The 57671-nt window shown below is 57.8% G+C and carries 50 protein-coding genes (2 of these 50 running past the window's edge); 28 read left to right on the top strand and 22 right to left on the bottom strand.

Annotated elements, in window-relative coordinates; translation table 11 throughout:
- The 4 genes from urtD to urtA all read right to left on the bottom strand — a co-directional run.
- Positions 1-481: the 5' portion of an urea ABC transporter ATP-binding protein UrtD gene (urtD, locus tag CFT65_RS06550; RefSeq protein WP_088827169.1), read on the bottom strand. The gene continues 344 nt to the left of window position 1, outside the view; 481 of the gene's 825 nt are visible here — the first part of the coding sequence; the start codon lies at positions 479-481; the stop codon falls past the left edge of the window.
- On the bottom strand, positions 478-1602 hold the full coding sequence (gene urtC, locus CFT65_RS06545) for an urea ABC transporter permease subunit UrtC (RefSeq protein WP_088827168.1): 1125 nt from the start codon (positions 1600-1602) through the stop codon (positions 478-480). The genes urtD and urtC overlap by 4 nt, the downstream gene beginning before the upstream one ends.
- A gap of 191 nt (positions 1603-1793) precedes the next feature.
- On the bottom strand, positions 1794-3392 hold the full coding sequence (gene urtB / locus CFT65_RS06540) for an urea ABC transporter permease subunit UrtB (RefSeq protein ID WP_088827167.1): 1599 nt from the start codon (positions 3390-3392) through the stop codon (positions 1794-1796).
- Between the two features lie 91 nt (positions 3393-3483).
- Positions 3484-4791, bottom strand: coding sequence for an urea ABC transporter substrate-binding protein (gene urtA, locus CFT65_RS06535; protein WP_088827166.1), 1308 nt, complete (start codon positions 4789-4791; stop codon positions 3484-3486).
- Positions 4792-5143: 352 nt separating this feature from the next.
- On the opposite strand from urtA, the gene atzF reads away from it, so the two are divergent.
- The 7 genes from atzF to CFT65_RS06500 all read left to right on the top strand — a co-directional run bounded on the left by atzF (position 5144) and on the right by CFT65_RS06500 (position 12338).
- Positions 5144-6958, top strand: coding sequence for an allophanate hydrolase (atzF, locus tag CFT65_RS06530; protein WP_088827165.1), 1815 nt, complete (start codon positions 5144-5146; stop codon positions 6956-6958).
- Between the two features lie 44 nt (positions 6959-7002).
- Positions 7003-7695 carry a GntR family transcriptional regulator gene (locus tag CFT65_RS06525; RefSeq protein ID WP_088827164.1) on the top strand — a complete coding sequence of 231 codons (693 nt, stop codon included), beginning with the start codon at positions 7003-7005 and terminating at the stop codon, positions 7693-7695.
- Positions 7696-8107: 412 nt separating this feature from the next.
- Positions 8108-8377, top strand: coding sequence for a ComEA family DNA-binding protein (locus CFT65_RS06520; protein ID WP_088827163.1), 270 nt, complete (start codon positions 8108-8110; stop codon positions 8375-8377).
- Between the two features lie 145 nt (positions 8378-8522).
- The gene (locus CFT65_RS06515) at positions 8523-9302 is read left to right on the top strand and encodes a (Fe-S)-binding protein (RefSeq protein ID WP_088827162.1); all 780 of its coding nucleotides are present in this window, start codon (positions 8523-8525) and stop codon (positions 9300-9302) included.
- Entirely contained in the window at positions 9299-10738 is a 1440-nt protein-coding gene (locus CFT65_RS06510; protein WP_088827161.1) for a LutB/LldF family L-lactate oxidation iron-sulfur protein, read from the top strand. The genes CFT65_RS06515 and CFT65_RS06510 overlap by 4 nt, the downstream gene beginning before the upstream one ends.
- Positions 10735-11388 carry a LutC/YkgG family protein gene (locus CFT65_RS06505; RefSeq protein ID WP_088827160.1) on the top strand — a complete coding sequence of 218 codons (654 nt, stop codon included), beginning with the start codon at positions 10735-10737 and terminating at the stop codon, positions 11386-11388. Before CFT65_RS06510 ends, CFT65_RS06505 begins: the two co-directional genes overlap by 4 nt.
- Positions 11385-12338 (top strand): DMT family transporter, encoded by a 954-nt coding sequence (locus CFT65_RS06500; protein ID WP_088827159.1) that lies wholly within the window; start codon positions 11385-11387, stop codon positions 12336-12338. The genes CFT65_RS06505 and CFT65_RS06500 overlap by 4 nt, the downstream gene beginning before the upstream one ends.
- A gap of 6 nt (positions 12339-12344) precedes the next feature.
- On the opposite strand, the gene gloA is transcribed toward CFT65_RS06500, so the two are convergent.
- Positions 12345-12893: a lactoylglutathione lyase gene (gene gloA / locus CFT65_RS06495; protein WP_088827158.1), complete on the bottom strand. Its 549-nt coding sequence runs from the start codon at positions 12891-12893 to the stop codon at positions 12345-12347.
- Between the two features lie 355 nt (positions 12894-13248).
- Positions 13249-14385: an alkane 1-monooxygenase gene (locus CFT65_RS06490; RefSeq protein ID WP_088827157.1), complete on the bottom strand. Its 1137-nt coding sequence runs from the start codon at positions 14383-14385 to the stop codon at positions 13249-13251.
- Between the two features lie 251 nt (positions 14386-14636).
- On the opposite strand from CFT65_RS06490, the gene CFT65_RS06485 reads away from it, so the two are divergent.
- From CFT65_RS06485 to CFT65_RS06470, 4 genes are all read left to right on the top strand, one after another.
- Entirely contained in the window at positions 14637-15296 is a 660-nt protein-coding gene (locus tag CFT65_RS06485; protein WP_088827156.1) for a GntR family transcriptional regulator, read from the top strand.
- A 97-nt stretch (positions 15297-15393) separates the two neighbouring features.
- Positions 15394-16452 carry a lysylphosphatidylglycerol synthase transmembrane domain-containing protein gene (locus CFT65_RS06480; protein ID WP_088827155.1) on the top strand — a complete coding sequence of 353 codons (1059 nt, stop codon included), beginning with the start codon at positions 15394-15396 and terminating at the stop codon, positions 16450-16452.
- Positions 16449-18692 (top strand): glycosyltransferase, encoded by a 2244-nt coding sequence (locus tag CFT65_RS06475; protein WP_088827154.1) that lies wholly within the window; start codon positions 16449-16451, stop codon positions 18690-18692. Before CFT65_RS06480 ends, CFT65_RS06475 begins: the two co-directional genes overlap by 4 nt.
- Positions 18693-18795: 103 nt before the next feature.
- On the top strand, positions 18796-19743 hold the full coding sequence (locus tag CFT65_RS06470; RefSeq protein ID WP_088827153.1) for a YbgA family protein: 948 nt from the start codon (positions 18796-18798) through the stop codon (positions 19741-19743).
- Between the two features lie 14 nt (positions 19744-19757).
- Here the strand turns inward: CFT65_RS06470 and CFT65_RS06465 are convergent, their stop codons facing one another.
- The 3 genes from CFT65_RS06465 to CFT65_RS06455 form a co-directional block, all read right to left on the bottom strand.
- Positions 19758-20039: a DUF481 domain-containing protein gene (locus CFT65_RS06465; protein WP_228705788.1), complete on the bottom strand. Its 282-nt coding sequence runs from the start codon at positions 20037-20039 to the stop codon at positions 19758-19760.
- Positions 20040-20060: 21 nt separating this feature from the next.
- Positions 20061-21080 carry a rhodanese-related sulfurtransferase gene (locus tag CFT65_RS06460; protein ID WP_088827152.1) on the bottom strand — a complete coding sequence of 340 codons (1020 nt, stop codon included), beginning with the start codon at positions 21078-21080 and terminating at the stop codon, positions 20061-20063.
- 135 nt (positions 21081-21215) lie between these two features.
- Positions 21216-21947, bottom strand: coding sequence for a DsbA family protein (locus tag CFT65_RS06455; protein WP_088827151.1), 732 nt, complete (start codon positions 21945-21947; stop codon positions 21216-21218).
- 127 nt (positions 21948-22074) lie between these two features.
- Here CFT65_RS06455 and CFT65_RS06450 point away from each other — a divergent pair, with 127 nt between their 5' ends.
- On the top strand, positions 22075-23049 hold the full coding sequence (locus tag CFT65_RS06450; protein WP_088827150.1) for an NAD(P)H-dependent flavin oxidoreductase: 975 nt from the start codon (positions 22075-22077) through the stop codon (positions 23047-23049).
- On the opposite strand, the gene CFT65_RS06445 is transcribed toward CFT65_RS06450, so the two are convergent.
- The 4 genes from CFT65_RS06445 to CFT65_RS06430 all read right to left on the bottom strand — a co-directional run bounded on the left by CFT65_RS06445 (position 23046) and on the right by CFT65_RS06430 (position 27396).
- Entirely contained in the window at positions 23046-23270 is a 225-nt protein-coding gene (locus tag CFT65_RS06445) for a hypothetical protein (protein WP_088827149.1), read from the bottom strand. The genes CFT65_RS06450 and CFT65_RS06445 overlap by 4 nt on opposite strands.
- A 127-nt stretch (positions 23271-23397) precedes the next feature.
- A complete protein-coding gene (locus tag CFT65_RS06440) occupies positions 23398-24918 on the bottom strand; it encodes a DUF5666 domain-containing protein (RefSeq protein WP_088827148.1) in 1521 nt (506 codons plus the stop codon).
- Between the two features lie 77 nt (positions 24919-24995).
- Positions 24996-25847, bottom strand: a complete 852-nt coding sequence (locus CFT65_RS06435) for a DUF6502 family protein (protein ID WP_088827147.1) — start codon at positions 25845-25847, stop codon at positions 24996-24998.
- An 82-nt stretch (positions 25848-25929) separates the two neighbouring features.
- Entirely contained in the window at positions 25930-27396 is a 1467-nt protein-coding gene (locus CFT65_RS06430; protein WP_088827146.1) for a DUF5666 domain-containing protein, read from the bottom strand.
- A gap of 206 nt (positions 27397-27602) precedes the next feature.
- Here CFT65_RS06430 and CFT65_RS18930 point away from each other — a divergent pair, with 206 nt between their 5' ends.
- Positions 27603-27776 (top strand): DUF6435 family protein, encoded by a 174-nt coding sequence (locus CFT65_RS18930; RefSeq protein ID WP_104321698.1) that lies wholly within the window; start codon positions 27603-27605, stop codon positions 27774-27776.
- A 12-nt stretch (positions 27777-27788) separates the two neighbouring features.
- Here the strand turns inward: CFT65_RS18930 and CFT65_RS06425 are convergent, their stop codons facing one another.
- From CFT65_RS06425 to tkt, 7 genes are all read right to left on the bottom strand, one after another.
- Positions 27789-28133, bottom strand: coding sequence for a chaperone modulator CbpM (locus tag CFT65_RS06425; RefSeq protein WP_088827145.1), 345 nt, complete (start codon positions 28131-28133; stop codon positions 27789-27791).
- Between the two features lie 13 nt (positions 28134-28146).
- Complete coding sequence (locus tag CFT65_RS06420) at positions 28147-29118, bottom strand: DnaJ C-terminal domain-containing protein (RefSeq protein ID WP_088827144.1); 972 nt, start codon at positions 29116-29118, stop codon at positions 28147-28149.
- A gap of 174 nt (positions 29119-29292) precedes the next feature.
- Entirely contained in the window at positions 29293-31860 is a 2568-nt protein-coding gene (locus CFT65_RS06415; protein ID WP_088827143.1) for a choice-of-anchor F family protein, read from the bottom strand.
- Positions 31861-32233: 373 nt separating this feature from the next.
- The gene (fba, locus tag CFT65_RS06410; RefSeq protein ID WP_088827142.1) at positions 32234-33298 is read right to left on the bottom strand and encodes a class II fructose-bisphosphate aldolase; all 1065 of its coding nucleotides are present in this window, start codon (positions 33296-33298) and stop codon (positions 32234-32236) included.
- 54 nt (positions 33299-33352) lie between these two features.
- The gene (locus CFT65_RS06405) at positions 33353-34513 is read right to left on the bottom strand and encodes a phosphoglycerate kinase (protein WP_088827141.1); all 1161 of its coding nucleotides are present in this window, start codon (positions 34511-34513) and stop codon (positions 33353-33355) included.
- A 115-nt stretch (positions 34514-34628) separates the two neighbouring features.
- On the bottom strand, positions 34629-35663 hold the full coding sequence (gap, locus tag CFT65_RS06400; RefSeq protein ID WP_088827140.1) for a type I glyceraldehyde-3-phosphate dehydrogenase: 1035 nt from the start codon (positions 35661-35663) through the stop codon (positions 34629-34631).
- Positions 35663-37663 carry a transketolase gene (tkt, locus tag CFT65_RS06395; RefSeq protein WP_088827139.1) on the bottom strand — a complete coding sequence of 667 codons (2001 nt, stop codon included), beginning with the start codon at positions 37661-37663 and terminating at the stop codon, positions 35663-35665. Before tkt ends, gap begins: the two co-directional genes overlap by 1 nt.
- 236 nt (positions 37664-37899) lie before the next feature.
- Here tkt and CFT65_RS06390 point away from each other — a divergent pair, with 236 nt between their 5' ends.
- The 11 genes from CFT65_RS06390 to CFT65_RS06340 all read left to right on the top strand — a co-directional run bounded on the left by CFT65_RS06390 (position 37900) and on the right by CFT65_RS06340 (position 49926).
- Complete coding sequence (locus tag CFT65_RS06390; RefSeq protein WP_088827138.1) at positions 37900-38901, top strand: ArsR/SmtB family transcription factor; 1002 nt, start codon at positions 37900-37902, stop codon at positions 38899-38901.
- Positions 38902-39050: 149 nt separating this feature from the next.
- Positions 39051-40241 carry a methionine adenosyltransferase gene (metK, locus tag CFT65_RS06385; RefSeq protein WP_088827137.1) on the top strand — a complete coding sequence of 397 codons (1191 nt, stop codon included), beginning with the start codon at positions 39051-39053 and terminating at the stop codon, positions 40239-40241.
- Between the two features lie 63 nt (positions 40242-40304).
- Positions 40305-41699: an adenosylhomocysteinase gene (gene ahcY / locus CFT65_RS06380; RefSeq protein WP_088827136.1), complete on the top strand. Its 1395-nt coding sequence runs from the start codon at positions 40305-40307 to the stop codon at positions 41697-41699.
- 12 nt (positions 41700-41711) lie between these two features.
- Complete coding sequence (gene metF / locus CFT65_RS06375) at positions 41712-42581, top strand: methylenetetrahydrofolate reductase [NAD(P)H] (protein ID WP_088827135.1); 870 nt, start codon at positions 41712-41714, stop codon at positions 42579-42581.
- Between the two features lie 333 nt (positions 42582-42914).
- Positions 42915-43673, top strand: coding sequence for a transporter substrate-binding domain-containing protein (locus CFT65_RS06370; protein ID WP_088827134.1), 759 nt, complete (start codon positions 42915-42917; stop codon positions 43671-43673).
- A 91-nt stretch (positions 43674-43764) separates the two neighbouring features.
- Positions 43765-44436: an amino acid ABC transporter permease gene (locus CFT65_RS06365; RefSeq protein WP_088827133.1), complete on the top strand. Its 672-nt coding sequence runs from the start codon at positions 43765-43767 to the stop codon at positions 44434-44436.
- Positions 44437-44449: 13 nt separating this feature from the next.
- On the top strand, positions 44450-45196 hold the full coding sequence (locus tag CFT65_RS06360) for an amino acid ABC transporter ATP-binding protein (protein ID WP_088827132.1): 747 nt from the start codon (positions 44450-44452) through the stop codon (positions 45194-45196).
- A 104-nt stretch (positions 45197-45300) separates the two neighbouring features.
- Complete coding sequence (locus tag CFT65_RS06355; RefSeq protein WP_088827131.1) at positions 45301-46653, top strand: adenosylmethionine--8-amino-7-oxononanoate transaminase; 1353 nt, start codon at positions 45301-45303, stop codon at positions 46651-46653.
- 29 nt (positions 46654-46682) lie between these two features.
- Complete coding sequence (locus tag CFT65_RS06350) at positions 46683-47417, top strand: 16S rRNA (uracil(1498)-N(3))-methyltransferase (protein WP_088827130.1); 735 nt, start codon at positions 46683-46685, stop codon at positions 47415-47417.
- A 119-nt stretch (positions 47418-47536) separates the two neighbouring features.
- Positions 47537-48766, top strand: coding sequence for a DUF445 domain-containing protein (locus CFT65_RS06345; RefSeq protein WP_088827129.1), 1230 nt, complete (start codon positions 47537-47539; stop codon positions 48764-48766).
- 110 nt (positions 48767-48876) lie between these two features.
- Entirely contained in the window at positions 48877-49926 is a 1050-nt protein-coding gene (locus CFT65_RS06340) for an HDOD domain-containing protein (RefSeq protein WP_088827128.1), read from the top strand.
- Here CFT65_RS06340 and CFT65_RS06335 read toward each other — a convergent pair.
- Positions 49909-51270, bottom strand: coding sequence for a YihY/virulence factor BrkB family protein (locus CFT65_RS06335; protein WP_088827127.1), 1362 nt, complete (start codon positions 51268-51270; stop codon positions 49909-49911). The genes CFT65_RS06340 and CFT65_RS06335 overlap by 18 nt on opposite strands.
- Before the next feature lie 201 nt (positions 51271-51471).
- Between CFT65_RS06335 and CFT65_RS06330 the strand changes: the two genes are divergently transcribed.
- Positions 51472-52725: an OmpP1/FadL family transporter gene (locus CFT65_RS06330; protein ID WP_088827126.1), complete on the top strand. Its 1254-nt coding sequence runs from the start codon at positions 51472-51474 to the stop codon at positions 52723-52725.
- Between the two features lie 50 nt (positions 52726-52775).
- Here the strand turns inward: CFT65_RS06330 and CFT65_RS06325 are convergent, their stop codons facing one another.
- Positions 52776-53711: a D-2-hydroxyacid dehydrogenase gene (locus tag CFT65_RS06325; RefSeq protein ID WP_088827125.1), complete on the bottom strand. Its 936-nt coding sequence runs from the start codon at positions 53709-53711 to the stop codon at positions 52776-52778.
- A gap of 93 nt (positions 53712-53804) precedes the next feature.
- On the opposite strand from CFT65_RS06325, the gene tmpT reads away from it, so the two are divergent.
- The 3 genes from tmpT to CFT65_RS06310 all read left to right on the top strand — a co-directional run.
- Positions 53805-54458 (top strand): thiopurine S-methyltransferase, encoded by a 654-nt coding sequence (gene tmpT / locus CFT65_RS06320; protein WP_088827124.1) that lies wholly within the window; start codon positions 53805-53807, stop codon positions 54456-54458.
- Between the two features lie 405 nt (positions 54459-54863).
- Positions 54864-56786 carry a PrkA family serine protein kinase gene (locus tag CFT65_RS06315; RefSeq protein ID WP_088827123.1) on the top strand — a complete coding sequence of 641 codons (1923 nt, stop codon included), beginning with the start codon at positions 54864-54866 and terminating at the stop codon, positions 56784-56786.
- A 33-nt stretch (positions 56787-56819) separates the two neighbouring features.
- A protein-coding gene (locus CFT65_RS06310; RefSeq protein WP_088827122.1) for a YeaH/YhbH family protein crosses the window boundary here: on the top strand, positions 56820-57671 show its 5' portion. Its footprint extends 444 nt past the window's final position; 852 of the gene's 1296 nt are visible here — the first part of the coding sequence; its start codon is at positions 56820-56822; its stop codon lies beyond the right edge, outside the window.

Here is a 57671-nt window from a genome sequence, read left to right as displayed (position 1 = left end):
TCATTTCCAGCACTTCGTCGATGCGGTCCCGGTATTCGGCTTTCATCACGGCGGTGAGTGTGGGAAATACCCGTTTGTCTGCCGCCATGGCCAGTTCCAGGTTTTCGAACACGGTGAGCGCTTCGAATACCGTGGGTTTCTGGAACTTGCGGCCGATGCCCAGGGAGGCGATGTCCGGCTCGTTCATGGTGAGCAGGTTGTGGCGGCTGCCAAACCACACCGAGCCGGTGTCCGGCCGGGTTTTACCGGTGATGATGTCCATCATGGTGGTTTTACCCGCGCCGTTGGGGCCGATGATGCAGCGCAGCTCGCCGTCATCGATGGTGAGGTTGAGGTTGTTGATGGCCTTGAAGCCATCAAAGCTCACGTTTACGTCTTCCAGGTACAGGATGGGCCCGTGGCGCACGTCCACCGGCGACTGCACCTGGGTCAGAAACTCGAACACATGCTCGCGGTCGGTCAGCTCCTGAAACAAGCTCATACAGTCGCCTCCTGCGCGGTGGGGGTGTCGTCATCTTCTCTGGCTTTCCGGCGCTTCTGCAGCAGCCCGGCAATACCCTTGGGCAGGAACACGGTTACCAGCACAAACAGGCCACCGAGGGCGAACAGCCAGGCGTCCGGCATGATGCCGGTGAACACGGTTTTGGCGTAGTTCACCAGGATGGCCCCGATCACCGCGCCGTAGAGGGTTGCCCGGCCACCCAGCGCCACCCACACCACGATCTCGATAGAGAACAGCGGCGAGAATTCGCTGGGGTTGATGATGCCTACTTGAGGCACATACAGCGCCCCGGCCACACCCGCCAGCATGGCGGAGACCACGAACACGAACAGCTGCACCCGCTCCACCCGATAGCCCAGGAAGCGGGTACGGGCCTCGGCATCCCGGCAGGCCACGCTCACCCGGCCCAGTTTGCTGGTGACAATGCCGCGGCAGATCACGTAGCCAATGGCCAGGGCGATACCGGTGGCAATGAACAGCCCGAGGCGAGTGGCGTCTGTGCGCAGGTTAAAACCAAGGATGTCTTTGAAGTCGGTGAGGCCGTTGTTGCCGCCAAAGCCCATCTCGTTACGGAAGAAAGCCAGCATCAGCGCGAAGGTCAGCGCCTGGGTAATGATGGAGAGGTACACCCCGGTCACCCGTGAGCGGAAGGCCAGGAAGCCGAACACCAGGGCCAGCAGACCCGGGGCCAGCAGCACCATGATGAAGGCAAACCAGGCCATGTCGAACCCGTGCCAGAACCAGGGCAGCTCCTGCCAGTTCAGGAACACCATGAAGTCCGGCAGTATCGGGTCGCCATACACGCCGCGATCACCAATCTGGCGCATCAGGTACATGCCCATGGCGTAGCCGCCGAGGGCAAAGAAGGCGCCATGGCCCAGGCTGAGGATACCGAGGTAACCCCACACCAGGTCCACCGCCACCGCCAGCAGGGCATAGCACAGGTATTTGCCCAGCAGAGTGACGGTAAAGGCACTCACATGCAGGGCGCTATCCTGGGGCATGAACAGGTGAAGGAAGGTCACCAGCACCACGGCCAAGAACAGCACGCCGAGAAAGGTCTGGGTTGAACGTTCCTGCAAGGGTCTAGTTAGCCACATATTGGTGTCCCTTCTGGCTAATTATTTAATTCACTGAGCCTCTGAGCGCCTTTAGAGCTAGGCGCAGTGGCGAAGGTTTGGTGGTTCCAAATCGAGGCGCTGCAACGCCGCTATAAAGGCGTTCAGAGGCTCCCGAAGGGCGCGGCGCTTGCGCCACGCAGTGGATTAAAGAATTGGCTAGACGGGACACCCTATCCCTCCGCTGCCCGGCCTTTCTGGGGGAAGAGCCCCTTCGGCCGTTTCTGGATGAACAGGATGATGAACACCAGCACGATGATCTTGGCGAGTACGGCACCGGCCCAGGGTTCGAGCAGCTGGTTGATGGTGCCCAGCGAAAGCCCGGCAATGAGGGTGCCCCAGAGGTTACCGACGCCGCCGAACACCACCACCATGAACGAATCGATGATGTAGTTCTGGCCCAGGTTCGGGCCCACGTTGGTGAGCTGGGAAAGCGCTACCCCGGCAAGCCCGGCCACGCCGGAGCCCAGGGCAAAGGTCATGATGTCCACCCGGGTGGCGCGGATGCCCATGGAGCGTGCCATGGCACGGTTCTGGGTAACGGCACGCACTTCCAGACCCAGGCGGGTCTTGCGCATGATCAGCATCAGCCCGGCGAAGACAATCAATGCGAAGGCCAGAACGTAGAGGCGGTTCAGGGTCAGCGAGAGCGCGTCGTTGATCACCAGGGAGCCACTCATCCACTCCGGCGTCACCACGGTACGGTTCTGCGGCGAGATCACGGTGCGCACCAGCTGTTGCAGGATCAGGCTGATACCAAAGGTGGCCAGCAGGGTTTCCAGCGGGCGGCCCTTGAGGTACTGGATTACGCTGCGCTCGATGATGATGCCGGCGGTGGCGGCCACCATAAAGCCGGCGGGAATTGAGAGAATCAGCGCCAGCCCGGGTTGGCCGGGGAAGAGTTGCTGCATGCCCCAGGTGGTGTAGGCACCGAGCATGATCAGTTCGCCGTGGGCCATGTTGATCACGCCCATCACGCCAAAGGTGATGGCCAGACCAATGGCAGCGAGTACCAGGACCGAACCGAGGGAAAGGCCGAAATAGAGGGTCTCGGCGGCGCGGTTCAGTTGAAGTTTCTGTTCAATGCTTTCGAGGGCTTCGGTGGCCCTGGTGGCCAATGCCTCGTTATCGCCGCGAACGGCTTCGTTCAGAGCGGCGCGGGCGCGGGGGTGCAGGCTGCCGGCAAGCACGTCCACGGCCTCCAGGTTGCCCTCACCTACCCGGTAAATGGCAATGGCTTCTTCAATGCGGTTGCGTACGCCGGCGTCTTCTTCCTTCGCCAGCTGAGCTTCCAGCGGCTCCACTAGCGAGGCATCTACTTTGCCCATCATGTCCTGTGCGGAGGCTTCACGCACTTCCGGGTCTTTAGCGTTCAGGTCCAGCATGGCGAGAATGCCTTCAAGCTGGCCCCGAATGCGGTTGTTGATGGCGACTCTGTCCAGCTCCCGGCGGGACATTTCACCCATGTTCTCTCCGGTCAGCGGATCGGCGATTTCCCAGTCCCTGCCCCGGTTATTCAGTACCAGTACCACCTGCCCGGTGTCTTTTATCCGGCTCAGGCGGTTGCTTCCGTAAGCTTCAAGCCAGCCCCTGGCTCTTTCATCACCACTGCTGACGATGGCGTTAATCGCCTCTTCCACGTTACTGGCCGGCGCCTCTGCCAGGTTGATCAGCAGAGCCTTGCCAGGATCGTCTTCCTGCGCCGTTACGGGCAGCGATAGCAGGGAAATCAGGGCGATAAGCAGCAATGTGAGCGATCGGCAGATGCTCATGAGAGTGTCCTGTCTGTTTCAAGCGTGTTGCGGGGCAACAGCCGGAGGCGTAACCACCCCCGGCTGTCCATGGTGCTATACCGTCTGAGCCTTACTCGGCTTCAGCGGCCATTTCACCCGCAGACGCGCCACAGGTGCCGGTTGCGGTGTTAAACGTTCCGCAGAACATGGGCTTGCGCCAATCGGCAATCATGTCCCGTGAACCCGGCAGGTAGTCAGACCAGGCATCGCCAGCGACCAGCGACGGGGTCTCCCAGACAACGGAGAACTGGCCGTTGTCCTGGATCTCGCCAATCAGCACCGGCTTGGTGATGTGGTGGTTGGGCATCATGGCGGCATAGCCACCGGTGAGGTTGGGCACGGTTACGCCGATGATGGCGTCTTTCACCGCGTCTACGTCAGTGGTACCGGCCTTCTTGACCGCTTCGACGTACATGTTGAAGCCAATGTAATGGGCTTCCATCGGATCGTTGGTTACCGCTTCTTCGTTGCCGGTGTGTTCGATCCACTGGTCAATGAAGTCGTAGTTGGCGTCGTTGTCCACGCTCATGAAGTAGTTCCACGCAGCCAGGTGACCAACCAGCGGGCCGGTGTCGATACCGGAGAGTTCCTGCTCACCCACCGAGAAGGCAACAACCGGGATGTCGGAGGCCGCAATACCCTGGTTACCCAGTTCACGGTAGAAGGGCACGTTGGCGTCGCCGTTGATGGTGGAAACCACGGCGGTCTTCTTGCCGGCGGAACCGAAGCGCTTGATGTCGGAGACGATGTTCTGCCAGTCGGAATGACCGAAGGGCGTGTAGTTGATCATGATGTCTTCCTTGGCCACACCCATGTCCATCAGGTAGGTCTCAAGGATCTTGTTGGTGGTGCGCGGGTAAACGTAGTCAGTACCCGCCAGAACCCAGCGCTCGACGCCGATTTCGTTCATCAGGTAGTTAACCGCAGGAATCGCCTGCTGGTTGGGCGCAGCGCCGGTGTAGAAGACGTTTTCGGAGGATTCCTCACCCTCGTACTGTACCGGGTAAAACAGAAGGCCGTTCAGCTCTTCCACCACCGGCAGTACGGACTTACGGGAAACCGAGGTCCAGTTACCGAAGATCACATCGACTTCTTCCTGGGCCAGAAGCTCGCGGGCTTTTTCAGCAAACAGCGGCCAGTTGGAAGCCGGGTCTACAACAACCGCTTCCATCTGACGACCGAGCACACCGCCTTTGGCGTTCTGTTGCTCGATCAGCATTTCAACGGTGTCTTTCAGAACGGTTTCACTGATCGCCATGGTGCCGGACAGTGAGTGCAGGATGCCCACTTTGATGGGATCTTCCGCTGCAACGGAGTTAAAAGAGATAGAAAGGGCAAGTGCAGAGAGGCCAAGTTTCACGTGTTTTTTGAGGTTCATTTCAGGCGTCCTTTTCTTAGTTGGGTATGCAGTTCGTCTTCAAACGCAGCAGGGCCTTTGCATCTGCTGTTCCACACACCTTATAACCCATCCAAAAACAGTGACTTATCTAGTATACAAGGCAAACCCTTGAAGCCCGCGCAGCTGAATGCTCCTTCAGAGCGCAGCATTTCTGAGCGTTTTTGGTGCGACCGCACCCGATCCGGGCAGACCTGATCAGCCTTTTGCGTCAAAAACACTCATAACCTTATGTTTTTCAGTAACTATCAATAAAAATCCGCAAATGGCACAAGCATTGCCATTCCACATGTATACAAGTTGATTACGCACATGAGGATGACCAATGCCTTCAATGCTCGGATGGACCATCAAGGACTGGCAGAACGCCTATAAAGAGGGCGCTACGCCCGAGTCACTATTGGGTGAGTTACTGACCGGCCTGGACACAACAGACGTTGCCTGGATTTCGCTTCTGGACCAGAAAGGCCTGGATGAGGCACTTGCCGAGTTGAAACAGCATCTCCAGAATGCCGGCGGAGAGATCGATAACCTGCCGCTCTACGGCATTCCCTTTGCCGCGAAAGACAATATTGATGCGGCTGGATTTGAAACAACGGCGGCCTGCCCGGCCTTTGCCTTCACCCCGAAAGAAGACGCCAGCACCGTGGCCAGACTCAAGGCCGCCGGCGCCATCGTCGTGGGCAAGACCAACCTGGACCAGTTCGCAACCGGCCTGGTGGGTACGCGCTCCCCTTATGGCGCGGTGCCCAACAGCTTCAAACCGGATGTCGTGAGCGGCGGCTCCAGCTCCGGTTCGGCTTCTGTGGTTGCAAGAGGCCTGGTGCCTTTTGCCCTGGGTACCGACACCGCCGGTTCCGGCCGTGTGCCTGCCGGGCTGAATAATCTGGTGGGGCTGAAACCAACCAAAGGGCTGTTCAGCATTCGCGGCGTGGTGCCGGCCTGTCGTTCGCTGGATTGCGTGTCCATTTTTGCGCTCACCGTGAATGACGCTGGTCTGGTGTCGGATATCATGGCCGGCTTCGATGCCGACGATGCCTTCTCCCGCAAGGCCCCTTATGCGCTGCCTCTGGACGGCCCCGCCCTTCGGCGGCCCGGGCCCATCAAACGGCTGGCCATCCCCGACCACCCGCAATGGTTTGGTGATCAGCAGGCGGAGGCGGCCTGGAACACCGCCATCAGTCAGTGGCGGCAGCAGAATGTGGAACTGGTACCGCTTGATTTCAGTCCCATGCTGGAGCTGGCTGCGCTGCTTTACGAAGGCCCCTGGGTGGCCGAACGCCATGCGGCGGTGGAATCCTTCATGGCCAGCCACGGCGACGATATGAATAAGGTGGTCAAAGGTATTATCAGCAAGGCCGGCAATTTCAGCGCCACGGATACCTTCAAGGCCCAGTACCGCAAGGAAGAGCTACAGCGTGAGATTGATGAGTTGTTAGCCGATGTGGATGCCCTGCTGGTGCCCACGGCTCCGACGGCTCCCACCATCGAAGCCGTAAACGCGGATCCGGTTGCACTGAACAGCCAGCTCGGCACCTACACCAATTTCGTGAACCTGGCCGACATGAGTGCTCTCGCTGTTCCTGCCGGTTTCCGGGACGACGGCCTGCCTTTTGGCGTTACCCTGATCAGTGGCGCCTGGAAAGACACCGAGCTGCAACGCCTGGCGTGCCAATGGCTGAATGCGCATCCGACCCCTTTGGGAGCTACAGGCAACGACCGCCCCGAAGAAGCGCCCGGGGCCGCCATTTCGACACCCACCATCAAGGTGGCCGTTGTTGGTGCCCACCTCAGCGGCATGCCATTGAACACGCAGCTCAGCGAGCGCTATTCGGTAATGCTTGAGCAAACCACAACGTCCGCCAATTACCGGCTCTTTGCCCTGCCAAACACCACACCGCCGAAGCCCGGGCTAAAACGTGTGGCCCCGGGCGAAGGCCAGGAAATCGTTGTCGAAGTCTGGGAAATGCCCGCCTCGGCCTTTGGCTCCTTTGTGGACCTGATTCCTGCGCCTCTGGGCATAGGCAACGTCGAGCTGGCTGATGGCCGGTGGGTAAACGGTTTTATTTGCGAGGGCTACGGCCTCGAGGGCGCAGAGGACGTAACGGAGTTCGGTGGCTGGCGCGCCTATATCGCCTCCAGAGCCTGACCATACCGGGGCAATCTGGCGCTCCACGAGGGGAAACGGTGCCAATGGCAAACCCTAGACGAAAAGAGTCCGTAGCCGACAGGGTCTATGCGGCCCTGAAAGAGGACATCTTCGAGTTCCGTCTGATCCCCGGCGACAGATTCAGCGAGGGGGATGTAGGAAGCCGTCTGAACGCCAGCCGGACACCGGTTCGGGAGGCGCTCTACCGTTTGCAGCGGGAGGGCCATGTGGAGGTGCTGTTTCGCAGCGGCTGGCAGGTAAAGCCATTCGATTTCCAGCAGGTGGAGGAGCTCTATGACCTGCGCATCACCCTCGAGCGGGCGGCAGTGCACAAGATCTGCAACCTGGATGAAGAGCCTGCAGCACTGCGAACCCTGACCGCCCTCTGGAACCCGGACCATCCATCCGAACGCGCGGTGGGCAGCACAGTCAGGATGCTGGACGAGAGCTTTCACTGCGATCTGGTGGCCGCTGCCGGAAACCGGGAAATGACACGAATTCATCGGGAAATCACTGACCGGCTGCGGATTGTCCGGCGTCTGGACTTCAGTCGGGACGAGCGTATTGATGCCACTTACGTGGAGCATGCCGCGATTCTGGAGGCACTGCGCAACGGGCAGGCAAGCGAGGCGGCGGACCGCCTCACCCGTCATATCCGCGCCAGCCAGAAGGCCGTGCGGGAAATCATCATGGAGCGAATCCGCGAGGCGGCTGCCGCCCATCGAAGCGAGCAATAAATTGCCTCTCAGGCCCTGAAAATACTGAACTCAGGTTCATAATTGAACCCGCCGAAAAGCTTACAGATTCGTAAGATATATCGCACAAACCACGGAGCGATTCTCCGATAGGTAGGAATTCGATCCCCAGTAGAATGGTCAGTGTCAGGGATGACAAGCCAGCAAGGAACGTTGGCTCAAGGACGAGGACTTCAGGGAAGAGAACTCCAGGGAAGACGCGCTCAGGATGAGTCGCACGCCTGAAGGAACAGGCAGGGGTCAGCCACGGATTCGGGGATCACAAGGATTGTGGTCCTGTCCGTGCACTCCCCACCCCCACAGACATTTCTGCTCTCTTCTTACATTTCGCTTCTGCTGCTTTGCGCCCTGGCACAAACCCTATAACGCAAACTAGTCTCAGGAGCTTTGATTCATGAAGCGCACACCGCTTTTCGCTACCCTTGTTCTGCTGTTCAGTCTGGTAACCGGCTTTGCCTACGCCGAAGAAGCCGCTATCAACATCAACACCGCAGACGTGACCACCCTCGCCAGCCTGAACGGAATTGGCCAGAGCAAAGCTGAAGCCATTGTTGCCTATCGCGAAGCCAATGGTCCTTTTGCGGTTACCGCAGACCTGGCGAACGTGAAAGGCATTGGCGAGCGCACTGTTGAGAAGAATGCCGCGCGCCTGACCGTCAAGTAATACCCCGGGCAGTGGCGCACTGCCACTGCCCTCTCTGCCTTCCCTGCCTGTCTCTCACTTCCTGCCCATAAAGTCGTCTGGCAACACCGCGTTCGCCACCCTATTATTGCTGGATAACAATTCAAAAACCGTTGAGCGTCCGCACATGGTTGATCCGATCAAGGTTTATCCCGCAAAACCTGCGAAAGTCTATTTCTACGGCACCTGTCTGGTGGACATGTTCTACCCGGATGCAGGTATCGCCGGGGTGGAGCTGCTGGAGCGTGAAGGCATTGAGGTGCTGTTCCCGCAGGACCAGACCTGTTGTGCCCAGCCCGCCTACACCTCCGGTTACCACGACCAGGCCCGTTCCGTTGCCAGAGCCCAGCTCGATCTTTTCCCCGGCGACTGGCCCATCGTTGTGCCTTCAGGCTCCTGCGGCGGGATGATGCGCAAGCACTACCCGGACCTGTTCAAAGACACATCGGACGAAGTGAAAGCCGCCGAGGTGGCCGGCCGGGTCTGGGAGCTGACGGATTTTCTGCTCAACGTCTGCCATATCAAGCTGGAAGACCTGGGTGAGCCCACCACCGTGGCCATGCACACCTCCTGCTCCGCGCGCCGTGAAATGGGCGTAGCAGAAGTGGGCCCGAAGCTCCTGGGTCAGTTGAAGAACGTCAACCTGGTGGAGCAGATCCGGCCCGAGGAATGCTGCGGCTTTGGCGGCACCTTTGCGGTTCGCCACCCGGAGATTTCCGGGGCCATGGTGAGCGAGAAGGTGGACGCGTTGGTGGATACCGGCACCAGGCAGTTTGTCACCACCGATTGTGGCTGCCTGATGAACATTGCCGGCTACGCCGAGAAGAATCAAAAGCCTGTTGAAGGCCAGCACATTCTCAGCTTCCTGTGGTCGCGCACCCAGGGCAAAGGGGGGCAGCAGTCATGAGTGAGACAGCCGAAGACACTGGCCATCATATCGATGTAAAACAGTTTCACCCGCGGGCTCAGGCGGCCATTCATAACCCCAAGATCCGCAAGAACTTTCGCAGCGCCATGGACGGGCTGATGTCCAAGCGCAAGACGGCGTTCGAGGGCTGGGATCTGGAAACCCTCCGGGATCTCGGTGCCAACGTCCGCCTGCGGGCCCTGGCCAATCTGCCAGACTTGCTGGAGCAGCTTGAGAAAAAGCTGACCGAAAACGGCATCAAGGTGCACTGGGCGGTGGATGGCGATGAGGCCTGCCGGATCGTGCGAGATATCTGCAAAGCCCGGGATGCCAAGACTGTGATCAAGGGCAAATCCATGGTCTCCGAGGAAATGGAGCTGAACCATTACCTGGAGGAGCAAGGCATTGAGGCCCTGGAATCGGACCTGGGCGAGTACATCGTGCAGTTGGCGGATGAGACCCCATCGCACATCATCATGCCGGCGATCCACAAAAATACCGGTGAGATCTCCCAGTTATTGCATGAAAAAACCGGCACCGATCTCTCCAACGATGTGGAATACCTCACTGCCAGTGCCCGCCAGCAGCTTCGGGAAAAATTCATGAACGCTGATGTGGGGGTTTCCGGGGTTAACTTTGCGGTGGCCGAAACCGGCACACTTTGCCTGGTTGAGAACGAAGGCAATGGTCGGATGACCACCACCGTGCCCAAGTGCCACATCGCCGTTACCGGTATCGAGAAGGTGGTGCCGAGCATGGAAGACGTCTCAGCCCTGCTCGCCCTTTTGACCCGCTCTGCCACCGGCCAGCACATCACCACCTATTTCAATATGATCTCTGGCCCGCGCAAGGCCGAGGAGCTGGATGGGCCGGAGGAAGTTCACCTGGTGCTGGTGGATAACGGCCGGTCGTCCATCTACCAGGACGACGAACTGCTGGACACCCTGCGCTGCATCCGCTGCGGCGCCTGTATGAACCACTGCCCCGTGTACACACGGGTGGGCGGCCATGCCTATGGCACCACCTATCCGGGTCCCATCGGCAAGATCCTGATGCCGCACCTGATTGGCCTGGACGAAGGCCGGCATTTGCCCAGCGCATCCAGCCTGTGTGGCGCCTGCGGTGAGGTCTGCCCGGTGAAGATCCCCATTCCCGATTTATTGGTGCGGCTGCGCCAGGAATCGGTGGATGGTGACAAACTCCATCCGGCCAAGGTACGCGGCCACGGGGCCAAGCGAAGCTCCATGGAAGCGATGATCTGGAAAGGCTGGGCCTGGATGCACGCCAGCCCCGGCATTTACCGATTTGGCACCGGTACCGCCAGCAAATTCAGGGCGTTGCAGCCCTCGAAAGCCGGCGCCTGGACCGATTACCGCACGGCGCCCAAACTGGCGGCCAAAACCCTGCACCAGCGGATGAAGGAGCGTGGCCAATGAGTTCCCGGGAAACGATTCTTCAGCGCCTGCGCAACCGAACCGGCGGTGAACTGACCGTGCCGAAGTGTGACTTTTCTGTTCTGGTACGGGATGACTGGTCAACAAAGGAGCGTGTCGAGCGGTTCGAGAAGATGATCGAGTCGGTCCACGGTGAAGTGCACCATTGCAACGAAGACATGTGGATGGACCGCCTGGCCGAAGTGCTGAACACCCGCGGTGCCAGGAATCTGCTGATTCCGAAGCAGCACCAAATTGGCCAGGCCCTTCGCGATGCCGGCCGTGACGATCTGCCGGAGCTGCTGATCTACGACGAGCCGATCGAGAGCTGGCAGACCCACCTGTTCAACGAAGTGGACGCCAGTATTACCTCCACCCGCGGCGGTATTGCCGAGACCGGCTCGCTGATCCTGTGGCCGAACGATGATGAGCCACGGCTGATGAGCCTGGTGCCGCCGGTGCACATTGCGGTGCTCAGGGCCTCGGAACTCTACACAACCTTTCATGAAGCCATGAAGGCCCAGAACTGGGCCGCTGGCATGCCGACCAATGCCCTGCTAATCTCAGGCCCTTCCAAAACCGCCGACATCGAGCAAACCCTTGCCTACGGTGTTCACGGTCCCAAAGAACTGATTGTGTTGATTATTGAATGATCCAAGGCGCCCTGTTTATCGCCCTGGCAGCCCTGCTATGGGCGACCACGGGTATTGTTGCGAAATTTCTGTTTACCGGCACCGAGCTTCAGGCCATCACTCTGGCCTTTCTGAGGCTGGCGGTGGCATTGCCGTTTTTCTGGCTGCTGATGCGGCGCGAGCAGGCACGCCTTGAACGTGCAAACCCGGGCAGGAAAGTGCCCGGCAGCTCGCTTCGAAGCCTGACATCCAAAGCCCTGCTTCCTCTGACGGCATTGGGACTGTTTCAGGCGTTTTACCAGGGCAGCTACCTTCTGGCCGTGGACCTGACCGGTGCCGGCATTGCCACCCTGATCGCGCTCTGCCTGCCCCCGGTATTGGTGGCCATTCTCGCCGCGCCCTTGCTGGGAGAGAAACCCGGCCTGCTCACGGTTCTGTCCCTGATTGCCGCCATTGGCGGCACGGGCATGCTGGTTCTCAGCGATATGGACACCAGCGGCACCCTTCGGCTCGCCGGCATTCTGGTCGCGTTACTCGCCGCCTGCGTGTACACCGGCTTCACGCTCACCAGCCGCTACAGCTCTGCCGGCACGCCGGTGTTTACCACGGCGTTTATCTGTTTCTTTACGGCGGCGTTGATTCTGTTGCCGGTAGTAGCTCTAAGCGGCGGATTTGAGGGGCTGGAAACCCTCAATCCCGGGCACTGGCTGATGGTGGTCTATGTGGGGGTGGTGCCAACCTGTATTGGCTATGTCTGCTTCTTCACTGGCATGAAAACGACACCGGCGACGCTTTCCAGCATCATAGTAACTCTGGAACCGCTGTTTGTGGCGCTGCTGGCCTGGGTGTTTCTGGAGGAGGTTCTGGGGCCGATCGGCATTGCGGGGGCGTTGATACTGACCGCAGCAGTGGTGGTGGCCTCCCGCTACGGCCGCAAACCCGCAGCCGGCCAGGAGGCCGGCGCGGAGTAAGGAAGCTCAGTCTTCCTTACGCTGTTTCTCGAGCATGTCCGGCTGCAGGATTTCGATCCAGTAGCCGTCCGGGTCCTTGATAAAGGCCAGGCCTTTCATCTTGCCGTCGTCCGGCTTCTTGACGAATTCCACACCGAGTTTTTCCAAACGGTCGCAGGCGGCGTAGACGTCGGGCACCGCTACGCCAATGTGGCCAAAGCCTTGGGGCTCGTCGTTACCATTGTGGTAGGCGAAGTCGTTGTCGTCTTCGGTGCCCCAGTTATGGGTCAGCTCAAGCATGGCTTCGCGGCCGAAGGTGAAGGTGGTGCGGTGAGCATCATCTTGCGGCACCAGTCCGGCCTGGCGATCGTCCAGGTAACCCAGGAAATACAGGGTGAACTTCATTTCGGGGAAGTCCAGTTTGCGCACCAGGCGCATGCCCATCACTCGGGTGTAGAAGTCCATGGAGCGCTCGGGTTCCTTGATGCGCATCATGGTCTGGTTGAATACGTAGCCTTCGGTTTCGGGAACGGGGTCTTCGTATAGGCCAGGGGCCTGTTCGAAATGCTTGGGCATTGTGGTTTTCCCTTTTTTTCGCAGGATTCAAACATTATACCTGTGTGCGTTTCAGGGGGATTTCAAGGGCATAAAAAAAGACCCCGGGGCCAGAGACGAACCGCCGGGGTCTTGAGGGCCGGTTTTTTAGGCCGGCGTTTCTTCAGAGACGCTCTGAAGACTGGGGGCCTGTGGAGTTAGGCCGATCTGGGGTTGGGGGCTGGCGGGGCCATGAGGGGGATATTTCTTTCGGGAAGCCGAACTCGCTTTGCTCAGACAGTCGTTTCCCTGCAGAAATTTCCCCCTCACACCCCCGCCGACTCGACTTTGTTGCCGGCATCCCGTTTGGGCCGCTTGGGAGTTTTGCCCGCCGACATTATGCCAACTGGTGTTCTTCGCCTTTGTAATAGGCCTCTACTCTTGGGTTCATTACCCGCCGCCACAGTGGGGGAACCATCGCCAGGACGATCATTGCGGAGTAGCCGGCCGGCAGCTGGGGGGCCACTTCGTGGTGGCGGAGGATCTGGTAACGGCGCTTGGCCCAGGCGTGGTGGTCGCTGTGGCGCTGGAGGTGGAACAGGAAGACGTTGGTGAGGAAGTAGTTGCTGTTCCAGCTGTGTTCGGGGCCGGTGCGTTCGTAGCGGCCGTTTTTGAGTTTGCGGCGGTGCAGGCCGTAGTGTTCGAGGTAGTTGACGATTTCCAGCAGGGTGAAGGCGATGAAGCTCTGCCCCAGGAAGAAGACGGCGCCGAGCCAGCCGAAGGCGATGGTGAAGGCTGTCAGTACCAGGGCGCTGATGCTGTACCACCAGATCAGTTCGTTGCGCCAGCTGAGGGCTTTGTGGCCTTTGCGTTGCAGGCGTTCGGCTTCCAGTTTCCAGGCATTCAGGAAGTTACGCACGTACGCCTGGGGCAGGAAGTTGTAAAGGGACTGGTTGTAGCGTGAGGAGGAGGCGTCTTCCGGGGTGGAGACGTGTACGTGGTGCCCGCGCAGGTGTTCAACCTTGAAGCCGGCGTAGCAAACCAGTGACAGCAGGAAGCCGCCAGCCCAGGTTTCGAGTTTGTCGTCTTTGTGGATGAGTTCGTGGGCGACGTTGATGCCGAGGCCACCGACGACGCCGATGGAGACGACCCAGCCAATGCTTCCTGACAGGTTGAATGTACCGGACGCCAGTTCCAGCATGCTCCAGACCAGCAAGACTGCGAAGCCGGCGACCCAGCCGAGTGTTATTGCTTTATAGAACCGCTCGCCGACCATTCTTGGCACGTCGGTTTCTTCGTCCGGGTTCAGGGAATCCTTGCCGAACAGCATATCCAGCACCGGAATGATCCCGAAGAAGACGATCGGGAACCCCCAGGAAAACAGGTTTACCAGATCGGTCGCGCGGCCGGCGGCCAGCAGGAGAGGCGGCAGTGCCAGAGGGATCATGGCTATCAGGTAGCTGTATTTCTTCAGCGTCAGCAAGACCCTTCGGCGGGTGGCTTCGCGATCTGCCGATAACTGCGTGGTGCTCATTGGGCTCTCTCCATCGAATGCTTGTTGGTGAAACTCTGATCACCTGTTGTTTTGTGCATTATTGTCCTACAATGCGTCAGTCGTCAACCGGTCGAGTGGAGTTTTCTGACAATTGTCAGGAAGCCCCGCCGAATCAAGGCGTTGTCGCTATCGCACTCCGAGGCTGTGATAAACTCATGCGCACACACTCTCCCGCCGGGCGGCTTAGCGCAGCCGCAGACCGGTATTTACGACCTGTTCAGAGAGCCTTTATGGATTTTCAGGTGCCCAACACGCTGGCCAAGCAGATTGCCAATTACCTGGCAGAACGGATCATGACCGGGCAGATTCGCCCCGGTGAGCGCATTCAGGAAGCCACTCTGGCCGGTGAACTGAAGGTGAGCCGGGCGTCGGTGAAGGAAGCCCTGTATACCCTGGAGCGCTGGCATCTGGTGGAAATCACGCCTCGCAAGGGCGCTTCGGCCACCCGACTGGATGCAGCCCATGCTTCCGAGCTCTACGATGTGTACATGCATTTGCTGATGATGATGGCGGTGCGCTTGTGCGAGCGCTGGCAGGAGCGTGACCAACCACGGTTGCTGGCGGCCGGGAGTAAAGCTGTTGAACAGATAAAGGAGCCATCTACCGACATCTCCGGGGTGGTAGAGGCGAGTTTTGATGTGATGGATATCTGTTGTGAGGTGGTGGGGAATCCTTACCTCACGGAGGCGCTGTCGAATTTCAAGCCGGCGGTCAGTCGAGCCTATTATCTGAGTGCGGATCGGTATCGGCGGGATTTGGCGCAGACCAGTGAGTTTTTTGCCAACCTGCCGCAGGCGGTGCTGGCGCGGGATTCTGATCAGGCGCAGGCTTTGATTCGGGAGTTTGCGGAGCACCAGAAGTCTCTCATTCAGCAGGCTCTGGCTTCTTAGGCACAATCTGACCAAGCCTGGATTTCGAGGACTGAGGCACTGGACACCGCCCACACCCTACCCTGTAAACTGCCCGTCTCACTCTGACGGGCAGCCCATGACTGACTCCACTGAAATCGACTACTCAAAGCGCGCCTCTGGAAAAAGGCTGGCGATGTTCAGTCTGTTGTTTGTGGCGCTTACGGCTGCCGGGCTGTATGCCGTTTACGATCTGTTTGCCGAGCGCACCCTTACCTTCGATGCCAGGCTGATCGCTCCGGAAACCCTCTTCTCGGTGGCTGGCCTTCTATTGGTTTATTTCATATCAGACGGCCTGCGGCTCTATTTTACCCTCAGGGCCCTGGGGCACCGGCTGCCGCTGCCAGCGATGTTCCGGCTGGTATTTATCAATCTGTTCTTTTCCAACATCACGCCTATGGCCACGGGGGGCGGTTTCGCCCAGATCTGGTTCCTTAGCCAGCATGGTGTCCCGGTCGGGAGAGCCACGGCAGCCACAACGATTCGAACGGTACTGGCGGTGTTGTTCATTTTTTCGCTCACGCCGGTATTCCTGCTCACGCTCAAGTCCCTGGACGGCAATTCAATTGTCGGCGATATAGGCACCGCGCTGGCGTTTCTGATCGTTCTGTACCTTGGTTTTTTCCTGGTGCTGCTGTTCCGGACCCGCTGGCTGATCGGACCCCTGACCCGGCTGCTGAGGGCCGCGCGTCGACTCCATCTGATCAGTGAACGCCGCCATCGGCGCTGGCAGTTCAAGGCACGGAGGGAGATGCTGCGGCTTTCCCGGAGCTTTGGCGATTACCTGCGCGGCGCGCCCGTGTTCGTCTGGCTGTCTATACTGTTCACCGCCATATTTCTGCTCAGCCTGTTCAGCTTCCCGGCACTGCTGATGCACAGCCTGGACTACAGTGTTGACTACGTGATGTCTGTGGGCCTGCTGGTCGTGACCACCTTTGTTATGTATTTCTCGCCCACGCCTGGTGCCTCTGGTATCTCGGAGGGTGTTTTCGGGAGCTTCTTCCGGGATATCCTCTCGGGTAACCACCTGATTCTGGTGATTGTCTGCTGGCGCCTGCTGACCATTTACCTGGGCATGATTATTGGGCTGGTTGTACTACAGAAGGAACTTGTTGCCAATCGCAGGAGAGCCGGATGATTTTCCGCAACCCACTCAAGCTTCTGTTCTACCTTTGCCTGCTGGTGGTGCTTCTGCTGGTTGGCTACAAGACCTATCTGAATCTGTTCACCGAGGATTTCGAGGCGGTCCATACCGAGCAGGTAGAGCAGATTTATCGTCAGCTCGAACCCGGCCAGCCGTTCAGCTTTGCGGTGGTGGGTAACATCAACAACTCGGTGGGCATCTTTGAAGAACGCATCGTTCCGGAACTGAACCGCTCCGGGCTCGATTTCCTGATCTCCGCCGGGAATGCGGTCAGTGGTGGTGGCGAGGACAAATACCGGGCGTTGTACGGCACCCTGAGCCATCTGGAGATTCCCTACCTGCTTACCTTCGGCGCCCACGAGTACGAGGATTTTGGCAGTTTCCGATTCTACGATCACTTCGGCCCTCACTTCTTCAGTATCGAGGCCGGTAACAGCCGGCTTATTTTCCTTGATAGCACCGGCAAAACACCCTGGCGATGGCAGATCCGGTGGCTAAAAGACCTCTTGGCCCAGGACACCTCCAAGGCACGGATACTGTTCATTGGCCATCCCCCCCTGCACCCGGACGAAAATGCCCCGTTCGATCAGAAGGACGATTACCTGACGCCCCCCGAGTTCCGGGACGCCCTGCTCGCGGCGATCAGGGATCATGACGTTGAACGGGTATTTTCCGCAAATCTTTCGCTCTATGCAGAGGAGCAGGTAGGCGATACGAAGTTTGTTACTACCGGCGGCGCCGGCGGCCTGGTGATGAACAATGACACCAGCTTCTATCACTACGTGCGGGTGAATGTGGACGCCGAGGGCGAGGTAAGCCACAGCCTGCAGCGCCTGGAAGTGGGTCAGCACCCGGTTCTGAAACGGCTGGAAAGTCTCTGGTTTTTTATCTACTCCCTGTTCTACACCGGTTACCTCAACTTCATTCTGATCGTCGCTGTGTTTGCGGCCATTGCCATCAAACTGTATGGCGCCATTTTCATTGGCAAGGACTATTACCCCGACTACGATCTGGACCCGGCGCCCTGGCTCGAAAAGCCAATGCGGGTGGCCATGTTCACCAACAACTACCTGCCCTTTATCGGCGGCGTTCCGATTTCAATTGAACGCCTGCGGCGGGGCCTGGAAGAGCTCGGTGACAAACTGCTTGTGGTGGCACCCCGTTATAAGGGCCAGGCGGAAACCGAAACCCACGTTCTGCGAGTGCCCTCGCTACTGGCCATGGGTGAGAAGCGGGAATTCCGCCTGGCCAATATCTTCCTCGGGCGGGTTCGCAAAAGGGTACGGGCCTTCAAGCCGGATATTATCCATCTGCATCATCCGTTCTGGCTGGGATCGCTCGGGCTATTCGTGGCGCGCACTCTCAATATACCGGCCATCTACACCTACCATACCCGCCTGGAGCACTACGCCCACTTTGTGCCCCTTCCGGGCATGCTGTTCCGGAACCTGATTTCCCACGCGCTGATCAAGCGCTTTGCCAACAAGTGCGACGGGGTGATCGTACCTACCTACTCAACCGAGGAATACCTGCGGATGATCGGGGTAAAAACACCCACCTTTGTGCAACCGACGGGCATCGAATACCACAAATTCCAGGAGGTTCAGGAGAAGGACGTCGAGCAACTGCGGGAAAAGCTCCAGCTGAAGAATGAGAAAGTGTTCATCAGCGTTTCCCGGCTGTCGAACGAAAAAAACATCGACTTCATGATTGAGGCGATTGATGCCCTGCGGCGGGAAACCAATGTGCCGTTCCGGTTCCTGATGATTGGCGATGGCCACCAGAAAGACCGCCTGCAGAAGAAGATCGAAGACCTGGGTCTTCAACAACACTTCGCTCTGGTTGGTGCCGTGCCGCCGGACGAAATGGCCACCTGGTACCGACTGGGCGATGCCTTCCTGTTCGCTTCGATCTCCGAAACCCAGGGCATGGTGATTCTGGAGGCCATGGCCGCCGGTTTGCCGGTAGTAGCGGTTCGCTCCAGTGGCATTGAGGACGTGGTTCGACACGGGTTCAACGGCTTCAAGACGCCGGAGAAACAGGACCAGTGGCGCGCGCAGGTCAAAAAGCTGCTGGAAGACGACGAACTGCGCGAGAAACTCTCCGAACAGGCTCTGGAATTCGCCAAGGACTACTCAGTGGAGCAGTTTGCCCATGACGTTCGCACCATTTACGCCACCACACTCGCCATGGTCGCGAAGAAACGAAAAGGCTCGATAATCCATCCTGAATAGGTAGGGTTACAGTTTTCCGCGGCGGCCTGATCGGGCTAGACTGAATTCACGTATTACAAAGACAGTTTTAGCTATCAGACCTGCTTAATTATCGGAGACTAACGTGAGCGGCATCCCCGTCGGAATCAGCACCTGCCTGCTGGGTAAGGAAGTTCGCCATGATGGCGGCCATAAACATTCCCGCTACTGCACCCAGGTGCTCTCAAAGCACTTTGATTTCCGCTCCATCTGCCCGGAGCTGGAAGCCGGTCTTGGCGTTCCGCGCCCGGCAATCCACCTTCGCGAGTCCAGTGACGGCCTGCGCCTGATCGAAACCAGGGGCAAGGCGGACCACACCGACGCCATGCAGGGCTTCATCGAACAGGTCATGCCCTCCCTGGCGAACCTTCGTGGTTACATCCTGATGGCCAAGTCCCCGAGCTGTGGCATGGAACGGATCAAGGTACACAACGAGGATGGCAACGTAACCCGCCGGGATGGCCGCGGCATGTTTGCCGAGGCACTGCTGAAAGCCTACCCGCTGATGCCGGTGGAGGAGGAAGGCCGACTCAACGACAACATGATCCGGGAGAACTTTGTTGAGCGGGTTTTCGCCTACGACGACTGGATGCAGAACGTGGCCGGCGAAAAGCTATCTGCCAAGGCGCTGATTGAATTCCACACCCGCCACAAGTTCCAGCTTCTGGCGCATTCCGAAAAGATCTATCGCCAGCTTGGCCCCATGTTGGGGGATCTGAAATCGGAGCCGCTGGAGGCGATTGCCGAGCGCTACATCCACCTGTTCATGGAGGCCATGAGCAAGAAGGTGAGCCGGGGCTCGCACATGAACGCCATGCAGCACCTGATGGGCTATCTCAGGGATTCCATGGGTGATGAAGACCGCAGGGTGTTGATGGAGCAGATGGAGGCTTACCATCGGGGCGAGGTACCGCTCGTGGTTCCCATGACGCTGCTGCGCATGGCCCAGCGAAGGGAGCCGGTGGACTACCTGCATGCTCAGCAATACCTCACTCCTTACCCGGATGAGCTGGGGCTGCGGAACAACGTCTGAAGATAAAGTTGGGGTCAGATGAAAATTTCATCTGACCCCGAATTCACGGCAAGATATTTCTCAGCAGTGGTTTCGTCGTCGGTCTCGGAATAGTTGGTCCGGAATTCGCCGGTGTTGCGCCAGGTTTCGACTTCATGGATCAGCCCCAGGCGACCCTTGATGTTGGTTTTTTCGGTATTGCCCGAGGTCATCAACACGCCCAGCTCGGTTTCGCCCTCCCAGTCATCAGCATTCTGTGCGCTGGCAAGTGGCGCGATAACAACTGCGGTTACGGCTACAGCCTGTCGTAAATCCATGAAGTCTCCTTTCGGGGTTGGTCAGGCGCCCTCGGTGTTGCTCGCCCTTTCGCCGTCCAGGCTTTTCCGGGCCTGACGCTCTCTTTCGGCTTTTTTCCGGGCCTTGCGTTCGGCAATGATGCGCGCAGCTTCGCCACCGACATGGGCTTCGCCGCGCTCTTCAGCCAGGCGCATCTGGCGTTCACGCTCGGCAAACCGGGCCTTCTGCTCTTCGGTCAGCGAATCGATGCACTGATGACAGCTCACACCCTGCTCATACTCGGGGCGCTGCTTGTCTTCCTCGGTGATCGGCCTGCGGCAGGCATGGCACTGGTCGTAGTCGCCACGCTCCAGCCGGTGGTTAACCGTTACCCGGTCATCAAACACGAAGCACTCCCCGTGCCACAGGCTCTGCTCTTCCGGCACCTCTTCCAGGTATTTCAGGATGCCGCCCTTGAGGTGATAGACCTCCTCGAAACCCTGCTCCTTCAGATACGCGGTGGATTTCTCGCAACGAATACCGCCGGTACAGAACATGGCCACCTTCTTGTGCCTGGAAGAATCCAGGTTCTGCTTCACGTATTCCGGGAATTCCCGGAAGGTATCGGTAGCCGGATTGACAGCATTCTTGAAGGTGCCAATTTCAACTTCGTACTGGTTGCGGGTATCCACCAGCACCACATCAGGATCGGAAATCAGATCGTTCCACTCTTTGGGATCCACATACGTGCCGACAATCCGCTTCGGATCGATACCGTCCACACCCATGGTGACGATCTCTTTCTTGAGCTTCACTTTGGTGCGTTTGAACGGCTGGATGTCCACAAAGGACTCTTTGTAATCGATGCCGTCGAACCGCTCATCGCTGGCGATCCAGGCTTTCACGGCATCAATGCCTTCGCGACTGCCGGCAATGGTGCCGTTGATGCCTTCGCGCGCCAGCAGCAAAGTGCCATGCACGTCTTTTTCAAGCATCAGGTCCAGCAGCGGCTGGCGAAGGGATTTGTAATCATTCAGGACTGCGAACTTGTACAGTGCGCAGACAACAACGTTGTTGCTCATCATGTTCTCCTGCGGGCCGGACCGTAAATCCGGAGCATGGTTTCGGGGTTTATCAAAGGCTGGAGCCTGAGAGGGCGCAAATTTTAACCAACTCAGGCTCACGATCAAGTGCGGGGTTACCCGGGTATCGGGCTGTCAGTCCACCTCATTGGCCAGCTCACGCTCAACCACGGCAGAAAGTTGACCCCAACCGGGACGAGTCAGGCGGATGTTATCCACCAGAACCGTAGGCGTGCTGGTGACTCTCAGTTGCATGGCCACCTGGCGACTCTGCTCCACAGCCTCGCGGTGCAGTTCCGTGGTCATGCACCGGCGAAAGCGGCGTTCTTCCAGGCCCAGATCGCCGGCATACCGGGTAAACGTTGCGACCGGATCGTTCGACCCATTCCACTCGGTCTGAAAGCTGTAGAGGCGATCATGCATGGCCCAGTAGGCGTCCTGATCACCGGCGCAGCGCGCGGCCTGGGCGGCCGGCATCGCGTTCTGATGCTGCTGCAATGGCAGATCAAAGTAGACGAACCGAACCTTGCCCGCATTCACATACTCGTCCTTCAGCTGCTTGCTGGCTGAAGCAAAGCTGCCACAGGCGGGACACTGATAATCGGCAAATTCACGAACCACCACCGGGGCATCTTCGGGGCCGACGGAGACACCGTACTGATCCAGCTCGGCGGGAAAGTCCTCGGCATTGGGCGCTGCCACTGGCAACTCATCAGAAGTAGGCTCGGGTGCTGCGGTCAGGAAAAAGATACCCAGAAGCACAGCGGCCAGAACCAGCAAACCTATGCCGGCGTAGAGCGGCTTGTTGGTTTTTGCTTTTTGGGGAGGCGGTGCACCGGTTTCCTTGCGACGTTTTGCTTCACCCATGGAAGGGCTCCTTATTGTGTTTCTGGTTTTCCGGATTTAATTAGCTCACGACCGTTTTCAGAACCGGCCGGGCACGCTAAGATCCTTTATATCCTACAAAAGTGCCAACAAAAATTAAGGAATCCTCATGCCCTTGCCCGCTTCCCTGACAGACACGCTCTCTTTGCCGCTGGTTGCCGCCCCCATGTTCCTGATCTCCGGGCCCGAACTTGCCCTTGCCTGTTGCAAGCAGGGCATCGTTGGCAGTTTTCCGGCTCTGAACCAGCGCACCAGCGAAGGCTTTGAAGAATGGCTGATCCAGATGAACGACGAGCTGGCCTCCTTCCAAAGCGCGAACCCGGATGTAAAAACGGCGCCCTACGCCGTGAACCTGATTGTGCACCGGACCAATCCTCGCTGGCAGGCGGATCTGGAGCTTTGCGTAAAACACAAGGTGCCCATCATCATTACCTCCCTGGGCGCCGCCAGCCAGGTGGTAGAGGCGGTGCACAGCTACGGCGGCGTGGTGTTCCATGACGTGACCAACCAGAAGCATGCCCGCAAGGCCGCGGAGGCCGGTGTTGACGGCATCATTGCTGTAGCGGCGGGTGCCGGTGGCCATGCGGGCACCATCAACCCGATTGTTCTGGTGCATGAAATCCGGGAAGTCTTTGATGGCACGATTCTGCTGGCGGGCGGGCTGTCCCATGGTGAGGACCTGCTGGCGGCCCAGGCCCTCGGCGCGGACCTGGCCTACCTGGGCACCCGGTTCATCAATACCGTTGAGTCCCAGGCCGACGAGGCCTACCGGAACATGATCATTGAGGCGGTGTCAGGCGATATCATTCATACACCGGCGGTTTCCGGCGTGCCCGCCAGCTTTATGCGCCAGAGTCTGAAGGAAGCCGGCTTTCCCATGGACAAGCTGAACCAGGCCGGCGAGATCAACTATGGGGAAAAACTGAAGCCTATTGATGATGAGGCCAAGGCCTGGAAAACCGTTTGGTCCGCCGGCCAGGGGGTCAGCCAGATCCACGACGTGCTGACAGTGCCGGATCTGGTGAGCCGACTGACTGACGAATACAGAAGCGCCCGGGAGCGCTTGCTAGCCACGGGACACTAAACCTGGAACTGTGAGGCTTTATCCTCCAGCGAGGTCAGTGTCCGGGCAATCTGGCTACTGGCCTCAAGGGCTGAGCCGGCGGTGTCGACCAGACGTTCGATCTGGCTGGAAATCAGCCACTGGCTGACCAGGAGTTGAACCAGACCGGCTACTACCAGGACAATGAAAACCGGTCGGAGAAGGCGGTTTGAGATCAGCCGCCTGATAAAACTGAGTGACATACGGACTCCGCTAACATGTGTGCTTCATGCATCCTGCACAGTCGGCAACAGCGTCCCTGCCTGGCGTGTCCGTACGTATAGCAAAACCAGGGCCGGAGTGGGCCGCATTTAGGTACGGGTTTTGTAGTTAATCGTCATCGTTTTCTTCGAGATCGATTTCGTCGGCGATGAAGTTATTCGTGCTCCCTGAATATTCAACTTCGAGAATCAAAAGCTCACCGTCATCGAAAAGATTGATAATCTCTCCCTGAGAATTACTATCATAAGCTTCTGGTCCGGCATCGATCGCTACTCCGAGAATCGTGATTGAGGCAGGAGTGATGTTCGTAAGCCTCCCTTCAAGCTCATACAGATCCCGGTCGTCGAAATCAGCGATTTCGTCGTCTACCTCTACCTTCAACGCTTCGATGAAGATGTCTGCGTCCTGCCCTCTCTCGACCCCCTCGACCTCCACTGTGGTACTACTAATGGGAAGAGCCTGGAATGAGATACCGGAGCCGTCTTCAACGGTGAAGGTTGTGGTCGGAGAAACCAGCACTTCAACGCCACCTATGATGATCGTGTTGTCTGCCGCTGACGAAATCACGCCCTTGACCTTCGCATTGCCGTCCCGGAGCTCAATTTCCTCAGCCTCAACCACCGTATCCGAGAGGAACTTCCCTTCCACCTGAATCAGGAGCCCCTCGGCGAGGTCGACAAGACTGATGCTGTCATCGAGTTCAGTCGCGTCCGTCACCCGAACTGTCAGACTTCCCATCGTAAACTCACCCGGTCTTGTGCCAACAGCGCCGGAAGATGTGTAGGACGAATCGATTGTCGCAGTGAACTCGATATCGTCGGCACTGCTGCGACTAAAGCGTCGCGCGTCGTCCCGGTCAATCGTAGCCGCGGTCAAAAGATTTCCTGCCAGGGTTCCCTCTACTTCCAACGCGGTGGCAGTTGCCAAATCTGTCTCTGTGAGACCGGAACCAAAACTGACATCGTCCTCATCGTATTGAACGGTGATCGTGCCAATCGTGAATTCGTTCAGGTTGGTATCCACCGTGAGAACACTGCCTTCCAACTCGATATTGGTCGGGTCCGGGTCTATTACCTGGATGTATCCAGCCCGGTAGGAACCATCAGCCTGACGCCAGGCGCTGACCCGGATGTGGTCGCTAATCGGCGAGCCACCGAGCAGTGTGGCGAAGGTGGTGCCACGCACCACGGTCTGACGGTCGACCCGCACGGATTGCCCCATAATGCTCAGGGTTACGAATTCGCCAGCGCCACTCGGATCAGGCTCAACCAGGTCAACGCGCCCTCGCAACGTGTCGTCATAGCTAAGCCGATCAGCTGTTCCCGTGCCGTCATCACGCCACTCGCCTTCAACCCTGAGAATCATTCCTTCGCTCAGAAGGACTTCCGCAGTGATGCCGTCATTGCTTTCCACTTCCCGATTCGGAATATCATCGGTGCTGAATTCCACGCCATTAATAAAAACACTTCCGAACCCGGAAACCGGTCCAACGCTGGACCCTGTGCCTCGGATACCACCATCGGCAACATCAACGCCTCCACCACCTGCGCCACCGCAGGCAGAGATCGCCCCGAAGACCACTGTGCCGGCTGCCAGCCCAATAACACGATTGCAGAAGTGCCGTTTCATAACTTTTTTCTCCGTAACCGGCGTTCCTGGCCGGCATCTGTCATATCGCCTAGTTAAAGCGCCTGCGGAAACTTGTTTTATTCCCCACGCCGGCCGCCTTTTCTGGCAGGCTCTTCGAAGAAGAAGATGCTCACGCCGGTGCGGACCGGATCCCCTGACTCACTGCCAGACTCGTGACCCGATATATCGCGGTCATGGGGCCCAAGCCACTTGTCCAGCTGTTCCAGCAATGCCTGGGACTGGGCGGCTGCGTGCCTGCGCCAGCGCTCCATCACGTCCGGAGGGATGTTGTTGTAGGTCAGGGTTCTCTGGAACAGCGGGGGCTGCCCGGACTCGTCACTGACCAGATTATGATCAATGGTCGCTATGAGATCGGATACGTCCTCGCCGAATATCTGGAGCATTTCCTCGCTGTCTCCGGCCGGAACATAGGCCCTTTGCTGCAAGAGCAGGCGTCCCGATTCGCTATCAACCGAAACCACGCCCACCCGGAGCAGTTCATCCAGTACAGCGCGGGGCGGCATGTCACCGCTGTAACGCTTGACCAGTTCGCTGAAACTCCCAGGCCCGTCGAAAGACAGCATGGCTGGCTCTCTGTCTTTGGCCTGGAAGACCGCATCGTGGACCCAACCCGATACCACCCGGGACGCCCGGTTGGTATGGAGGACATCGCGGCTCCCAGTGTCTTCCCCTGCCAGGATCTCCCGCTGGCGCTTTACTTCCTTGCGGGTCAGCCCGGTCATCACCGCAGCACGTGAATCCGTGGGCTTTCGTCGGCCGTCGGTAAAGTCCTCCAGAGCGGCTTCCACGTAGGCACGTTTCACCAGCTCGGAGAACTCCCCGAAAGGAATGCCGTTCCTCAACAGCAACCTCGCCAGAGGGCGCAGAATGCGAAACAGCGCTTGATGCAGGGGGTTGGACTTTTTCATGTTTGGGATTGTATTCCCATAGCGACTTCGAAAGCCAGAATGCGGGCCGACAACAGCCCGGCCCGCACCGGCGGCTCACTGATCAATCATCATCGCTGCCATTGTCGTCGTCACTATCGTCGTCGACTTCGACGTTGTCGGTGAGCTCATACTCGCCACCGCTGGTCTGGCGATACTCGATTTCCACTTCATCACCAACCTGGGCGCCGGACAGGCTGAAGTCATTGCGGAGCACCTCAAGATTCATGATGGTGATGGAATCGGCTCCGATGGCACTCACCCGTGCCTCAAGCTCAAAATCGTCATCGTCGTCGTCATCCTCGCGCTCGATGCTGATGGCCTCGAGGAATCCGCCGTCACTGCTCTGCTGGCGACCTTCAATTTCAAGATAGTCTCCCACCTGCAGGCTCTGGATATCCTGGACGCGACTGCGAAGGTCATCTTCGTCATCGTCGTCGTCATCAATCAGAGTATTGCCAGTCAACTGAACACGAACGCCACTGACGACCATGGTTTCATTGGTCAGATCGAGAGACTCGATGCGACCATCAAGCTCGGCATCGGAATCCCGGCCTTCGATCTCTTCAGCCACCAGGACGCCATTGCGGAAATCCCCTTCAACTTTCACGAACAGGCCATCGGCGAGGCTGCTTTCGAGGAGATCATCGAACTCGGTGCCGCCATCAATCTGTACTCGCACCCCATTTACCGAGAACTGACCGCTGGCGGCGTCGTAGTCATAAATGCTGCCGGAGATTTCGACGTCGTCATCATCGTCGAAGAGGTCGTCCTCATCTTCGATTTCTTCGGCCATGATGGTGGTGCCGTCCAGATAGCCTTCCACTTCCACCACGATTCCGTTTGCCAGATCGTCCAGGGAGAAGCCGTCATCGCCGACAGCGATGGTGTAATCAACCAGGAAACCGTTGATGGTGAAGGTCTGGGCGCTTGCGTCCAGATCGGCAACAACACCTTCAATTTCTACTTCGTTATTGTCATCGAATTCCAGACCAATGGCCCGGGCACCAACAAAGCTTGCCCGGAAGCTACCATCCTCAAGGCGCCAGGCGCTGACCCTTACGCGATAGTCCTGGGGGTTACCAGCCAGGGTCGTCGGAGTCGCGCCACGAAAGACAGTTTTGCCGTCCAATGAGATTGTCTGGCCCAGCATCGTGAGGCTTCCGGTGCGGGTTATATCGTCCCAGCTCATAGCGGAAATTGGCCCGCGCAGGGTGTCGTCATAACTGACCCTGTCGGCCCGGCCTTCGCCACGGTCATCCCAGTCGCCCTCCACTTTAAGGATCATGCCCTTTTCGAGCTGATCCTCGCGCTCCAGGCCATCGTCGCTGCTAACGCTGCCATCGGTTTCAAAGCGAGTGCCGTTCACGTAAACACTGCCGAAGCCGGATACCGCCCCGACACTGGTCCCCGATGAGGTGTCACTGGTGGAGGAGTCTCCGGAGCCGCCGCCACCACAAGCGGCAAGGGCACCGGCCAGAGCCCCGGTCATGGCCAATTTCACTGCGATTGCTAAAGGTTTGCGGTTCATCGTTCTTCTCCATGCTTGTTTTTGCGTCAGCGGGCGACCACGCTTTACCACCCAATCGTAAATTGGGATATTTTTCCCAACCCGTTATTTGGGAATTTAATCCCATTTATTGGGGCTGTCCAGTTTTTGATCATGAAAATTTTGTGAACTTTATAGAGCGGGAAACGTAAAGCTCTGAACAGTCAGATAAAACAGGGCCATTAATCATGCTGGGATTTTTGAAAGGCGATCCGAAAAAAAAATTGCAGAAGGAATACGAGGCGAAGCTCGCCAAGGCACTGGATGCACAGCGCAACGGCGATCTGAGAACTCATGGAACATTGATGGAAGAGGCCGAGAAAATCTACGCTGAAATTCAGGCGTTGGAAGAGAAGAAATAACCGGGGGAGCGTCTACTCCCCCATCAATTGCCGGATGCGGTGATTGAGACGAGCCACTTCCCGGCGCATTTCCTCCACTTCATCTAGCAACTCGAGTGACATGGCCAGGCCGGGAAGGTTCATTTTCAGGTCCCGCTGCAGCCTCTGGGCTTTACGCAGCCGGCTGAGCGCTGCAACGTCGAACTGCCATTGCCGGGCTTCCGGTGAGTCCTCCAGCGGTGCAATAACCCCGTAGTCCACCAGCTTTATGACAAACTCGGCATGGCACTCGCCACGCTCGCAAATTTCACGCAGGGTGAAGGTGCTGCCATTCTGGTCGAGTACCTCTACCGTCAGAATATGATCTTGCTTGTTCATACCTTACTCCCGCTCACACGTGAAGCTTGCTGCGTGGATTGAAGTTCTTCTCTGCCTCAGCCAACTGCTCGTAGAGCTTCTCGGCCTCAGGGCTGTGTTTCTCGGGCATGGCGATCTGCAGAATGACAATCTGATCGCCCGGATGTTTGCCCGGGAAACCCTTGCCCTTGAGCCTTAGCTTCCGGCCACTGGTGGAGCCCTTCGGCACTTTTACATTTACCTTTGAGCCAACGGTCGGCACGGTCACTGTTGCGCCCAGCGCCGCTTCCCAGGGAGCGATCGGCACTGTGACCAACACGTCTCGGCCCTCCACCGCGAAATGTGGATGGGGTGCCAGCTCTACTTCAATAAACAGATCACCCGGCTCCCCGTCGCCAATGCCCGGCGAACCCTGGCCTTTGAGGCGAATGTGCTGGCCCTCGCGCATGCCGGCAGGAATCTTTACTTTCAGGTTTTTTTGCCGGGGAATTACCCGGCCATGTTCATCGGCTTCGTGAACGGCGAAAGAGATCTGTTTTTCACAGCCGTGAAAAGCCTCTTCCAGGAACAGCGCAATCCTGGCGTGCACATCTTCACCGCGCATTTTCATGTTCTGGCGGAAACCACCACCACCGAAGCCACCGGAAAAACCGCCCCGGCGGCCACCACCGAAGATCTCCTCGAAGAAATCGCTGAACTGGCGGGCGTCGGCATCGGTGTAACCCCCGCCACCGAAACCGGCTCCGCTTTGCCAGCCCGGAGGTGGCTCGAAAGAACCATCCGCCCCGGCACCGTATTTACGCAGCTGGTCGTATTCCGCACGCTTCTCGGGATCTTTCAGTACTTCGTAGGCTTCACCGACATCCTTGAATTTTGTGTCCGCGTCCGCCTCCTTGCTGACATCCGGATGGTATTTCCGGGCCAGCTTGCGATAGGCCTTTTTGATGTCATCGGCGGAGGCAGACTCACTCACACCGAGTACGGCATAATAGTCTTTAAAGTCCATCTGCACCTCGTTGTCCAGGGAATCTCAGATTGTCTTGTTCTTTATATTAATCGGTATCGGAGGTGAAAAAACAAGGCGAGGAGCAATATCCGACCATTGTGAGGGCCATGTGATTCGGATAAAAAAAGGCCCCGGCGGATGCCGGGGCCTGGGGTTTACGCCTGCAGATCAGGATCAGTGCAGGGTTTGCTTGCGACGGTTGCGCAGAACCAGGCCACCGATGGCGGCCAGAGCGGCCACCGGCAGGGTCGGGTCGAAGGGTGCACCCGGGTTGTAGCTGCAACCGAAGATTGTGCCGGAGCCACTTCCGCTGTCGGACTCAGGCTCTTCGGTGTCGTCCACGACAGGCTCGTCGACGCGCACGGTGATCACCCCTGCGATGGAGGTCTTGCCGTCAACTTCCAGATTATAAGTGAAACGGTCAAAACCAACGAAGTCAGTCCGCGGTGTGTAAACCACGTTTCCGCTCTCAACAACCGCATCACCCGTCAAAGGCGAGTCGACAATGGAAACGGTTGGCGTCCCCCCTTTAACGTAGCGGTCGTTTTCAAGCACGTCGATGGTGACCGGCGTGTTCATGAACGTGGAGGCCGAATCGCTCACCGCAACCGGAACGTCCGGATCCGGATACGCGTCCACCTGAATGGATACCGTCGCCTCCCGTGAATCTGCAGGACCTACTGCTGGATTCGTAGTGTCATCAAACGTGGCATTGACCGTGTAGGTGAAGGTCGCCTGACCGGTAAAGCCGATCTCGGGTGTGAAGTCCACAGACGGGATCACGCCTTCTTCGTTGAGCTGAACCGTTCCGATGACGTCGCCGTCCACGGATACGTCGACCTCTGCCGCTGGATTCGGCGGGTTAGTGGCGTCATAGACAACCGTTCCGTTGACCTCGAAGCTGTTGATCGTCACGTTGGGATTGACGATCGTATCGCCGCCCGCGTCTTCAGTGGTGAACAGTTCACCCTTGAACACGTCATTGGCGAGAATCGGAAGGTTCAGAGGGAACGCGTCAGCTTCGTAATTGGAGTTGTCCGGCGCCACCTGCTCGTAGGTAGTGGCCGAGTCATTGAGGGCAACAGGAGCGTCTTCCACCACATAGGACGACAGCGACGGTGCGTTATTCTCATAACACGGGCCAGCATTGTCCGGATTGGCACAATCAACTTCACTGATCCAGGCCGGGATCTCATTACCGAGGCTGGTTTCAGAAAGACCGGCACTGGCGGTGGAAACACCGGTCACCCGCAGGGTGATGTTGTCGTACTTGGGCTCGCCACTCTCATTCAGGATGGCATCACTGATGTAGATGAACGTGTCCATATTCTGAGTGGCAAGGTCATCGGCCAGATCCGAGCTGTAGCGTACTGAATCATCAAGCTGCTCGGGATCAATGCCGAGCAATTTCGTCGCCCACTGCTCAAGCTGACTCTCCGGTATAATACCGAAGGGATTTGCCCCGGTATCATCACCAGCCTGTCCATAGCGCCAGTCCGAGCCATCCCACCAGGCTTCGAGGGCGCTTGACTCACCGTCCGGCTCGCCTTCGTCATAGCGGGCGATCACATAGGGCGCCAGGGCATCTGCCATCATGTAGCCAAATACACCCTGGACATCATAGGCACCCATGGCCTGGGTATCCGCCATACTGAAGTGGTTATCAGTGATCGCACCGTAGGAGCCGATGTCGTTGTAGTCGTCGCCACTAAAGATCAGCGTGGTTTTATCCGAGCCATTGCCGACATTCTGCGGCGGGAAATGCCCGGCGGCCTGCGCGTCGAAGAAGCCGGGGTCGAACCGCTCACGAGAGCCATCATCAAAGGCCTTAGGCGAGAAGGTAGCATAACGATCCGGGTTCCAGACACCGATGTCCGGTGCGCCGGTTTCACCTTCAAAAAACTCCCGGGGCACGGCTTCACGCAGCTCGAACGCCACACCATCTTCGGCGGCATTGAACGGAACAAAGTTGTTACCGATGCCGTAACCAAGCTCCATCTTGACGCCGAGCCAGCGTTCATCAGAGTTATTCACGACTTTCTGGATGACCCGGTAAATACGGCCAATTCCATACTCTTCCTTGAAGGCCGCCAATTCTTCGCCACCGTCCTCGGCTGGATCCTTGACGCCCTTGTAGCGGATGTCTTTCATGCCGGTATCGAACACCAGGTCCACCGGAGTGTCCGCCTCGCGGATTTCCAGGAAGTAGCGCTTGGCACTGCCCTGGGGATCGCTGCAGGTTTTCGGCACCAGCGTACCCAGATCTTCGTCAACCCGCTCGCCCGAGGACATGATGCAGTTGTTGGTGGGGAATTCCAGATCGTCGGTGACCACCTGAATACCGGGCGCGCGGCCGCTGCCATCGTCCAGCGAGTAGTAAACCGCTGCTGGACTGCCTGCCCAGAGCTCATCCTCGAGCACATTTGGATCATCTTCGTTTGCGAGCGCATCCTCGGCGGCCTGCTTGGCCAGCTCGCTGGTATAGACGTGTGTTCGGGCGGAGGCACCGGAATAGCCATCGATACCCGGCTCAACATTCAGACGGTTTACCTCGTTCCAGCCACTGAGTTGCGGAACGGGTACGTCAGTGAAGGTATTTGGGGTAGGCTCTTGGGCCAGGGCGTTTCCGGCGATCGCTCCGGACAGCACAAGCCCGGCAACCGCGGCCATCGGACTGCGCACCACCGGATAGATCCAGGTGCGACCCGATGGCCCACGCTTATAGGTTAAATTGGACTGCATAGCTCTCATCCTTTAATGCATGACTTGTTTTATTACTTTCCAGGCTCCAAGCCAACTCCACTTGGGCTAGTCCCATGATTCTAAACGTATAACCAAATCACAACAAACCCATGACAGATTGTCTGACCATATAGCCGAATGCATCAGACTACCCAAAAACGGGAGACGACTGCATGGGCGCCCCTACGGGCAGGCCAGACAGGCTTACGAACCTGCATTACAACCATGTAATGTATTTTCGAAAGCAGCCAGCAGAAAGTCACTGTGAAAACGCGACATTTTGACGCATCCGAGCCCCCAGCCGCGGGAGACAGGGGCTAAGCAAAAAAAGGCACCCGATAAGGGTGCCTGTTGAGCGGGTGTTGGCCGACGCTTACTTGACCTTCGGGTCCAGCTCACCAGAGGCGTAACGCTCGAACATGCGCTCGAGGTTAACCGGCTTGATCTTGCTGGCGTTGCCGGCACAACCGAAGGCCTCGTAGCGTGCGATGCACACTTCGGTCATGGCCTTCATGGTTTCCTTGAGGAATTTGCGCGGGTCGAACTCGGCCGGATTTTCAGCCAGGAAGCGACGAACGGCGCCGGTGCTGGCCAGGCGCAGATCGGTATCGATGTTGACCTTGCGCACGCCGTGCTTGATGCCCTCTACGATTTCTTCAACCGGCACACCGTAGGTTTCCGGGATCTCACCACCGTATTCGTTGATGATCTTCAGCCACTCCTGGGGTACGGAGCTGGAGCCGTGCATAACCAGGTGGGTGTCTGGAATGCGGGCGTGGATGGCTTTGATCTGGTCGATGGCCAGGATGTCGCCCGTGGGCGGACGAGTAAACTTGTAGGCGCCGTGGCTGGTGCCGATGGCGATGGCCAGGGCATCAACGTGGGTTTTCTTGACGAAGTCCGCCGCTTCTTCCGGGTCGGTCAGCATCTGGCTGTGATCCAGGGTACCTTCCGCACCGATACCGTCTTCTTCACCGGCCTGGCCGGTTTCGAGGGAACCCAGGCAGCCCAGCTCGCCCTCTACGGAGACACCACAGGCGTGGGCCATTTCAACGGTGCGGCGGGTAACGTCAACGTTGTAATCGTAGTCGGTGGGGGTTTTACCGTCTTCACCAAGCGAGCCGTCCATCATCACGGAGCTGAAGCCCAACTGGATGGAGCGCTGGCACACGGAGGGGCTGGTGCCATGGTCCTGGTGCATGACCACCGGGATGTGCGGGAATTCTTCGATGGCCGCCAGGATCAGGTGGCGCAGGAAGGGAGCGCCGGCGTATTTGCGGGCACCGGCAGAGGCCTGGACAATCACCGGGGAGTCGGTTTTGTCGGCGGCTTCCATGATGGCGCGCATCTGTTCCAGGTTGTTGACGTTAAAGGCTGGCACACCGTAACCATGCTCGGCGGCGTGATCCAGCATTTGCCGCATCGAAATCAGGGCCATGGGTCGTCTCCTTCATTTGGACTTTGGGGATAGTTGGATTCTTTCAGTAAATCGTTACGCGCCGCGTTCTTCCAGTACCGCTACTGCCGGGAGCGTCTTGCCTTCTACGAATTCCAGGAAGGCGCCACCGCCGGTGGAGATATACGAGATTTTGTCAGCAACGCCGTACTTGTCAACGGCGGCGACAGTATCACCGCCGCCGGCGAGGGAAAAGGCGTCGCTTTCGGCGATGGCGTGAGCAAGTGCTTTGGTGCCGTTACCGAACTGGTCGAATTCGAATACGCCTACAGGACCGTTCCAGAGAATGGTTTTGGCGTTCTTCAATACGTCGGCGAACTTGCCGGCAGTTTCCGGGCCTACGTCGAGGATCATGTCGTCGTCGCTGACGTCGGAGATGTTCTTGGTGGTGGCGGCCGCGGTTTCGGCGAACTCGCTGGCAACAACCACGTCTACCGGCAGCGGGATTTCAACGCGGCTGGCGATCTCTTTGGCGGTGTCGATCAAGTCGTGTTCACACAGGGATTTGCCAACCGGGTGACCAGCCGCCGCCAGGAAGGTGTTGGCGATGCCGCCGCCCACAATGATGGAGTCGCAAACCTTCTCCAGTGCATTCAGCACGTCGAGCTTGGTGGAAACCTTTGAACCGCCAACGATTGCAACCACGGGCTTGGCCGGGTTATCCAGGGCTTTGCCGAGGGCTTCGAGTTCGGCCGCCAGCAGCGGGCCGGCGCAGGCTTCGGGGGCGAACTTGGCCACGCCGTGAGTTGATGCCTGGGCGCGATGGGCGGTGCCGAAGGCATCCATCACGTAAACATCACACAGGGCGGCGTACTTTTTCGCGAGGTCTTCGTTGTCTTTCTTTTCACCTTTGTTGAAGCGAACGTTCTCGAACAGAACCACTTCGCCATCGGCCACTTCAACACCGTCCAGGTAGTCCTTGATCATGCGCACTTCCTGGCCCAGCACTTTGGTCAGGTGATCGGCAACGGGCTTCATGGAGGAGGCTTCGTCGTACACGCCTTCTTCCGGGCGGCCGAGGTGGGACATCAACATGACTTTGGCGCCGGCATCTTTGGCGGCCTTGATGGTAGGCAGTGACGCGCGGATACGGGCGTCGCTGGAGACTTTGCCGTCCTTGACCGGTACGTTCAGGTCTTCGCGGATCAGTACTCGCTTGCCGGCGAGGTTCAGGTCGGTCATTTTCTTGATGGCCATAACGTTCTTCCCTTGATCAGATCTTGCACACTTGAAATCTGGTCTGGCTGTCGGATTTTCACCAGGTTTAATCCGACCTACGGTAGGTCGGTTCGAGCGCAGCGATAACCGACAATCAGGTTTTTTGTTTCGTCAGCCAACTACGGCTGACATCGAGCATCCGGTTCGCGAACCCCCACTCATTATCGAACCAGCACAGCACTTTCACCATGGTGCCCCCGGTTACCCGGGTCTGGCCGCCGTCTACCACGCCGGAATGGGCGTCGTGATTGAAATCGGAGCTGGCCAGCAGTTCGTCGGTATAGCCGAGTATGCGCTTCAACGGGCCGTTGGCGGCCTCTTTTAACAGGTTATTCACCGCTGCCACCTCGGTTGCCTTGCCCACGTTGACCACCATGTCGATGGCGGAAACGTTCATGGTCGGTACCCGCATGGCCACCGAGCTGAACTTGCCTTCCATGTTGGGTAGCAGCCGCTCAATGCCCTTGGCGAGGCCGGTTTCCACCGGAACGATATTGTGCAGGGCGCTGCGGGTTCGACGCAGGTCCTGATGGTGGTAGGCATCTATCACGGGCTGGTCGTTCATCGCCGCGTGAATGGTGGTGGTACTGCCCTGCTCCACACCGAAGGCTTCGTCCAGTACCTTGATGACCGGCACCAGGCAGTTGGTGGTGCAGGAAGCCGCCGCAACGATCACGTCGTCTGCCGTGAGGTCGGCGTGGTTGACGCCATAAACCACGGTGCGATCGACGTCCGACTCGGCCGGCTGCGAGAACAGCAGGCGCGTGGCGCCGGAATCGATGTGCTTCTCGGCAGTCGCGCGATCAGAGAAGGCGCCGGAGCATTCCAGCACCAGATCCACGTCCAGCAGACGCCAGGGCAGTTCTGCCGGGTCAGCATGACTCAACACACGGATGGCATCGCCATTGACCATAAGATCCTGGCCCGATACCGAAATTTCACCCTGGAACCGGCCATGGGTGGAGTCGTATCGGGTCAGGTGGGCAATGGTGTCGATATCCGACAGCTCATTAATGGCGACCACCTGCAGGTGGTCGCGAAAGCCGTTTTCATAAAGCGCACGCAACACGCACTGGCCGATTCGGCCGTACCCGTTGATCGCGACACGAAAAGGCGCAGAGTCTGGCATCAGGCGTCCAGAAGCTCAGCAGCCACTTCCAGAACGTTGTCGACGGTGAAGCCGAATTCCTTGAACAGCTCGCCGGCCGGGGCGGACTCACCAAAGGTGGTCATGCCGATGATGCGGCCATCCAGGCCAACGTACTTGTACCAGTAGTCGGCAATGCCGGCTTCGATAGCGACGCGGTTGGTGACGTCCAACGGCAGAACCTGCTGCTTGTACTCGGCGCTCTGGGCATCGAACACATCGGTGGACGGCATGGAGACCACGCGCACTTGCTTGCCCTGCTCACGCAGCTTGGCTGCCGCGTCCTGGGCCAGGCCGACTTCGGAGCCAGTGGCGATCAGGATAAGGTCCGGTGTGCCTTCGCTGTCTGACAGGATGTAAGCGCCCTTGGCCACATCAGCCAGCTGCTGGGCATCGCGCGGCTGTGCCGGCAGGCCCTGACGTGAGAACACCATGGCAGTCGGGCCATCGGTGCGCTCAAGCGCTGCTTTCCAGGCTACCGCAGATTCAACGGTATCAGCCGGACGCCACATGCTCATGTTGGGCGTGGTGCGCAGGCTGGCCATCTGCTCGATCGGCTGGTGAGTCGGGCCGTCTTCGCCCAGGCCGATGGAATCGTGGGTGAACACGAAGATGGAACGCTGCTTCATCAGCGCGGCCATGCGCACAGCGTTGCGGCAGTACTCCATGAAGATCAGGAAGGTCGCGCCGTAGGGCACGAAACCACCGTGCAGGGCGATGCCGTTCATGATGGCGGCCATGCCGAATTCACGCACACCGTAGTAGATGTAGTTGCCGCTGGCGTCTTCCTTGGTCAGCCCCTTGGTGTCGGACCAGATGGTCAGGTTGGAACCGGCCAGGTCGGCAGAGCCGCCCATCAGTTCCGGCAGCAGTGGGCCGTAGGCGTTCAGAGTGTTCTGGGAAGCCTTACGGGAGGCAACGGTCTCGCCTTTGTCCTGGCATTCCTGGATGTAAGCCTGGGCTTTCTCAGCGAAATCGGCAGGCAGGTCACCCGCCATTCGGCGCTTGAACTCAGCCGCCAGCTTCGGCTCGGCCTTTTCGTAGGCGGCGAACTTCTGCTCCCACTCGGACTGCGCAGCAGCACCTTTTTCACGGGCATTCCAGGCACTGGCAATGTCGGCCGGAATTTCGAATGGTCCGTGCTGCCAGCCCAGTTGCTCGCGGGTCAGGGTGATTTCGTCATCACCCAGGGGGGCGCCGTGGCAGCTTTCCTTGCCCTGCTTATTCGGGGAGCCGAAGCCGATGATGGTCTTGCAGCAGACCAGCGTGGGCTGATCGGTATTGGCGCGGGCGGCTTCGATCGCGGCGCGAATGGCGTCGACATCGTGGCCGTCGACTGCGGGAATCACCTGCCAGCCGTAGGACTCGAAACGCTGCGGCGTGTTGTCGGTGAACCAGCCATCAACCTCGCCATCGATGGAAATACCGTTGTCGTCGTAGAAGAACACCAGTTTGCCAAGGCCCAGGGTGCCGGCCAGGGAAGCCACTTCGTGGGAGATGCCTTCCATCAGGCAGCCGTCGCCGAGGAATGCGTAGGTGTAGTGATCAACAATCTCGTGGCCCGGACGGTTGAACTGTGCTGCCAGGGACTTCTCGGCAATGGCGAAACCAACAGCGTTGGCAATGCCCTGGCCCAGGGGGCCGGTGGTGGTTTCAATACCCGGGGTGTAGCCGTACTCGGGATGGCCCGGCGTCTTGGAATGCAGCTGGCGGAAGTTCTTGATGTCTTCGATGGAAACGTCGTAACCGCTCAGGTGCAGCAATGAATACTGCAGCATGGAGCCGTGACCGTTGGACAGCACGAAGCGGTCCCGGTTGGCCCACTGAGGGTTGGCCGGGTTGTGGTTCAGGTAATCGTTCCACAGTACCTCGGCGATATCCGCCATACCCATGGGCGCACCCGGGTGGCCGGACTTGGCTTTCTGAACCGCATCCATGCTCAGCGCGCGAATGGCGTTGGCGAGATCTTTACGAGACGGCATTGACGTTTCTCCAGTGTTTTGCAGGAAAAGAATTCGTAGTGATTAAAGGGCGATCAAAATGAGGCGCGTATTTTCGCCGATTAGTGTGTGCCGGGGCAAATCGGCATGTGCCAGTTTCACGATTGTTTGCCTGTGGATTTCCGAAAGGGCCTGATTTCAAAGAACGATAAATCTATATCAAAATATTTTGATATGCCTATTGATTGACCACCCAAAGCACCCTACACTTCGTTACCATGACATCCATGAACGCACACGCCGACAACCTGTCCTCCGTGCAGGCGCTGGCTCCGATCTTCAAAGCGAGCGGAGATCCGTTGCGCCTGGAGATTTTGCGTGTACTGAGAAGGGATACTTTCGGTGTTCTGGAGCTCAGCCAGCTGTTCGATATGCGCCAGTCCGGCATGAGCCATCACCTGAAGGTGATGAACAAGGCCGGTCTGCTTGAGCCCCAGCGCGAGGGCAATGCGATTTTCTATCGCCGCCCGCTGCATCTGGACAGCGACAAGCCAACCGATCAGACCATTCGTCAGGTATTCGAAGCGGTAGACCGGGTGCCGTTGCCGCCGCACCTGCAGGAACGGATTGAAGCCATCCGCACCCAGCGCGCAAACCAGTCCCAGGCCTTCTTTGCTCGCCATGCCGAGCAGTTCCGGGAGCAGCAGGAGCTGATCGCCGCCTTTGATCTTTATGCCGAGCCGGTAGCGGAAATGATCCGCAAGAGGTCCCGCAAGCAGGAGTGGCAGGCGGCTCTGGAAATCGGCCCCGGTGAAGGCGCCTTCCTGCCGGTGCTGGCCGCGCTTTGCGGGCATGTGGTGGCACTCGATAACAGCCGTGACATGCTGGCCAAGGCAACCCGCACCTGCATCGATGAACGACTGAACAACATTGACCTGATTGAGGGCGTTACCGACACCCTGCTGGCCCGGGGCGATGCGTTTGACCTGGTGGTTGCCAACATGGTTCTGCACCACGTGCCCAGCCCCGCAGACATCTTCCTGGATGCCGCAGCACTGATGAACAACGGCGGCTGCTTCGTAATCAGCGATTTGTGCAGTCACGACCAGGACTGGGCGAAAACAAACTGCGGTGATCTCTGGTTGGGCTTTGAACCGGAGGAGCTCACCGCCTGGGCAGCGGACGCCGGCCTGGTGGCCGGAGAGCAGCTGTTTATCGGCTTGCGGAACGGTTTCCAGATTCAGGTTCGGGAATTCTGGAAACACGACGGCCAGATTTGACGACCTGGATCGCAATATCAACAAATTTTGATATACGGATACGTAGTTTTACGTATCCTCACATAAATCAACAAACCCGATACCGGAAAGCGCTTTAAGAAAGTCGCTTACCGGACTGAATTTGAATCGCTCACAGAGGAGCATGTGTTATGGCTGACTACAACATCTTCACTTCCGAATCGGTCTCTGAAGGCCATCCGGACAAACTGGCAGACCAGATCTCTGATGCCGTGCTGGACGCCATCCTGACCGACGATCCCCATGCCCGTGTTGCCTGCGAAACCATGGTAAAAACCGGTGTGGCCATCGTTGGTGGTGAGATCACCACCAGTGCCTGGGTAGATCTGGAAGACCTGGTGCGCGGCGTGATCAAGGACATCGGTTACACCTCCTCGAAAGTGGGCTACGACGGCGACACCTGCGGCATCATCAACATCATCGGCAAGCAGTCCGTCGATATCGCCCAGGGCGTCGACCGTAAGAAGCCGGAAGACCAGGGCGCCGGCGACCAGGGCCTGATGTTCGGCTATGCCAGCAACGAAACCGATGTGCTGATGCCAGCGCCGATCACCTTCTCTCACCGTCTGGTTCAGCGCCAGGCAGAGGCCCGCAAGAGCGGCCTGCTGCCGTGGCTGCGCCCGGACGCCAAGAGCCAGGTGACCTGCCGCTACGAAAACGGCCGGGTTGCCGGTATCGACGCGGTGGTTCTGTCAACTCAGCACGATGAAGACGTGACGCAGGAAGACCTGAAAGAAGCGGTGATGGAACTGATCGTCAAGCACGCGCTGCCAGCCGAACTGCTGCACAAGGACACCCAGTTCCATATCAACCCGACCGGCAAGTTCGTCATCGGTGGCCCCGTTGGTGACTGTGGCCTGACCGGCCGCAAGATCATCGTAGATACATACGGCGGCATGGCACGCCACGGTGGCGGTGCCTTCTCCGGCAAGGACCCCTCCAAGGTTGACCGTTCCGCGGCTTACGCCGGCCGATACGTAGCCAAGAACATCGTTGCCGCGGGCCTGGCCGACAAGTGTGAGATCCAGGTGTCCTACGCCATTGGCGTGGCGCAGCCGACCTCTATCTCCCTGAACACCTTCGGCACCGGTAAGATCAGCGACGACAAGATCATTGAACTGGTGCGCCAGAACTTCGATCTGCGCCCGTACGCGATCACCAACATGCTCGACCTGCTGCATCCGATGTACCGGGCGACCGCAGCCTATGGCCACTTCGGCCGCGACCCCTATGAAATGACGGTGGGCGGCGAGACCTTCACCGCCTTCCCATGGGAGAAGACCGATCGCGCCGCAGCCCTCAAGGATGCTGCTGGTATCTAAACCGATTTCGGGCGTATGTCATCAGGCATGCGCCCAAGCCAAACTGACTGACAGGAGAACACCATGAGCACTCCCGCAGAAAAACTGAACAGCTTTGACGACTACAAAGTTCGCGATATTTCCCTGGCCGGCTGGGGCCGGAAGGAAATCAACATCGCTGAAGGCGAAATGCCTGCCCTGATGAAACTCCGTGAGAAGTACAAGGCCGAGCAGCCGCTGAAAGGCGCCAACGTTATGGGCTGCATTCACATGACCATTCAGACTGCCGTGCTGATCGAGACGCTGATTGAGCTGGGCGCGAACGTGCGCTGGTCTTCGTGCAACATCTTCTCCACCCAGGACCAGGCCGCAGCCGCCATCGCGGCACAGGGCATCCCCGTGTTTGCCTGGAAAGGCGAAACCGATGAAGAGTACGACTGGTGTCTTGAGCGCACTGTCGGAGCCGACGTAGAGGGCTGGGAACCGAACATGATTCTGGACGATGGCGGCGACCTGACCGCCCTGCTCCATGAAAAATACCCGGAAGTGCTGGCTAACTGCCACGGCGTGACCGAAGAAACCACCACCGGTGTACACCGCCTGCAGGAAATGCTGCGCGAGGGCTCCCTGAAGGTTCCGGCCATCAACGTGAACGATGCCGTCACCAAGGCCAAGAACGACAACAAATACGGTTGTCGCCACAGCCTGAACGATGCCATCAAACGCGCCACCGACCACCTGATGGCTGGCAAAAAAGCCCTGGTAATTGGCTACGGCGATGTGGGCAAGGGCTCTGCTGCTTCGCTGCGTCAGGAAGGCATGATTGTAAAAGTGACCGAGGCCGATCCTATCTGTGCGATGCAGGCCTGCATGGATGGTTTCGAAGTGGTGTCTCCGTACCTTGACGGTGTGAACACCGGTACCGAGTCTGCGGTGAACCGCGATCTGCTGCAGAACACCGATCTTCTCGTCACCACCACTGGCAACATGAATGTTTGCGACGCGCACATGCTGAAAGCCATCAAGTCTGGCGCAGTCGTATGCAACATCGGTCACTTCGACAACGAGATCGATACCGCCTACATGCGTAAGAACTGGGAATGGGACGAGGTGAAGCCGCAGGTGCACGTTGTGTACCGCGACAAGGCCACCAACGACCACCTGATTCTGTTGTCCGAAGGCCGCCTGGTTAACCTGGGTAACGCCACCGGTCACCCGTCACGGATCATGGATGGCTCCTTTGCCAACCAGGTTCTGGCACAGATGTACCTGTTCGAGCGCAAGTTCGCCGATCTGCCGGAAGATGCCCGTGAGAAAGGCGTGTATGTGCAGGTTCTACCCAAGCACCTGGATGAGGAAGTGGCCCGCGCCATGGTGGAAGGCTTCGGTGGCGTGATCACCAGGATGACGCCGGAGCAGGCCAAATACATCGGTGTACCGGTCGAAGGCCCGTACAAGCCAGAAAGCTACAAGTACTGATCGGGTAAACAGATGCAATCCCAGAAACAGTTCAAGCGCCGTTTCAGCTTTGAGTTTTTCCCGCCCAAGACCGACCAGGGCAAGGAAAAGCTGCAGAACGTGCGTAACCAGCTGGCCGAAGTGAATCCGGACTTTTTCTCTGTCACCTTCGGCGCGGGTGGTTCCACCCGGGACCGTACCATCGAGACCGTGCTCAACCTGCATAGCCAGGGCATTTCCACGGCACCGCATCTTTCCTGCGTCGGGGGAACCCGCCAGGAAATTGGCGAGCTGCTGGATCTGTATAAAGAGCACGGAATCAACCGGATTGTCGCCCTCCGGGGCGACATGCCCTCCGGGATGGGTGCCGCCGGTGAGCTGCGCTACGCCAACGAGTTGGTGGAGTTTATCCGCGAGCACAGCGGCGACACCTTCAACCTGGAAGTGGCGGCGTATCCTGAGTTTCATCCTCAGGCTCGCAATGCCGAAGAAGATCTGAAGAACTTTGCCCGCAAGGTTCAGGCTGGTGCCAACAGCGCCATTACACAGTACTTCTTCAATGCCGACAGCTACTTCTACTTCATCGACCGGCTGGAGAAAATGGGCGTTACCATTCCGGTGGTACCGGGCGTCATGCCCATCGTCAATTTCTCTAACCTGGTTCGTTTCTCGGACATGTGCGGCGCGGAAATTCCGCGCTGGATTCGCAAACAGCTCGAAGCCTACGGCGACGACAGCGATTCCATCCGCAAGTTCGGTGAGGAAGTGGTCACCGAGATGTGCGAAAAGCTGTTGAGGGCCGGAGCGCCGGGATTGCATTTCTATACCCTGAACCAGGTAGAGCCCAGCATCAGTATCTGGAAGAACCTGGGCATCAGTGAGCGGGAGAAGATTGCTTTCTGATGTAGTTTTCTGGTGTCGGATTACGGCCCGCTGGGCCTAATCCGACCTACATCCTCACACACGCTACAAAGCTGCTTCCAAGCAGACCTACCAGCCCCTTGCAACCTGCCATCATCGTAGGCTAATTAGTTCCAAAGGAACGTAATCCAACAATGCAGCCGCCCCTTACTTCTCCGCCAAGCATTTGATTTCCTGCGCCCATCTGCGCAATAGTCTAAAGTGTATGTGATGCAGTTCCATCAACGCTCCCCGGAGATCGCAGTCAACAGCAGTGATTGGTCCGGCTTGCCTTACCGGGCAATTGGAGCCTCATAAGAAAGACAAGGAGAATGTATGAGCACGAAGTGGCTGAAGACCGTTAGCGCCAGTCTGGCACTCACCGTTGCCGCAGGAACCGTCAGCGCAGAAACCCTGCGCGTCGTCACCGACCCGAGTTTCGTTCCGTTTGAAATGATGGACCAGGAAACCGGTGAAATGATCGGTTTCGACATGGAGATCATCCGCGAGGTGGCCGACCGTGCCGGTTTCGAAATTGACCTCAACACCATGGACTTCAACGGCATCATTCCGGCACTGCAAACGGGTAACGTGGACATTGCCATCGCTGGCATCACCATTACCGCTGAGCGCGAAGAGATCGTAGATTTCTCCGACCCGTACTACGATTCCGGTCTGCGTATTCTGGTTCGCCAGAGCGAAGATGGCGTCACCGAATTTGACGACCTGGAAGGCAAGAAAATTGGCACCAAGATCGGCAGCACCAGTTATGACTACTTGATAAGGAGCCTTGAAGAAGATGACGGTGTTACTCCGTATCCAGGCAGCTCCGACATGTACATGGCTCTGATGTCCCGTGCCATTGATGCCGTCTTCTACGATGCACCGAACGTAGGCTATTTTGCCCGCACCAAAGGTGAAGGCAAGGTCAAGACGGTTGGACCGCTGTACGAAGGCCAGCAGTACGGCATCGCCCTCAAGAACGGCAGTGAGTGGGTTGATGATGTAAACGATGCCCTCGCCGCAATGAAGGAAGATGGTACTTACAAAACCATCTACGAGAAGTGGTTTGGCCCCATGCCTGAAGGCATGTAAGGGCTCCCGGACCCCAGAGGTCTGATTCCCTGTGCCGGGGCATCCCTGCCCCGGCACTTCGTGACTCCAAAACTCTGCGGAGACTCTCACTGTGGAATTCCAGTTTCAGTTCGACTGGCAGGCTGCCATCGACTCCATCCCTTTTCTGATAAAAGGGATACCCTACACCCTGCTGATTTCCTTCGGCGGTCTTCTGATCGGTTTTGCTCTGGGCATATTCTTCGGCCTGTTAAGCATCAACAAGAAGTGGTTCCTGCGGTGGCCGGCAACCGCCTACATCGAAATCTTTCGTGGCACTCCGATTCTGGTTCAGGTCCTGTTCATTTTCTACGGTCTGCCCGACCTGATCGGCGGCCCCATTGATCCCCTGACGGCCGGTATTGCCGCCATTGCCCTGAACTCCGGCGCCTATATATCCGAGGTGGTTCGCGGTGGCGTTCAATCCATCGACAAAGGTCAGACCGAAGCCGGGCTCTCACTCGGGCTCTCCCGTACCCAGACCTTCTGGTCGGTTATCTGGCCCCAGGCGTTCCGCCGGATGATTCCGCCCCTGGGTAACCAGGCCATTGTCAGCATCAAGGACACGTCCCTGTTCTCGGTGATCGGCGTCGGTGAGCTGGTACGCCAGGGCCAGATCTACATTGCCAATACCTTCACCGCGTTTGAGGTGTATTTCGTGGTCGCGATTCTGTATCTCGCCATTACCCTCTCACTGTCCCTGATTCTCCGCTACGTCGAGCGGCGCGGACTGGTCTCTGTCTGAAGGAAAGGTACCCATGACTCATATTGTTGAAATGAAGGGCATGAACAAGTACTTCGGCAACCTGCATGTCCTGAAAGATATTGATTTAACCGTCGAGCGAGGCGAAGTGGTTGTCATCATTGGCGCCAGTGGCTCAGGCAAATCCACCCTGATCCGCTGCGTCAACGGCCTGGAAGAATTTGAATCCGGGCATCTGAAGGTAGAGGGCCAGGAGCTGGCTCCCAAGAGCGGGAACCCGAAAGCCCTCTCCGAGATCCGCAAGGAAGTCGGCATGGTGTTTCAGCAGTTCAACCTGTTCCCCCACCTCACCGTAAAAAAGAACATCATGCTGGCACCGCAGAAGGTCAAGAGCGAATCGCAGACCGTTGCCACCGCCACCGCCGAGCGACTGCTGAACCGGGTTGGCATCGGCAACCAGGCCGACAAATACCCCAGCCAGCTTTCCGGCGGCCAGCAACAGCGGGTTGCGATCGCACGGGCCCTGGCTATGGAGCCGCGCCTGATGTTGTTCGACGAGCCTACTTCAGCGCTGGACCCGGAAATGATCGGTGAAGTGCTGGACGTTATGCGGGAGCTGGCCAAAGAAGGCATGACCATGATGGTCGTTACCCACGAGATGGGCTTCGCACGTGAAGTGGCTGACCGCGTGATCTACATTCACGAAGGTGCGATTGTGGAACAGGGCAAACCCCACGACGTGTTCGACAACCCGCAGAACGAGCGCACCCAGGCGTTTCTTTCACGGGTTTTGGCGCACTGACAAATCCGTCAGACGGCAGAGTGGCGAGCGGCCGCTGTTAACTGTAATATCCGCACAGGTTAACAGCGACACCCCAGAATCTGACCGTCTGACGGAGAATTACCATGCGCAATGCTGACCTCGTCACCCGTGGCCTCAAGTCCGTGTGGCACCCCTGCACCCAGATGAAAGACCACGAAGGCGCCGTGCCCCTGGTGCCCATCAAGCGTGGTGAGGGTGTCTGGCTGGAAGACTTTGAAGGCAATCGCTTTATAGACGCCGTCAGTTCCTGGTGGGTCAATCTGTTCGGTCACGCCAATCCGAGAATCAACGCGGCTATCCAGAAACAGATTGGCGAGCTGGAACACGTTATCCTCGCCGGTTTTACCCACGAGCCGGTGGTCAATCTGTCCGAGCGCCTTATTGAAGTTACACCGCCCGGTCTGAACAAGGTCTTTTACGCCGACAACGGCTCGTCTGCCATCGAAGCCGCCCTGAAGATGAGCTTCCATTACTGGAAGAACCACGGCAAACCGGCCAAGAAAAACTTCGTGAACCTGAGCAACAGCTACCACGGCGAAACCCTGGGCGCCCTCGCACTCGGCGATGTATCGCTTTACAAGGACACCTATCAGCCACTACTCATGGAAGTGCTGACAGCCCCTTCGCCTGACGCATTCAACAAGGAGTCTGGTGAGACCGACGAAGCCTATGCATTGCGCCAGTTTGAAGCTATGGAAAAGCTCCTGGCCGAGAAGCACGACGAAATCTGCGCCGTGGTGGTGGAGCCGTTGATCCAGTGCGCCGGCGGCATGCGCATGCATCATCCTATCTACCACACCAAACTGCGGGAAGCCTGCGACCGCTATGGCGTTCATCTGATTGCGGATGAGATCGCCGTTGGTTTTGGTCGCACCGGTACCCTGTTTGCCTGTGAGCAGTCCGGCATTACTCCGGATTTCATATGCCTGTCCAAAGGGCTTACCGCCGGCTACCTGCCCCTGTCGGTCGTGCTGACCACCGATGATGTCTACAACGCCTTCTACGACGACTACGAAACCCTCAAGGCATTTCTGCACAGCCACAGCTACACCGGCAACCCCATTGGTTGCGCCGTGGCGCTGGCGACCCTGGACATCTTCCGGGATGACAATGTGATTGACATCAACCGCGGACTCTCTGCTTGCATGGCCGAATCCGTGGCGCACCTGGCAGACCACCCCAATGTCGGGGACATCCGCCAGCATGGGATGACTTTGGCCGTGGAGATGGTGAAAGATAAAGCGTCGAAAACGCCTTTTCCCTGGCAGGAACGCCGTGGCATTCGTGTCTACCAGCACGCATTGACCCGCCAGGCCTTGCTTCGCCCCCTGGGTAATGTGGTTTACTTCATGCCGCCTTACGTGATCACTGAAGAGCAGATCCGCCACCTGGCCCAGGTTGCAACGGAAGGCATTGAGATCGCGGTTCGCGACTGACAACCGCCAGGAACCTGAGAGACCAGCTCATGCGCATACCCCGCATCTATACCGATTCCGCCCTCGCCCAGGGCAGCACTGCCGAACTTGATGACAACGCCGCACAACATGTGGGCCGGGTATTGCGCATGCAACCGGGGCAGGGACTGCTGCTTTTTAACGGTGATGGCAACGACTACCCCGCCACCATTTCCAGTGCCAGCAAGAAGAACGTGGAAGTCCAGGTGGGCACTCCACAGGCCAATACTACCGAATCCCCCCTGGAAATCGTCCTCGGCCAGACCCTGTCCAAGGGAGACCGCATGGACTACGCGGTGCAGAAAGCCGTGGAAATGGGCGTCACCCGCATCGTGCCGCTGTCTACCGAACGTTGCGACGTAAAACTCAAGGGCGACCGGGAAGACAAGCGCCTGCGCCACTGGCAATCCGTTGCCGTCAGTGCCGCCGAACAATGCGGTCGTGCGCGTGTGCCCGAGATAATGCCGGTGATGACCGTTGCCGAGTGGCTGGAACACAGCCGGGACTGCGAAGTTCGCCTGGTTCTACACCACCGCACCGAACACGCTCTGAAGTCCATTATCCCCCCGGAACGCGTCGCTCTCATGATCGGCCCCGAGGGCGGGCTTTCCTCCGAGGAAATCGCCCAGGCGGAAAAAGAAGGTTTCCTGCCGGTTGCGCTCGGCCCCCGAGTTCTGAGAACGGAAACCGCTCCGGTGGCGGCCATGGCAATTTGCCAATGGCTGTGGGGTGACATCGGCGGCTGAACCGCTCCGACCGTGCCGCCGTCTCATGTCGGCACGCAAGTCATTGACATAAAGGGGTGCCAACAACATTATCCCTGTCGACTCCGAAAGCAAAAACACGATCACACGCGAGTAACGGGATGACAAGCCTGCTAAGCACCCAAGAATTCTGGCAATACCTCAGTATCCCGGTCATTGCCGCCCTGATTGGCTGGACTACCAACTGGCTGGCCATCAAGATGACTTTCTACCCACTGGAGTTCATTGGCAAACCGCCACTGCTTGGCTGGCAAGGCATTATTCCTTCCAAAGCCCGCAAAATGGCGGCCATCAGTGTCGATGCCACGATTTCAAAGATCGGAACCGTTCGGGAGATCTTTCAGCAGATCGACCCTAAAGTCCTCGCCACCCATATCGTTCACTCCGTCGAACCCCGTATCGAAGAGTACGTGGACGAAATGATGCTCAAGGAATACCCCACCTTCTGGGAAAACCTGCCTGCCTCTGCCCGGAAGATGGTTTATGACCGCGTCCGCAAATCCACGCCGCAACTGGTGGATAATCTGGTGGAAGATGTGTCCGACAACATCGAAGACCTGCTGGACATCAAAGGCATGGTCATCGAGCGCCTGGCAAGCGACAAGGAGCTGCTGAACCGGATCTTTATCGAATGTGGCGAGGTGGAGTTCCGTTTCATCATCAACTCGGGGCTCTACTTCGGCTTCCTGTTCGGTCTGATTCAGATGGCGGTCTGGTATGTCTATCCGAGCTGGTGGGTGTTGCCTTTCTTCGGCCTTCTGGTGGGCTGGGCGACGAACTGGATTGCCCTGAACGTGATTTTCCGGCCGCTGCACGCGAAAAAAGTCGGCCCCTTCCGGATTCAGGGCCTGTTTCTGAAACGCCAGCCGGCCGTGGCGGAGTCCTTCTGCCACATTGTTACTCACGAGATTCTCACCGTTGGCAACATTATCAACGCCATTCTTGACGGCCCCAAAGGTGACCGGGCCCGAAACATGGTCAAGAAGCACATCAAACCGCTTGTGGATGAAACCGCTGGCATGGGTAAGGCATTGACCCAGATGGCCTTCGGGCCCACCGGCTTTGCCACCCTCAAAAACAAGGTTGGCGAGAAAGCCATTGAGATATCACAGACATCCTTCAACAACCCGGTGTTCGAGAAAGACCGCGCCCAGGCCGTCGAGGCCATCATGGTCGAGCGGATGATTGCCCTGTCTTCCGAGGAATTCCAGGACCTTCTCCGGCCCTGTTTCCAGGAGGATGAAATCAAGCTGATTCTTGTGGGCGCTTTCCTCGGCTTTGGCGCTGGCATCTGCCAGCTGGTGTTCGTGTTCGGGGAATCGTTCCTGTAAATTCCTGCAATAATTCACGGGCTTAAAACCTGTGCAAGAATGCGTCGTACATCTATACTCTCGAAAACGGAGGTTCATTACTTCAAAAAGGTTCGACCCGGAGGCAACGGATGCCAGGTTTTCTCTCCTGGATTTCAGGATTATTCGCAACCAAGCAGTCTGCGCCACCCGCTCCGGAAGCAAGGCTGTTCAATCCATCCGCAGAAAACCCGGCCCACGACACTCCAGACACAGGCCCGGAACTGGCCCAGCAATTGGAAGAGCACTTGTTCTGCTGGCTGCTGGACGCCGAACCCGCAACTCTTCGGGCCGATCTTTCCTCCTATGACCAAGTGCTGGAGGAACTCCATAAGCGCCTGGCCAACAACAAAATGGAAGAACTCCCACGGCAACCCATGAGCCTGCCCATGCTCATGCGGGCACTTTCCGACGAATCGACTGACCGCCATCGGCTGACGGAGATCATTCTTGGTGATCCGTCGCTGACCGATCAATTGCTCCAGATTGCCAACAGCCCCTATTTCCGAACCAGCGACCATGCCATTGAGTCGGTGGACCAGGCAGTATTTGTGCTTGGAGTGGATGGCATCCGGAATGTCATTTCTGCGGCAGTAATGCGTCCCATGATGGCCGCAAGGAACAGCCGGGAAGCGCTTTTCGGGCAGCGCGCCTGGCGCTGGGGCCTGACCTGTGCGCGGGCAGCGGAATTGATTGCAAGGACTCAGGGCGACGACACCAGCGCCCACTTCATGGTGGGTTTGCTGCCTTCACTGGCCTACATCACCGTCCGTCGGGAACTGCAACGCATATGCCGGTCACGCACCACAATGAGTGAACCAGAGCCTGCGCTTGTTCGCCATGCTCTGGCGCGGTACCAGTGGGCTACCTGCCAGTCTCTGGCGAATGAATGGAGTCTTCCTCCCAAATATCATGCCTATCTGTTGGCGGCAGAACGGCCAGCGCCCCGGCAGAAACATACGCCGCTGACTGATGGCATGGTTATTGGTACTCGGGAAGTACTCAGGCACGCTCACCAGCGGAATCTTGCCGAAGAGGATCTGCCCAAAGTGGTGCGCTTGACCCCGGAGCAGATCAGCAACCTGCGCAATGCTCTGCAGAAGATGCTCCGGGAGGGCGGTCGCTCAACTGTCAGAAGCTGACACAGGCTCCGGCTTGGCAACCGATCTGGTCTTTTCCTGGTCATCATCAGCCCGCAACAACTCGGCGAATGTTCGCGTTTCCTCCACCTTTCGAGAGCCCACCAATTCAGCAGAGATGACCTTCGGCAGCCGGTCAACGATCCGGTCCTCGTCATAGCGAATCACCTTCAAGACTTCGCCCACGGTGATCAGGTCCAGGGCCCGGCCGGGCACAAGTCGATCGCCCTGGCTTCCGGCGAGGCTAAGCAAACCTGCCCGGATCAACTTGTCACTTAGCGCCCGTGTTACTTCGCCTGGCACTCTCAGCTGGTGCTCCAGTACTTCCTGCTGAGGTGCAGGCTTACCTTCACTGAAGGGTTTGGCCACCAACCACATGGTCGCAAGCGCCACGTTTTCCTGGAGTTCCGGTGCCAATTGCACTTGACGCCGCTTGGCCACGGATCCGGGATTCTGCAAATAAAACCCCAGACTGGCACCCAGCAGCAGAATCATCCAGTTCAGATAGATCCAGATCAGCAGGATGATGCCGATGGCGAAACTGGAATAGATCGCCGCATACTTGGCGGAACCGGCAACAAAGGACGCAAACAGCATTCCGCCCGCCTGCCAGGAAACCCCCGCCACCAGACCGCCGATGGCGGCATAACGCAACTTGACCCGGGTATTGGGCATGAACACGTAAACAAAAGTGAAGGCGCCAACAACCAGGAAAAATGGCGTGAAACGGCTCGCCACAAGAATCACCGAACCAAACGGCTCGATTTCGATGAGCTTCTGGACAATGGTCGAGGAGAAAATGGTCGCGCTCACGCCAATGGCCGAAACCATCAGCAGTGGTCCCACCATGATAACACTCAGGTAGTTGCTGAAGCGCTGCGCCATGGAGCGCATGTCTGGCACGCGCCAAATCATGTTAAAGGAGCGTTCGATTTTCTGCAGCAGTGAAACCACCGTGTATACCAGCAGCGCCAGGCCCACAGAACCAAGCACCCCAACTTTCATGTTATCCACGAACCCGAGAATTTGCTCGGCGAGCTCTATCCCCTGCGGCCCCAGCGGCTCAAAGAACTGGAACAGGAAGGGCTCCATCCTCTGGTGCACACCCAAGGCCTTTAGCACCGAGAAGCTCAGGGCAAGCAGTGGCACGATACTCAGCAGCGTGGTGTAGACCAGGCTCATGGCATGGAGAGTGAGCTGCCCGCTGAGTACGTCCCGGGCCATGGCATACGCCGTGCGCCCGACCTTGTACAGCCAGGTCCAGGGCCAGCTCTGGGGCGGATTGGGATTCGCCAGAATCCAGCTTTCAGCTGCCTGGAGCCGGTCTTTTAATTGGAATGAAGCCACTTTAGGTCCTGTCGTTCCATGTTTTGTTCAGATTATCAGTCAGATAACCGGTCTAACCAGAGTATGGCCGATTAACGGCAGTTTGCGAGGGCTACACATCCAATATAACCATATCAGCATTTATTACTTCCTCTTATAACAGATTTTCTGTAAAAAGGCCGCTATTCACGAAATGGCATTTTTCTGATCGGGTATTTTCTGATGCGAATCAAACTTGCTCTGGGCGCTGCTGCATTTACTGCCTTCTCCCCGGTGACCGCCCTCGCCACCAACGGCTATTTCAGCCACGGCTATGGCACCATCAGTAAAGGCATGGCCGGCGCCGGTACTGCGTTGTCCCAGGACAGTATTGCGGCAGCGATCAACCCGGCGGGCATGGCTTTTGTTGGTAATCGCATTGATGGCGGTTTCGAAGTTTTTTCGCCGAGGCGAGAGTACACGGTTGAGGGCCCGCTTTCTCCTCCACCTGCATTCTCGTTGCAGCCCGGCGCCTATAAAAGCAGTCGCAACGGTTTTGTTATTCCCCACCTGGGCTTTAATCGGGAACTGTCAGATACCACAAGTTTCGGCGTTTCGGTGTTTGCCAATGGCGGTATGAACACCGATTACTCCGGTAAGAGCGGAGGACCTTTCTACGCGGGCCGAACCGGTGTAAATCTGGAGCAGCTTTTTATTGCCCCGACCTGGTCCTGGGAATTCTCCGACAACCAGGCCTTCGGCATTTCCCCAGTCATTGCCTATCAGCGCTTCGAAGCTGAAGGTTTACAGAGCTTCGCGCTATTCTCGTCAGACCCGGCCGCACTTTCCAACAACGGCACCGACGATGCCTGGGGCTACGGTTACCAGATCGGCTGGCAGGGCGAAATCACAGATACCCTCCGCGGTGGCTTGAGCTGGCGCAATATTCTGAAGATGAACGAGTTCGACAAATACCGCGGTCTGTTTGCGGAACAGGGCGACTTCGACATTCCCCAGATGTTCAAGGCGGGTATTGCGTGGTCCGGACTTGAAGACCACTGGTTCCTGCTGGATATCCAGCACATCCGTTACAGCGAGATCAATAGCGTGGGCAACCCGCTGCTGCCAAATCTGCAGACCGCACAACTCGGCGATGATAACGGCGCAGGCTTTGGCTGGGACGACATGACCATCGTCAAGCTCGGCTGGCAGTGGCAGCAAACCCATTCCCACGCGTGGCGTGCCGGTGTGAGCTACGGTGAGAATCCGATCTCAGACGAGGATGTGTTGTTCAACATTCTGGCACCGGGTGTTCAGGAATGGCACTTCACCGGTGGTTTCACCCACAGCTTCAGCGAAAACCTCGATGTATCGGGCATGGCGTTTTATTCCCCCGCCAAGACAGTAACCGGACCCAACCCGCTCGCACCGAACCAGACCATCGATCTGGAAATGTACCAGCTGGGCGCCTCGGTCAGTGTGGGCTGGAAATACTGAACTGCCCCCATGCCAGTCTCGAAAGCCCCGGTTCCTCCGGGGCTTTCCTTTTACAGCACCGATTTGAGATTGGCAGCGGTGATACCTACAATCCGCTGCCGCGCCTCCCGGCTGGCCCAGGCGGAGTGCGGGGTAATAATCAGATTCGGAATATCGTCCGCCAGCAGGGGATTGCCGTTTCGGGGCGGTTCCTCGGTCAACACATCGAAACCCGCGCCGCCAATTTCGCGGGCGCGCAGCGCATCCGCCAGCGCCTGTTCGTTCACCAGGCCACCACGGCTGGTGTTGATGAGCAACGATTCCGGCTTCATCATTCTCAGCTCGCGGGCGTCGATCAGATCCCGGGTCCCATCGGTGAGCAGGCAGTGGAGCGAGAGCACGTCTGCCTGGGGTAGCAGTTCGTCCAGTGGAATTCGGGAATATCCGTCCACCACACCCGGTTCCTGCCCGGGCCGGGCACCAAGAAGAACCTTCATGCCAAACGCCGCAGCCCGCTCTGCCACGCCCTGGCCCAGATCGCCATAGCCGATAATACCGAGCGTGCGGCCCTCCAGCTCCATGATCGGGTGATCCATCAGGCAGAACATATCGCTTTTACCCCAACGCCCTGCCTGGACATCGCGGGTGTAATCCAACAGCCGGGTGGCCAGCGCCAGCATCAGCGCCATGGTGTGCTGAGCCACCGTGGAGCGGCCATAGTTGGTCACGTTCATCACCTCGATGCCGTGATCCTTCGCCGCCGCCTGATCGATGTTGTTCAAGCCGGTCGCCACCACTGCGATGGTTTCAAGTTCCGGGCAGGCCTCGAAATGCTCCCGGCGCAGCACCACCTTGTTGACCAGAACGGTATCAAATCCGCGGATGCGTTCTAGGACCTCATCCGGCGCTGTCCGTTCATATTTCTTCAGCCCGCCCGTCACCGACTCGATGGGCGACAGATCGACATCATCGCCAAGGGTTTTGGCATCAAGGAACACCGCTTTCATACTTTTCTCCTGAATCCAGATGGCCACAGATTAGGGTAGACTGAGATAAACGTCCAAAACTCAAGATATGCAAGCATGAACAGGGTATGAACCATGGAACATGAATTCTGGCATGAACGCTGGGCCAAAAAGGAAATCGGTTTCCACGAGGGCACGGTTAACAAGTACCTCTATGACCATTGGCCGGAACTGGCCGGCAAAGGCACCGATGCCGTCTTCGTCCCACTCTGCGGCAAAGCCCACGACATGTGGTGGCTCCACGACCGCGGCCACCCCATCATCGGCGTAGAGCTGAGCGAACTGGCCTGCAAGGACTTCTTCGAAGAAGCCGGCGAGAACGCGAAAGTTCACCCCGGCGAACCCTTCATTACCTTCAAACACGAAAACCTGCAACTCTGGTGCGGCGACTTCTTCCAACTGGTACCGGAAGACCTCAAACACGTGCGACTGGTCTACGACCGCGCCGCCCTGATTGCCCTGCCGCCACACATGCGCAAAGGCTATGTTGACCATCTGACCGCCATCATTCCGGACGGCACCAGAATCCTGCTGATCACGCTGGACTACGACACCGAAATCAAGGGCCCGCCGTTCAACGTCAGCGACGAAGAAGTGCGGGAGCTCTACCAGGGCGACTACAAGATCGAGCACATCCTGACCAACACCCTGGCCAAGGATCATCCGTTTACAAAGAGAAAAGGTCTGGAAAACGCCTCAGAAAGCGTCTTCCGTTTAACCAAACTCTAGCCTGCCTTCAGGCGGTCGCCTCCGTGGCCTGATCGGAGTGTATCGGGTGGCTTTCTGACAACGAATTTGATGTCTGAGCGAAGCGAGTTGCCAATTCGTTTTCAGAAAGCCACCCGGTGCACTCCAGCCCCCTCACACTGCCCCCCCAGAAACCCGGCAAGCTACAAAACCAACACACCCGCCTAACATAATTTAATGAACCTTAACCACTCACACACTGTCCAACTCCCGAACCGTGAACTAAGCTCAAAGTAAGCAAGCCGACCTCGACAGGATCGTGCACAGGCTTGTAAGTATCCATTCCTTCCACCCATAACTAAATAAACCGCCCAGGCGGGCGGAACTGACTGCAACGGGGAAATTGCGTGCATTGAAAGCTGAAGATACAGCGAGCGAGGGCAATCTATGAGCATACTGCAGCACTTCAAAGACCGGTATGAGAGTACTCAGGAAGAAGAATACAGCCTGGAAGAATACCTGGAGATCTGCAAAAAGGACCCAACGGCCTACGCCACGGCCGCTGAGAGAATGTTAATTGCCATTGGCGAACCAGAGTTCGTCGACACCTCGAAAGATCCGAGGCTTTCAAGGATATTTTCCAACAAGGTCATCAAGCGGTACCCCGAATTTTCCGAGTTCTATGGCATGGAAGACGCCGTAGAAAACATCGTCTCCTTCTTCCGCCATGCCGCCCAGGGCCTGGAAGAAAAGAAACAGATTCTTTACCTGCTTGGCCCCGTCGGCGGCGGTAAATCGTCCCTGGCAGAAAAGCTCAAATCACTGATGCAGAAAGTGCCCTTCTACGCCATCAAGGGCTCGCCGGTAAACGAATCACCGCTGGGCCTGTTCGACCCGGCTGAAGACGCCCAGATCCTCGAAGAGGAATACGGCATCCCTTCCCGCTACCTGAAGAACATTATGTCGCCCTGGGCCGTCAAACGCCTGCATGAATACGGCGGCGACGTCAGCCAGTTCCGGGTTGTGAAAATGTACCCCTCGGTACTCGACCAGATTGCTGTATCCAAAACCGAGCCCGGTGACGACAACAACCAGGACATTTCCGCCCTCGTGGGCAAGGTCAACATCCGCATGCTGGAGGATTTCTCCCAGGATGATCCGGATGCCTACAGCTTCAGCGGTGGCCTGTGCAAAGCCAACCAGGGCCTGATGGAATTCGTGGAGATGTTCAAGGCACCGATCAAAGTGCTGCATCCGTTGCTGACAGCCACTCAGGAGGGCAACTACAACACCACCGAAGGCATGGGCTCTGTCCCCTTCGACGGTGTGATCCTGGCCCACTCTAACGAATCCGAGTGGCAGACCTTCCGCAACAACAAGCACAACGAAGCGTTCCTTGACCGGGTGTACATCGTCAAGGTGCCCTACTGCGTGCGGGTGACGGAAGAAATCGAGATCTACAAGAAACTGCTGAGCAACAGCTCGCTGGAAGGCGCTCCCTGCGCGCCGGACACCCTGGACATGCTGGCCCAGTTCTCGGTGCTCTCGCGCATCAAGGAGCCGGAAAACTCCAGCATCTTCTCGAAGATGCGGGTTTATGACGGCCAGAACATCAAGGATACCGACCCGAAAGCCAAATCAATCCAGGAGTACCGTGACGCCGCCGGCGTGATGGAAGGTATGGATGGGCTCTCCACCCGTTTCGCCTTCAAGATCCTGTCCAAGGTGTTCAACTTTGACACCACCGAAGTAGCCGCCAACCCGGTACACCTGCTCTACGTTCTGGAAAAACAGATTGAGCAGGAGCAGTTCCCTGCTGAAACTCATGAGAAGTATCTCCGGTTCATCAAGGAATTCCTGGCCCCGCACTATGTGCAGTTTATCGGCAAGGAAATCCAGACTGCGTACCTGGAGAGCTACAGCGAATACGGCCAGAACCTGTTCGACCGGTATGTCACCTATGCCGATTTCTGGATTCAGGATCAGGAATACCGGGACCCGGATACCGGCGAGATTCTCGACCGCTCCTCGATCAACGAAGAGCTGGAAAAAATCGAGAAGCCAGCGGGCATTTCCAACCCGAAGGATTTCCGCAACGAGGTGGTCAACTTCGTACTGCGGGCCCGGGCGAACAACGGTGGCAAGAATCCGTCCTGGCTCAGCTACGAGAAACTGCGCTCCGTAATCGAGAAGAAGATGTTCTCGAACACCGAGGATCTGTTGCCGGTGATTTCGTTCAACCCGAAAGCAAGCCAGGAAGATCAGAACAAGCACAAGCAGTTTGTCGAGCGTATGGTCGATCGAGGCTACACGGAGAAGCAGGTCCGGCTGTTGGCCGAATGGTACCTGCGAGTTCGCAAGTCTCACTAAGTCAGTGACCATTCACTGAGCTGGAGTAACGCCATGGGAATGACCCACATAGTCGACCGGCGACTGAACGGTAAAAACAAAAGCGCAGTGAACCGGGAACGGTTCCTGCGCCGCTACCGCCACCACATTAAACGTGCGGTGTCGGACGCAGTTCAGAAACGCTCGATCACAGATATAGAACGGGGCGAGAAGGTCAGCATTCCGTCCCGCGACATCGAAGAACCCATCTTCCACCACGGCCAGGGCGGCAAGCGGGAAGTGGTGCATCCGGGCAACCAGGAGTTTGTGGCCGGTGACACCATTCCCAAGCCCGAGGGTGGTGGAGGCCAGGGGTCCGGACAGGGACAGGCCAGCCCTGACGGTGAGGGCATGGACGAGTTCGCGTTCCAGATTACCCAGGAAGAATTCCTGGATTTCCTGTTCGACGATCTCGAACTGCCCAACCTGGCCCGCAAGAAGCTCAAGGATACAGAAGCCTTCAAGTATGTCCGTTCCGGCTTCAGCACCGATGGGGTGCCGGCCAAACTGGATGTTGTACGCTCATTGCGGGGCGCTCACGCCCGACGACTGGGCCTCGGAGGCGCTCGCAAGAAAAAGATCCGGGATCTGGAGAAACAGCTGGAAGCGCTGAAAACGGCGCCGGAAGATCTGGACCCCGCTTTCAGCCACGAGGACCAGATTCAGGTTCTTGAAGAGGAAATCGCGCGACTGAAAGCGAACGTCCGCCGTATTCCTTTCATTGATGAAATCGACCTGCGCTACCGTCAACATCTGAAAAAGCCGCAACCGGCCACAAGTGCCGTGATGTTCTGCCTGATGGACGTGTCTGGCTCCATGACCCAGATGCACAAGGACATCGCCAAACGCTTTTTCATCCTGCTGTAC

This window comes from Marinobacter sp. es.048 (assembly GCF_900188435.1).
Classification (GTDB): domain Bacteria; phylum Pseudomonadota; class Gammaproteobacteria; order Pseudomonadales; family Oleiphilaceae; genus Marinobacter.
The sequence above is the reverse complement of the archived record's forward strand: the minus strand, read 5'-3'. Positions and strand labels throughout refer to the sequence as shown.

Excerpts from the sequence above, each read along its gene's own strand:
- CFT65_RS06420 (WP_088827144.1), bottom strand. The coding sequence starts at position 29,118 with ATGGACTTTAAAGACTATTATGCCGTACTCGGTGTGAGTGAGTCTGCC.
- CFT65_RS06390 (WP_088827138.1), top strand. The coding sequence starts at position 37,900 with ATGACATCCATGAACGCACACGCCGACAACCTGTCCTCCGTGCAGGCG.
- atzF (WP_088827165.1), top strand. The coding sequence starts at position 5,144 with ATGCTCGGATGGACCATCAAGGACTGGCAGAACGCCTATAAAGAGGGC.
- CFT65_RS06415 (WP_088827143.1), bottom strand. The coding sequence starts at position 31,860 with ATGCAGTCCAATTTAACCTATAAGCGTGGGCCATCGGGTCGCACCTGG.
- CFT65_RS06315 (WP_088827123.1), top strand. The coding sequence starts at position 54,864 with ATGAGCATACTGCAGCACTTCAAAGACCGGTATGAGAGTACTCAGGAA.
- CFT65_RS06330 (WP_088827126.1), top strand. The coding sequence starts at position 51,472 with ATGCGAATCAAACTTGCTCTGGGCGCTGCTGCATTTACTGCCTTCTCC.
- CFT65_RS06445 (WP_088827149.1), bottom strand. The coding sequence starts at position 23,270 with ATGTCACTCAGTTTTATCAGGCGGCTGATCTCAAACCGCCTTCTCCGA.
- CFT65_RS06405 (WP_088827141.1), bottom strand. The coding sequence starts at position 34,513 with ATGGCCATCAAGAAAATGACCGACCTGAACCTCGCCGGCAAGCGAGTA.
- CFT65_RS06340 (WP_088827128.1), top strand. The coding sequence starts at position 48,877 with ATGCCAGGTTTTCTCTCCTGGATTTCAGGATTATTCGCAACCAAGCAG.
- CFT65_RS06355 (WP_088827131.1), top strand. The coding sequence starts at position 45,301 with ATGCGCAATGCTGACCTCGTCACCCGTGGCCTCAAGTCCGTGTGGCAC.
- CFT65_RS06450 (WP_088827150.1), top strand. The coding sequence starts at position 22,075 with ATGCCCTTGCCCGCTTCCCTGACAGACACGCTCTCTTTGCCGCTGGTT.
- CFT65_RS06475 (WP_088827154.1), top strand. The coding sequence starts at position 16,449 with ATGATTTTCCGCAACCCACTCAAGCTTCTGTTCTACCTTTGCCTGCTG.
- CFT65_RS06430 (WP_088827146.1), bottom strand. The coding sequence starts at position 27,396 with ATGAACCGCAAACCTTTAGCAATCGCAGTGAAATTGGCCATGACCGGG.
- CFT65_RS06510 (WP_088827161.1), top strand. The coding sequence starts at position 9,299 with ATGAGTGAGACAGCCGAAGACACTGGCCATCATATCGATGTAAAACAG.
- CFT65_RS18930 (WP_104321698.1), top strand. The coding sequence starts at position 27,603 with ATGCTGGGATTTTTGAAAGGCGATCCGAAAAAAAAATTGCAGAAGGAA.
- CFT65_RS06460 (WP_088827152.1), bottom strand. The coding sequence starts at position 21,080 with ATGAGCAACAACGTTGTTGTCTGCGCACTGTACAAGTTCGCAGTCCTG.
- metF (WP_088827135.1), top strand. The coding sequence starts at position 41,712 with ATGCAATCCCAGAAACAGTTCAAGCGCCGTTTCAGCTTTGAGTTTTTC.
- urtC (WP_088827168.1), bottom strand. The coding sequence starts at position 1,602 with ATGTGGCTAACTAGACCCTTGCAGGAACGTTCAACCCAGACCTTTCTC.
- CFT65_RS06370 (WP_088827134.1), top strand. The coding sequence starts at position 42,915 with ATGAGCACGAAGTGGCTGAAGACCGTTAGCGCCAGTCTGGCACTCACC.
- urtB (WP_088827167.1), bottom strand. The coding sequence starts at position 3,392 with ATGAGCATCTGCCGATCGCTCACATTGCTGCTTATCGCCCTGATTTCC.
- fba (WP_088827142.1), bottom strand. The coding sequence starts at position 33,298 with ATGGCCCTGATTTCGATGCGGCAAATGCTGGATCACGCCGCCGAGCAT.
- CFT65_RS06425 (WP_088827145.1), bottom strand. The coding sequence starts at position 28,133 with ATGAACAAGCAAGATCATATTCTGACGGTAGAGGTACTCGACCAGAAT.
- CFT65_RS06520 (WP_088827163.1), top strand. The coding sequence starts at position 8,108 with ATGAAGCGCACACCGCTTTTCGCTACCCTTGTTCTGCTGTTCAGTCTG.
- CFT65_RS06465 (WP_228705788.1), bottom strand. The coding sequence starts at position 20,039 with ATGGATTTACGACAGGCTGTAGCCGTAACCGCAGTTGTTATCGCGCCA.
- metK (WP_088827137.1), top strand. The coding sequence starts at position 39,051 with ATGGCTGACTACAACATCTTCACTTCCGAATCGGTCTCTGAAGGCCAT.
- CFT65_RS06350 (WP_088827130.1), top strand. The coding sequence starts at position 46,683 with ATGCGCATACCCCGCATCTATACCGATTCCGCCCTCGCCCAGGGCAGC.
- CFT65_RS06325 (WP_088827125.1), bottom strand. The coding sequence starts at position 53,711 with ATGAAAGCGGTGTTCCTTGATGCCAAAACCCTTGGCGATGATGTCGAT.
- CFT65_RS06500 (WP_088827159.1), top strand. The coding sequence starts at position 11,385 with ATGATCCAAGGCGCCCTGTTTATCGCCCTGGCAGCCCTGCTATGGGCG.
- CFT65_RS06515 (WP_088827162.1), top strand. The coding sequence starts at position 8,523 with ATGGTTGATCCGATCAAGGTTTATCCCGCAAAACCTGCGAAAGTCTAT.
- gloA (WP_088827158.1), bottom strand. The coding sequence starts at position 12,893 with ATGCCCAAGCATTTCGAACAGGCCCCTGGCCTATACGAAGACCCCGTT.
- CFT65_RS06345 (WP_088827129.1), top strand. The coding sequence starts at position 47,537 with ATGACAAGCCTGCTAAGCACCCAAGAATTCTGGCAATACCTCAGTATC.
- CFT65_RS06360 (WP_088827132.1), top strand. The coding sequence starts at position 44,450 with ATGACTCATATTGTTGAAATGAAGGGCATGAACAAGTACTTCGGCAAC.
- ahcY (WP_088827136.1), top strand. The coding sequence starts at position 40,305 with ATGAGCACTCCCGCAGAAAAACTGAACAGCTTTGACGACTACAAAGTT.
- CFT65_RS06440 (WP_088827148.1), bottom strand. The coding sequence starts at position 24,918 with ATGAAACGGCACTTCTGCAATCGTGTTATTGGGCTGGCAGCCGGCACA.
- CFT65_RS06490 (WP_088827157.1), bottom strand. The coding sequence starts at position 14,385 with ATGAGCACCACGCAGTTATCGGCAGATCGCGAAGCCACCCGCCGAAGG.
- tmpT (WP_088827124.1), top strand. The coding sequence starts at position 53,805 with ATGGAACATGAATTCTGGCATGAACGCTGGGCCAAAAAGGAAATCGGT.
- CFT65_RS06525 (WP_088827164.1), top strand. The coding sequence starts at position 7,003 with ATGGCAAACCCTAGACGAAAAGAGTCCGTAGCCGACAGGGTCTATGCG.
- CFT65_RS06485 (WP_088827156.1), top strand. The coding sequence starts at position 14,637 with ATGGATTTTCAGGTGCCCAACACGCTGGCCAAGCAGATTGCCAATTAC.
- tkt (WP_088827139.1), bottom strand. The coding sequence starts at position 37,663 with ATGCCGTCTCGTAAAGATCTCGCCAACGCCATTCGCGCGCTGAGCATG.
- CFT65_RS06505 (WP_088827160.1), top strand. The coding sequence starts at position 10,735 with ATGAGTTCCCGGGAAACGATTCTTCAGCGCCTGCGCAACCGAACCGGC.
- CFT65_RS06435 (WP_088827147.1), bottom strand. The coding sequence starts at position 25,847 with ATGAAAAAGTCCAACCCCCTGCATCAAGCGCTGTTTCGCATTCTGCGC.
- CFT65_RS06455 (WP_088827151.1), bottom strand. The coding sequence starts at position 21,947 with ATGGGTGAAGCAAAACGTCGCAAGGAAACCGGTGCACCGCCTCCCCAA.
- gap (WP_088827140.1), bottom strand. The coding sequence starts at position 35,663 with ATGCCAGACTCTGCGCCTTTTCGTGTCGCGATCAACGGGTACGGCCGA.
- urtA (WP_088827166.1), bottom strand. The coding sequence starts at position 4,791 with ATGAACCTCAAAAAACACGTGAAACTTGGCCTCTCTGCACTTGCCCTT.
- CFT65_RS06480 (WP_088827155.1), top strand. The coding sequence starts at position 15,394 with ATGACTGACTCCACTGAAATCGACTACTCAAAGCGCGCCTCTGGAAAA.